Raw genomic sequence first — 49731 nt, forward strand, 5'->3', positions numbered from 1 at the left:
GTCCCTTCACGGACTCTGAGTCCGTGAAGGGACCCTTCACAGCCTTCCGGGGGGTGCGGCGACCCGAGGATAGCGGCCCGCCGGGTGGCTCGGTCCGGGCATGACCTTTCGTCGCCCAGAGTGTGCCTCTACGGGCACACTCCTTTTCGGGAGCTTGCCTATTTGCGTCGCAGCAATTTAATAGCTGTTGTCAGCGTGCGCGATTACATTTTTCCAGAATTTAAGTTCCGTGGCCAGGAGTATTGACGTTCTCTTGGTGGTGCTCCTAGGCTCGGGGCCCCGCTGCTCGGGAAGGTTCGCAGAGTTGAGTCGAATTACTCATCAATTGTCGTTGAACGAGAATCATTGGCCTATGCTGCCGGGGGTCCGGGAGGCTCTGGAGGGGTCGCTCGCCGCGGTCAACGTGACCGGCGACGCGCTGGCCGCGCGCCTGGAACAGCGGCTGGCCACCGAACTCGGCACGGCGCCCGGCCGGGTCGTCGCCGGGGCCGGTTCCGCGGCATTGCTCCAGCAGTTCCTGTCCGCGCACTGTGCACCCGGGGCGACCGTGGTGCACACATGGCCGTCGTTCGACCTCTATCCGCTGCTGATCCGGAATGCGGGAGCCGAGCCGGTCGCGGTGCCGGGTGACGCCGACGACCGGCAGGATCTCGCCGCTGTCGCCGCGGCGGTCACCGAGCGGACCCGCGTCGTGCTGGTGTGCAACCCGAACAATCCCACCGGGGAAGTACTCGGCGTGCCGTGGCTCGAATCCTTGCTCGACGCCCTGCCGCCGCACGTGCTCCTGCTGGTCGACGAGGCGTATCGGGAGTTCGCCGACCCGGCCGCGATCGGCGACGTGACAACGGTGCCCGATCCGCGCCTGGCGGTGGTACGGACCTTCTCCAAGTCGCACGGCTTGATCGGCCTGCGCGTCGGCTACCTCACCGGAGTGGAAGAGGTGGTGGGGCCGCTGCGTCGGACGACGCCGTTCTACCGTGTGCCCACCGTCGCCCAAGCGGCAGCGCTGGCGGCGCTCGACGCCGGCGATCGTATGCGTGCGCAATGCCTTGAAGTGGCCGAAGAACGGGACCGGGTCCACGCGGGGCTAGTCGCGCTCGGCTTCGATGTCCCGCCCAGCGGCGGGAACTACGTGTGGGTGCGTCTGGGGCCGCGCAATCAGGAGTTCATGGCCCATCTCGCCGCGAGCGGGGTGATCGTGCGGGAGGTCGCCGGTGGCGTCCGCGTGAGCACCGGTCTGCCGGAGGCCAACGACGCGGTGCTCGCTGCGGCCCGCGTGTTCGCCGGAAGACCGCTGGTCCCGGAGGCCGTGCAATGACCGGCATGATGAGCGAGGCGCTGCAGGCCGGCGACCGCTCGGAGGTGATCCGCGGCGCCTTGGTCCGCCGGCGTTCCCCGTCCGAAGACCGGTTCGGCGAGCTGACCCACTATGCCATGGCCATGCCGGGCAAGCTGCTGCGCCCATTGATGCTGGTCACGTCGGCGGAGGCGGTCGGCGGAGTCGCCGAGACGGCGCTTCCCGCGGCGGTGGCGGTCGAGCACCTGCACGTGGCGTCGCTGGTGCACGACGACATCATCGACGGCGACGAGCTGCGCCGCGGCCGTCCCTCGGTGCAGGCGCGCTACGGCGTGGCAGACGCGATCGTGACCGGCGATGCACTGCTGTTCGACCTGTTCGCGGCGGTCGCCGAGTGTCCCGCACCGGCCGAGGTCGTGGTGGCGGTCGTCGACGAGTTCGCCCGCGCGGGCGGTGATCTGTGCCGGGGACAGGTGCTGGAGTCGTTGATGACGCCGCCGTCCGCCGCCGGGCCGGGCAGCCGGCTGGAGGATTATCTCGACGTCGCCGCGTTGAAGACGGCTGCGTTGTTCCGGGCCGCCTGCCGGGCGGGGGCGCTGCTCGGCGGCGGCTCCGCCGAGCAGGCCGACCTGCTCGGCGACTACGGCCACCACATCGGCGTGGCCTTCCAGATGTACGACGATCTCCTGCCGTACCTGGACTCCGGCGAATCCGGCAAGCCCGATGTCAGCGACGCGGCCAATCTCCGGCCGACCTGGCCGGTGCTGATCGCGCACCGCGACGGCCGCAGGGAGCACCGGGAAGCCGTCGAGATAGCGCTGTCCGGCACGCTCGATCCGGCCGAGACACTGGAGTCGCTGCGGCACGCGGTGGTCGGCAGCGGTGCGCTGAGCACCGCCCGCAGCCTCGCGCGCGAGCGCTCCCGCATCGCGGTGGCGCGCCTGCCCGAGTTGCCGGGAACCGTTGCCGCGGAACGGCTTTCACGGATCGCCGAGATCGCCGTCGACCGTGACCACTGAGGCGCGCGCGCCCGGTGTCACCCGCCGGGCGAGGGGGAGGGTGGCGGCGCACTGGGAGACCTGGCGGCCGTACACGACGTGCTACCCGGCCCTGCTCGGGCTCGCCGGGGTGCTGGTCGCCGGGGGCCGGCGCCCGGCTGAAATCGCGGTCGCGGTGCTGACCCCGGTGCTGGGCTGGCTCTCGGGGCACTACCTCGGCGACCACCTCGACCGCCACCTGGACGCGATCGCGAAGCCACAGCGGCCGATTCCGTCCGGCCGGATGCCGCCGTCCGTGGCGCTGGCCGCGGGAATCGGCTGTGCGGTGGCGTCCTTGGCCATCGCGGTCGCGCTGAACTGGCGCATCCTGCCGATCTTCGCGGTGGCGATGAGTGGCATCGTCGCCTACAGCGCGGTGTTCAAACGCCTGGGGCTGAGCGGAAACCTCAGCCGGGGGGTGTTGTCGGCGCTGGCGCTGGCGATCGGCGCGATGACCGCCGTGCCCTGGCCACCGCTGGAGCTGCTGCCGGTGGCCATGGGTTTTCTCTTGCACGACACCGCGTCCAACCTGATCGGCACGGTGCGGGACGTCGACGGCGACCGGGCAGGCGGGTACCAGTCGGTCCCGGTGCGTCACGGCGTCACGGCGGCGGTCCGGCTCGCTGCCGTGTTGTGGGTGGCAGGAACGGCCGCGGTCGGTGCCGGCGCGCTGGTCGCCGAGCAGCCCGGTGCGCAGCTCACGCTGGTGGCCGTCGCCGTGGTGATCGGCGGCTGTGCGCTGTCGGTGGCGCGGCCCGCATCGTTGACTGCGAGGCGGGCTCTCCGCTCGCACGAGCTGCTGGTCGCCGAACGGCTGGTGCTGACTTCGGCCGTGGTGGCGGGTGCGGCCGGTCTCGGCGTCGCCGTGCCGGTACTGGTGCCGGCGCTCGTCTTTTCCCTCGTCCTGCAGGGCCGGATGCGGTCACGGCACGAATTCCCGGATGAGACACCGAAGAAGGGAGAGAGGCCATGACCTCGGTCCACACCGGCACGGTGGAGGAGCTGGACACCGCCATCTCCGCGGGGGCGCAGGCACTGTTCGGAGCCCAGCGTCCGGACGGGGTGTTCGACTACGGGGCGAGCAGCCTGCGCTCGACGCTCGCCACCGCGGGTGCGATCACCGCGCTGCACTTCGCGGATCCCGGCGGCGCCGCGGACCTGATCGCGGCGGGCGTGGACCGGTTGCGCCGCACGCGCAACGAGGACGGCGGCTGGGCGCTGGTGCCCGGGCTGCCGAGCGAACCGGGCACGACCGCGGTGTCGGCGGCGGCGTTGCACCTGATCGACCCGGAGGGCAACGCCGCGGAGGTCGCCGACGGGCAACGGTGGATGGCGGACTACGGCGGCCTGGAGGCGATCCCGCATCCGGAGGTCGTGATGTGGTGCCGCCAGTTCTACGGCTTCGCAGGTTGGCTCTCCCCGCAGCGGATGCGCCGGTTCCCGCTGGAACTCGCGCTGGTCCCGGGCTTGTACCGGCGGCTGTTCGACGTGCGGCTGCCGATGGCCTCGGCACTAGGGCTCGCGCAGACCCGGCACCGTCCGCTGACGCGGGTGCAGCGGACGCTGGCCCGCCGTGCGGAGCCGAACGCGCTGCGGGTCATCCGGCAGGCCTTCGAGCACGAAGGCTCCGCCGGCTCCTGGTCGGAGGACGCCTGGGTGACCGGGCTCGTCTGCATCGGCCTCGCACGAGCCGGGCTGGGGCAGGACATGGTCGACGCGGCCGTGCAGTGGTTCCGGCGCACTATGGATCCGGACGGTTCATGGGCGACGACCCCGCTGGACGGCGCCTGGACGATGTACTCGGTGCGCGGCCTGATCGAGGCGGGCTATCGCGATGACCCCCGGCTGGAGCTGTCCCGGGACCTGTTCGTGCGCCTGCAACAGCGTCGGCCGTTTCTCGCTTTCGCTTGCCCACCGGGGTTCTGGGGCTGGTCGGGGGCGCACGGCTGGCCCGCGGTGCTGGAGACCGGCGAGATCGTCTCCGTGCTGGCGAAGCTGCCGGGCAGTGGACAGGACAAAGCCGTGCGCGTCGGTGCGGCGTGGCTCGGCAATCGCCAGGACAGCCGCGGTTCGTGGGGGCTCTGCGTACGCAACACCAAGGTCGTCAACAGCGGTCCGTGCCCGATGACGACAGCCCAAGCGGTCGACGCCCTGCTCGACGCGGGCGTGCCTGTAGGCGACCAGCGGATTCGCCGGGCGTTGCGGTGGCTGGGCCGGGCGCAGCGGCCCGATGGCAGCTACGAGTCGGTCTGGTACCGCGAGCACACGATGGGTACCGCGGCGGTGCTGGAGACCTTCGCCCACTGCGGCAAAGCAGGAGACCCGGTCGCGCGGCGGGCACGGTCGTGGCTGATCAGGACGCGCAACGACGACGGCTCGTGGGGCGATGGTCACGGCGTCGCAGGCACCGCCGAGGAGACGGGCTGGGCGGTGTCGGCGCTGCTGGCGGCGGGGGAGGAGCCGGCCGAGGTGGCGTCCGGGGTGCGCTGGCTGCTCGACACCCGCGTCGCCGAGGGCGGGTGGACTCCCGAGCCGGTGCACGAGTACGTCCGGTGGGTCAGCCGTTACGCCAACCCGGGCTTCACGAACGGCATGGCGTTGCGTGCGCTGGGCCGTTATCGGGCGGTGGCCCGATGAGCCGGCCGGAGGTCGTCGTCTGCGGCGCCGGGGTGGCGGGCCTGGCCGCCGCTTGTGCACTGGGCCGGTTGGGGCAGCGGGTTCTGGTGCTGGAGAAGCAATCCGTGCCCGCGCCGGTGGCCAAGGGCGAGGTGCTGCAGCCGGGCTCGCTGGCGATCCTGGACGAATGGGGCGTGACCGAACGGCTCGAAGCAGCCGGTGCGATGCGGCTGTCACGCCTGGTCGCCCGTGCCTCGGACGGCTCGCCGCGCATGGTGCTCGACTACAGCCGGCTTCCGGCCGCGCAGTCGTGGCTGCTGGCCCACGACTATCAGGCGATTCTCGACGCACTGACCGACGCGCTCCCCGCCGGTGTCGAGGTGCGCCGGGGCGTGCGCGTCCGTGAATTGTTGCGGTCCGGTGGCCGGGTGACCGGCGTGCGATGCGACGACGGCGACATCCCCGCGGCGCTCCTCGTTGCCGCGGACGGCGTCTCCTCCCGCCTGCGCACGGCGGCCGGGCTGAGCGCCGAGCGCCGCGACTACCCACATCGCCTGGCAGCCTTCGAACTGCACGACGTCGACGAGATCGAGCCCGACTTCTCGGCCTACGTCGGCGACGGCGGGTTGCGGCTGCACTATCCGCTGCCGGGACGTCGGGTCCGGCTCTATGTGCAGGTCGCGCCGGACGAGTTGCGCGGGGTCGGCCAGGACGGCTTGGGCGCGTGGGCGGACCGGGTGCTCGACGGATGCGCCGGCCTGGCACCGCTGGCCGCGTCGTTTCGGGCGGGGCTGGCGCGACGGCAGGTGCTGCCGGTGTCCCGGTCGATGGCGAACACCTTGGTGGCGCCGGGAATCGCGTTGGTGGGGGAGAGCGGCCACTCCGTGCACCCGATGGCGGCGCAGGGCATGAACAGCGCGATCGCCGATGCGCACGGGCTGGCCACGATGGTGCGCCAGGGCGGAACGCTGGCCGCAGGCGTCCTCGACCACGCGTTGCGCCGCTATGACGAGGCGCGCCGGGCCGATCTCGCGCACATCGGCCGGACCAGCCACAATGCCGCGCGGATGATCACGACCCGGTCGTGGGTCGGCCGGCGCGCGCTGTCGGGCACGGGGGCCAACGACCGGATCCGGCACGAGGTCATGCACACGATGTCGGGGCTCGGAGTGCGCAAGTTGACGCCGCTGGACCGGCTGCACCAGATCGGGCTGGTGCCCGACCCGCGCGCCACCCGGCTGCCCTCCTGGGTGCGCCCCGCCGAGGCCCGGGAACCGGCCCGATGAGTCCACTGTGGTCGATCACCGGTTCGCCGTCCTGTTTCCCCGGAAAGCGCCGGGGAAACAGGACGGGCCGGTCACGCGCGGGCGTACTCCAGGACCACCAGCCCGTTCTCCCCGTCGATCCGTCCTCGCCGGACGAGACCGGCGGGCGCGGCGAGCCCGTCGAAGTCCTCCGGACGGCGTTCCCGGCCGCCGAGCAGGGTCAGCGATTGCAGGTCGAACGACGAGTTGTTCTTGGCGTGCTCGGCACCGGCGAGCACCTCCACCACGAGCACGCGGCCTTCGCCGGCCGCCTCCGCGCACCGGGTCAGGATCCGGGTGGCGTCCGCATCGGGCCAGTCGGTCAGCACGCGCGAGACGATCAGCACGTCGTGGCCGGTGGGCAGCGGGTCGAAGAAGCTGCCGCCGACGAACTTCGCCCGGCCGCCGAGCGTGGCGAGGAACTCCTCGGCCTCCGGCCGGACCTCGGGCAGGTCCAGCACCGCGCCGCCCAGGTGCGGGTGCGCCTTCAGCACGGCCGCCAGCAATGCCCCGGTGCCGCCACCGACGTCGATCACGCTCGACACGGCACTCCAGTCGTAGCGGGCGGCGACCTCCGGTCCGGTCTGCCAAGCGAACCCGGCCATCGTCGCGCCGAAGAACGTCCGCAGGTCCTCGTCTTCGCGGTAATCCGACCAGAAGTCCTTGCCGTGCACGGCACCGTAGGCCGACCGGCCGGTGCGGACCGCGTGCAGCATCCCGCTGTAGGCCAGGTCCATCTTCTGGCCGGGGCCCTCGGCGTCGAGCCACGACCGCAGCAGCGCGTGGGATTCGTCCAGCAGCGCCCGGGAAACGCCGGTGAGCGCGTGCTCGCCCGGCGCGGGCTCGGCGAACAGGCCGACCGCCACGAGGTGGCGCAGCAGGCGGGCCAGCGCGTCCGGATCGGTGCCGGACGCCTGCGCCAGCGCGTCGGTCGTGGTGTGCCCGTCGCGGATCAGCTCGGGCAGCCTCAGCGCGACCGCGGTCCGTACCGCGAACGGCGTGGCGAGGTCGACGAGCGCGGCGAGCGCGGCGGTTCCGGTGGTCTCACTGGTCTCGCTGGTCAAGGTGGTCCTTTCGGGAATGCCCCGGAGGTGGAGTCGGTATTGCCCTGAAAGATGGCACGGAAAACCGTCGTCGGCAAGGTTCCGGCCGTAGTTGCAGCATCCGTTCCGCAGTGCGCGGAATGGCTCTCAGGAATGGGTGAAAAATGAGTTCTCTGGATGTCCGTCCCCTCACCGGGGCCTTGGGGGCCGAGGTCCGCGGCATTGCCCTCGCCGACGTCGACGACGCCTTGTTCGGTCGGATCCACCAATTGCTGCTCGAACACCTGGTGCTGTTCTTCCGTGACGAGGCCGGGCTCACCCCCGCCGACCACAAGGCGTTCGGCAGCCGTTTCGGGCAGCTGGAGGTGCACCAGTTCCTGCCCAAGCTGCCCGAGCACGAGGAGATCGTGGTCCTCGACTCCGACGCGGGGGCCAAGGCCGATGTGTGGCACACCGATGTCACCTACGCGCAGTCGCCGCCGATCGCCTCGGTCCTGCAGATCCTGCAGTCGCCGGAAGTCGGGGGCGACACGATGTGGAGCAACCAGTATCTGGCGTACGAGGCGCTGTCCGAGCCGATCCGGGAACTGGTCGACGGCCTCACCGCGCTGCACGGGTTCGCCTACGGATCGTTCCGCAGCGAGGCCGAGCACCCCGTTGTGCGCGTTCACCCGGAAACCGGCAGGCGTTCGCTTTATGTCAATCGCATGTTCACCCAGCGCATTCCGCAGCTGACGGCCGGGGAAAGCGAGGCGCTGCTGGCGCACCTGTTCACCGTGTCCGAAAGCCCGCAGCGGGTATGCCGCTTCAGGTGGAACGAGGGCGCGGTCGCGGTCTGGGACAACCGCGCCACCCAGCACTACGCCGTCAACGACTATTCGGCGCGCCGGGTCGGCCGCCGGGTCACCGTGCTCGGCGACGAGCCCAAGGGCGACGGCCCACGGTGGGCGCACCACCAGGGGCCGGGCATGAGCGCGACCGCGGTAAAGAAGTGACCCCATGAACGACACGGATTTCATGGAGCTGTACTGGCAGGACCCGCACCGCGCGCTGGAGTACGCCCGCGAGCACACTCCGGTGCGCGAGGTGACGTTCGAGACGGGGCCGACCTGGCTCGTCACCCGCTACGCCGACGTGCGTGCCGGGCTCGCCGACCCGCGTCTGGCGAAGGACTACCGCGCCGCGCTGTCGGAGGAGGAACGCGCACTCGCGCCACCGGGGCTGCCCGCGCCCATGTCGCACATGCTCACCTCGCTCGACCCGCCCGACCACACGCGGCTGCGCCGGCTGGTCACCCAGGCGTTCACCGTACGGCGGGTGGCCGAGTTGCGTCCTCGCGTGGAGGCGATCGCCAAGTCCCTGCTCGCCGAGCTGCCCACCGGTGAACCCGTGGACCTCGTGGCGCGCTATGCGATTCCGCTGCCGATGGAGGTGATCTGCGAGCTGATCGGCGTACCGGAACTGGACCGCGAGGACTTCGCCCACTGGTCGACGGTGCTGATCGACGAGTGCCCCGAACCCGAACTGATCCGCGCGTCGGCCCAGCTGGCGGACTATCTGAGCGGGCTCGTCGCGCTGCGCCGCAAGGATCCGGACGACGCGCTGCTGTCGGGGCTCATCGAGGCCTCCGAGGGCGGTGAACACCTGTCCGACATCGAGATCGTCGCGATGGCCATGCTGTTGCTGATGGCCGGCCACGAGACGTCGGCGGTATTCATCACGAACTCCGTGCGGGCCCTGCTGGCCGACCCCGCCGCGCGCGAGCGGCTGAAGCCGGACACGGCGGCGAACCTGATCGAGGAGCTGCTGCGCTGGATCTCACCCGCCCTCAACGCCTCGCTGCGGTTCGCCACCGAAGACCTGGAGATCAACGGGGTCCGGATCCCGCGCGGCGCGTCGGTCACCCTCTCGACCGGAGCCGCCGACCGCGACCCCCGCCGGTTCCCCGATGCGTCCACTTTGGACCCGGATCGCGACACCGCCGGACACGTCGCGTTCGGCCACGGCATCCACCGGTGCCTCGGGGCGGCACTCGTCCGGCTGGAGGCGGAGGTCGCCGTGCCGGCGCTGTTCGACCGCTTCCCGAACCTGCGGGCCGCCGCTCCGGACGAGGAGCTGACGTTCCGGCGCAGCGTGCACGTCCACGCGCCGAGGGCATTCCCCGTGATCCTGCAGCCGTAGTCCGCGCGTCTTCGGGACAGGGCTGTGAAGGGTCCCTTCACGGACTCTGAGTCCGTGAAGGGACCCTTCACAGCTTTTCAGCCGTGGTGTCCGGGGCGCGGGAGGTCGAGTGCGGGGTTCGCGGCGAAGAAGGCGACCGGCTTGAGGTGGAAGCCCACCTTGGACACCGGCATCACGGGCCAGTCCTCCGGGCGGGGGACATGGTTCGTGCCGAACGTGTACCAGAGGACGACATCGGTGTCCACGAGCGGCCGGTCGGCCTTCGCGTATTCGGCGAGGCCGTCGTCGCCGGGACGCTGGTTGGGGTACTCGCCGGAGGCATAGCGCTGCGCCGGATCGTAGGCGGTGACCCACAGATGCCGGTAGGCGAAGCCCGCGCGCCGGCTCGTCTGGGATCCGGCCTGTGCCAGCGGCAGGACGTTCGTGCCCGGCATCAGCTGGTAGCCGACCGGGCGTCCGGTGTGGTGGCGCACCGACGGATTCACGACTGTCCAATTGCGACCGGCGAGCGGATCGACCAGCCGCTGCGCCTCGCTTTCCCGGGCAAGCAGCTTCCCTTGCGCGGCAAAGGCATTGTGCTGCTCGGCGCCGGGCATGGCGACAGTGTCCACTTCGTACACGCTGTTGTGTTCTCCGTCGACGGACATGTCCAGCCGCATGTTGAAGAAGTGCTGATGGTTCGGCGCGTACAGGCCCGGAGCCACCACCGTGCCGTACACCGGATCTTCGCCCTCGTATGCGCCGGTGGACACGATGCCGGTCAGCTTCACCTCGAACTCGATGGTGCCGTCGAGGTAGAAGTACCAGAAGAACCCGTAGTCGTAGTTGTTCGCGGTGGCCCAGCAGGAGACCACGAGCCGTCGCTGACGGCGGGTCTCCGCGTGCCCGAGGTTGCCGTCGGTGTGCTTCCAGACGAGGTTGTCGTCCTCCTCGTGGATGCAGATGGCGTTCGGCAGCGTCACCGGATCGCCGTCGTCATCGCACATCACGACGTCCAGGTAGCGGATTTCGCCGAGGCAGTCGCAGCCCAGCGCGAGCGAGTTGAGCCACGGCCCGATGCCGCCTTCGCCGATGTCGAAGGCGTTCTTCACCCGCTGCGACGGATTCGGGTCGCCATAGGGCACGTACAGCTCCGACATCGAGGCCCGGTACACGATCGGCCGCTCGCGCCCGCCGTCGTCGTAGCTGATCTGGTGCAGCACAAGGCCTTCTCGCATGGTGTAGCCGACGTTCAGGCGCCAGCGCTGCCAGCGCAGCTCGTGCCCATCGACGGTGAAGCTCGGGCCGTCCGGCTGGGTGATCTCCAGCGGGCGCAGGTCGGTCCGGGTCGCGCCGAAGGCCGGCACGTTGTCCGGATAGCCGTCGATCTCTCCGGTGACCAGTTCCGGGATGTAGTTGCCGTGCCGGGGCGGGATCGGCACCACCCCGTGATCGACGAGTTCGGCGACCTCCATCCGATCGATGTCGACCAGGACGGTCAGGCCTTCGACCGGGTGCGCGTACCGATTGTCGAACTTGCCCTGCCGCACGTAGATCTGCGGGCGCATCAGGCGCCGGGCCGGGTCCTCGGCCGGGCCGGTGTGGCCCGCCGCCCACAGGTCGATCGCGACCGACTCCATGTCGGTGACCCCGCGGCGCCGCAACGCTTCCTGGAAATCGGGGTCGGCACGCAGGACCGTGTCGCACTCGTCGAATTCGTCGCGGGAGAAGCCCGGCTGCGCGTGGGGCACCTCGCGCCAGGACACGAGTTCGCCGCGGCTGATCGAGACGACGGCCTCGACGGTGGTGCGGCTGTCCCGGTCGCGCAGGACGACGAACGCCTCGCGGCCGGCCGGTACACCGTCGAGCACGGACCGTTTGGCCGGTTCGTGCAGCTCGACGCTGATGAACCGGACCATGGCGCCGAGTCCCTTGGCACCCTTGAGAATCGCGGAGGTGGCCGCGATCTCCTCGGCGGTGAGCGGCGCGAGCGGACGCACGGTCGCCGGGGCCTCGCCCGGCTGCCCGTGGCAACATTTCGTTTCGTCCCGGGGGGCCGGCTGAGCGGCGCTTTCCCCTGCGGTCATGGCACTTCCTCCAGGCGGCGATCGGGGTTCCAGTGACCGAGCAGGTCCCGGTAGAGCGGAGAGGTCTCGACGAGCGTCCGATGATCGCCGACGGCCGCGCCGGTGCCGTCGAGCACCAGCACGCGGCGGGCGCGCAACGCCGAGCTGATCCGGTGCGCGATCACGATCAGCGTACAGCCGCGCCGGGCGAACGCCTCCTCCGCCCGGCGTTCGGCGGCGGGGTCGAGATGGCAGGTCGCCTCGTCCAGCACGACCACCGCGGCCGGTGAGAGATAGGCCCGTACCAGTGCGATCAGCTGACGTTCACCGGCCGACAACGCAGACGGCACGACCTCGCCGCCGAGCCGCCTCACGAGTTCGTCCGCGCCGATCGCGGTAACCGCTTGCGCGACCAGTTCGGGATCGGCGTCCGGGGCGAAGTAGGTCAGGTTGTCCCACACGGTGCCCGCGAAGACGTATGCCTCTTGCGGGATCAGCGTTCGTGCCTGGGCGAGCCGTTCGGGGGACAGCTCGGACACGGGGACATCACCGAGCAGGACCGCGCCGGCATCGGGGCGCAGGAGCCCGCAGAGCAGCCCCGCCAGGGTGGACTTGCCGATGCCGCTGGGTCCGACGATGGCGAGGTGGTCACCCGGCTCGACGACGAGATCGAGCCCGCGCAGCACAGGCTCGGCGTGCGCTCCGTAGGCGAAAGTGAGGTCGCGGACGGTCAGGCCGCCGCCACGGCCGGCCTCGGCCCGGCGCTCCGGTTCGGCCGGCGGCTCGGCGGCGTCGAGGATGCGGCGGAGGGTGACGGTGTACCGCAGCCCGCTGCCGCCGACGGCGGTCATGAGGTTGCGCAGTACCGGCTGGAGTCCAATGAGGACATACGTGAGCCCGCCCATCACGGCCCCGGCGGTGAGCCCGCGGCTGACCAGCCACGGTCCGGCGACGAGCAGGACGACCAGCGGCACCCAGCCGCCGACCGCCAGGCAGAGACTGCGGGCCGCCGTGACACCGGCGATCGCGCGCTCCGCGTCGGCCTGGGCCCGGATCGGCCCGGCGACCATGCCCGCCGCGTGCTCTTCGGCACCGGTCGCGGCGATGTCGCGGGTGCCGGCCAGGACGGCCCCGGCGGTGACGGCGAGACGCTCGTCGGCGTGCACCGACCGGCGGAACCGTTCGGCCGCCATCCCGAGCGTGCCCAGGAAAAGGCCGAGGCCCAGCAGGAACGGCGGCAGCAGCAAGGCCACGATCACCGGGTCGACCGACAGCATCCCGACCACGACGCCCACGACCGTGACGACGAACCCGCGCAGCACCACGATCAGCCCGGCGTAGGTGTCCCGGACGATCTCGACCTGGTGGGTCAGGCGGGCGATGGCCCCGTCGTCGGCACGCCCGTGCACCGCGTGCCGCAGCGCCCCGCCGACGACCTTGCGCACGAGCGTGTCGCGGAACGGCTCGACCAGCGCGCCGAGCAGCCGGTACACCTGCCGCGAGCCGAGGGAACCCAATCCGGCGGCGACGAGCAGCAGGCCGAGCCACGCGAGGCCCACGGCCGGGCGGTTCGCCAGGAAACCCGAGTCGACGGCGTTCGCGACCGCGACGCCGGAGAGCGCGGCGGGCAGCGCCTCGGGCACCGACCACAGCAGCAATGCCACCACCGGCCCGCGCGGCATCGTCTTGATGCCGAAGGCTATTTCGCGTTTCACCCGAACACCTCCCGGTAGCCGGGCCGCGCCCACAGCTGCTCGTGGGTGCCGGTCGCGGCCACCTTGCCCTTGTCCAGCCAGACCACGAGGTCGGCGCGAGCCGCGGTCGCCGCGCGGTGCGTGACGATCAGCCGCGTGCGCCCGCCGTGGTCCTCGGTGAGCGTGCGGGCGATCTGCATTTCGGTCACCATGTCCACACTGGACGTTGCGTCGTCGAGGACCAGCAGGCGGCGCGCGGGCCACGCACGGGCCAGACCGAGCCGCTGGTACTCGCCGCCGGACATCGGCGCCTCGGTCAGCGGCGTCGCATAGCCGTCGGGCAGCCGGTTGACGAACTCGTTCGCGTGCGTCGCGCGCGCCGACGCTCGCACGTCGACGTCGCGCCCGGCAGCCACGGCGTCCCCGATCGACGCACCGACGAGCACCGGCCGCTCGAACGCGCATCCGACCGCGGCCCGCAGCGCGTGATGATCCAGCGCGGCCAGCGCAACACCGTCGAGCAGGACCTCGCCCTCATCCGGTGTACGCAGCCGTGCGGCCACCTCCGCGAGCACCGACTTGCCCGCTCCGGACGCTCCGACCACGGCCACCGCGGCCCCTCCCTGGACCCGCAGAGTCACGTTCTCCAGCAGCACTGCGTCGTCCGCGCGTACGGTCACGTCACGGAATTCGAGGGTGCCGGGTCCGGCCGGCAACGGTTCGGCGCCATAGGGGAGCGGTTCGGTGCCGAGCACCTCGCCGACGCGGTGCACTCCCGCCTTGGCCCTGGCGAGCCTGCTGAAGACCCCGGTCAACGCGCCGAGCCCGCCGCCGATCACCGCGTACTGGCTGGCGGCGAACAGCTCGCCCGGAGTGATCCGGCCACGCAGCATTTCGAGGCCGCCGGCCGCGAGCACGGCGACCAGCACGAGCGGGCCGACCAGGGTTGCCTGCGCGCTGGAGCGCGCCATGACCTTCCAGGTGCCGATGCCGTGTTCGTGCAGGTCGGGCAGGTCCGCGAGCACCCGGCGTTCCTCCACGCCGACCGTGCCCGCGGCGGCGATGGTCCGCGCCCCGCCGAGGGATTCGGCGAGCCTGGCCGCGATCGTGCCCTGCGTCCGCAGGTAGGCCAGCATCACCTCGGCGCTGCGCAAGGCGAACGTCCGCAACACGACCACCACCAGCGCCAGCCCGGCCAGCAAGGCGAGTGCGAGCCACAGATCGATCCACGCCAGCAGCACCAGGCTGCCGATCGGCGGCAACGCGGCCGAGACCGTCGTGACGAGCGCAGGGCCGGCCTGTGCGGCCTCGGTGGCGCTGCCCGACACCCGCGTCACCAGGTCGCCTGTCTCAAACCGGGCGGAACGGGCCGGGCCGATCGCGAGCACGTGCCGCACGACGCGATCGCGCAGCCACGCCGTGGTCCCGGCGACGCAGGCGGTGCCCGCGTAGGCGTCGATCACGTCGAAGACGACGTTGGCGGCGATCAGGAGCCCGGCGGCCACCACCCAGAAAGCGCTGCTGTGCCCGGTGATCAGCGCGTCGACCGCGTTGCCCAGCACGGTGGGCAACGCGAGCGTGCCGAGACTGCCGACGAGCCCGGCGAGCCCGATCAACGGTAGCCAGCCTCCCGCGCGCCGCGCCACGTCGCCGAAGGTGATCATGGGATGTCCAGTCCGGTGTGCGCGGCGAGGAACGCGAGCATGTCGCCGGCCAGCTGTATCGCCCGGGTGGCCGAGCTCGCGCCGTGGCCGACGTCGGGTTCGTGACGCAGCAGCACCGGCCGTCCGCTCGTGGTCGCCCACTGGAGGGCCGCGCACATCTTGCGGGCGTGCATCGGGTCCACCCGGGTATCACCGCCGAACGTCGTGAACAGTACCGCCGGGTAGGCGACGCCCTCCCGAACCCGGTGGTACGGCGAATAGCCCAGCAGCCAGGCCAGTTGTTCGGGATCCTCGGCGGTGCCGTACTCCTCGCGCCACTGCAGTCCGAGGCCGAACCGCTCGTAGCGCACCATGTCGAGCAGCGGCGCCGAGCACACCGCGGCGGCGAACAGCTCCGGACGCTGGGTCAGCGCGCCCGCGACCAGCAACCCGCCGTTGGACTCACCGCAGATGCCCAGCTGCGCCGGCGTGGTCCAGCCCTCGGCGATGAGGTGCTCGGCCACGGCGACGAAGTCGTCGAAGACGTTCTGCTTGCGGTCGAGCATGCCGTCGCGGTGCCATTGCTCGCCCTCCTCACCGCCGCCCCGCACCTGGGCGGACGCGAAGACACCGCCCGCTTCGACCCACGCGAGGATGTAGCTGGAATACGAAGGCGTCAGCGGAATGCCGAAACCGCCGTAGCCGTAGAGGATCGTGGGCCGCGGACCGCTGCCGGGCTTCGCGAGGACCACGACCCGGATCGGGGTGCCGTCCGGGGAAGTCGCGGTCACTTGCCGGCTGGTCACTTCGGGCACGGTGATACCGGGCGGTCCCGCCCACAGTGTCGTCTGGTGCGTCTCGGCGTCGTAGCGGTGAACCGCGCCAGGCGTCACGCTGTCGGTGTAGCCGAACCAGGCCTCGTGCCCGCGCGTCGACACCGAGCCCAGCGATCCGGCACCGGGCACCGGCACCTCGGCGACCCGGTCGCCGGTGCCGAGGTCGTGCAGGCTCACTTCGCCGATCGCGTGGCGGATCCGGCTCACCACGAGCATCCCGTCCAGCACGGCCAGTCCGCTGATCACCGCCGCCGGGTCCTCGGGGATCAGCTCACGCCACTGCGAGGGCGCGGAGGGGTCGGCCACGCACACGCGGCCTCGGGGCGCGTCCTGGTCGGTGACGATGTACAGAAGATCCTTGTGCAGCATGGCAGCCGCGCGCCCGTCCGGTCCTTCGTGGACGGTCCGCAGCGCGCCGGTGCCGAGGTCGACGAGCCACAGCCCGGTGCCTTCGGAGAGGATCAGCCACCGGCCGTCCTCGTCGATCTCCAAGCCGAACGATCCGGTCCGGCCGGTCACGGCGACGTCCTGATCCACCGGGGTGCCGACCCGGTGCAGCCACACACGCTGCTCCCGCACGTAACAGAAGTCCTCGGCGCCGGGCAGCCACGCGACCGGCGTGGACCGGCAGCCGCGGATCGGGCCGTCGAGCGGCTCGCCCGATTCTACGTCGAGCACGTGGAGTACCGAGTTTTCCGTCCCCCCACGGGAAATCTGGAACGCGAGGCGGGCGCCGTCGTGGCTGGGATGCCACGCGTCGAGTGCGACCAGGCCGTCACTGTCCAGCGCCATCGGGTCGACGAGCGAGCGCGGGGCACCGTCCGATTCGGACACATAAAGCACGGGGTGTTCCTGGCCCGGTTCCTGCCAGAGGAAGAACTGCCGATCGCCGCGCCACCGGGGCGCGGTCACCACACCGGTCGCGCTCAGCCGCCGCACGTCCTGGTGCAGCCGCCTGCGTGCGGGCAGGGTGGCGGCGTGCGTGCGCCAGCGGCCGTCCTGGCCGTCGAGCCAGCTCCGGGTCCGCGCGCTGGTGGCGTCTTCGAGCCACCGGTAGGGATCGGGCACACGATGGCCGTGCAGGTCGTCGACCAGGGGAAGGCGTTCGGCGAGGTCGCGGGCAGGCACGGCCGGTCCTTTCACGAAGTGTGGGTCCTGGGCGGGGGACCAAGCCCCGCCCAGGACCCTTGTGCCACTGCGCAATGTCAGTGGCAGAGCAGCAGGCTCAGGTTGCTCGGCGTGTGGGACGCGCAGCCGAGAACGGTCAGCGTGGAACCGCCGCCGCCGCCCTTGCCGCCGGGAGCCTCCAGGCCCTGCATGTCGAGAAGTGCCATTTTCTTACACCTCCTTCAGGTGCTCGTTACTTGACGAATGCCCAGTGGCATCCGGGTTCTTGGGGTCGGCCAGGAACGGGAGCCGCACGGGTTCGCCGTGCAGCACCGAGCCGAGCGCGAACAGCACGCCCGCCGTTCCGGTGGCGAAGTCCATGGACAGGCGCAGCAACTGGTCGCCGGGGAAGGCCAGGCCGTCGGCGCAGGGCACCGCGTGCCAGCTCAGCCCGCGCACCAGGGTGTCCACTGCGGACGGTTCGGCGGCCAGGAGCATCCCGGCCCGGCCGGTGTAGAGGCCGGGCTGCACGTAGTAGGAACTCCGGGTCACCGCGCGCAGTCCGGTCAGCATTTCGGCGAGCTGGTCGTCCGGCCGGTGGTGCAGGTAGCGCTGTAGCACCAAGGCGATCCCGGCCGAACCCTCGTCCAGGTAGGGCAGCGTCCGCCAGCCCTGGTCGACCTGCGCGGTGCCGTCCTCGGCGCGGACGCACCGCCGAAGGTCCTGGCGCAGCGCGATCTCCGCGCGATCGAGCAGCCCTTGATCGCCGGTCTGTTCATAGGCGTGCAGGAACAGCAGCGCCGGCCCGGCCGAACCGAACATGAGCCCGGCCCGGGGATGGTCGCCCCCGCTGATCTCGGGCACGTCGGTCACGCCGCCGAGCCGTTCGGCGACCCGGTCCACGACCGTCAGCGCGGGCTCGATGCCGAGTTCGTCCCGGAAGTGCAGGAGGTTGAGCCCAATGCCGGCCAGCCCGCCGTGCAGGCCGAGTTCGGTGGCGTCCACCGGCATCGCGAGACAGCGCTCGACGATTCTCAGCGCGTCGGGGCGATGACCCAGCTCGGCCAGGGCGTACGCGACGCCGTGAAGTCCATTGTAGAAGCCGGTGGTGATGCCCTCGGCCGGGGTCAGGGCGTGCTTGCGCAGCCAGTCCTCGTGTTCGGGGAAGCTTCCCGCACCCGTGGCAGCGAGGGCGTACAGCACGCCGGACGCGCCGTGGGCGAGGCTGATCCCGCCGCCGGGGGAGAACTGCGCGATGTCGCCGGGGAACAGGCGATCGTCGCGGTCGGGCGTGGCGGAGGCGAGGATCGCGGTCCGCAGCGCGGTCCGCACTTCGTCCCAAGTGGACACTCCGGGCAGCGGAAGTCCGGACATCCGGGACGGCGCCGGCGCCGAGCCCTCGATCGTGCGCACGGCGTCGTCCAGCGCGCCGGGCGGCAGCGGGAAGACCTCGGCCGCGTAGGCCGCGATCTGCCGTGCCTTTCCGGAGTCGAACCGCGTGGTGATCGTGGCCTGCGGAGCGAACATGCCCAGGCACATGCAGGCGAGCGCGTACCGGTCCACCTCTATGCCGGCCCGGTCGGCGGGCGCGGAGAACGCCGGATGCGCCAGCGACGAGCGGGCCTCGTCGGCGACCAGGGTGGCGACCTCGAAGTCGATCAGCACCAGCCGGCCGTCCGCCGTGACCAGGATGTTCTCCGGATGCAGATCGCCGAACACGACGCCACGGCCGTGCAGCGCGTCGACGGCGGCGGAGACCTTGGCCAGAATGCCCAGCGCCCACTCGACGTACTCGGCCAGCTCGGCCGGCCCCGGGTCGGGGTGGGTCAGCGGGTAGCGGTGCACCAGGAGGCGCTGCAACGGGTTGCCGTCGACGAACTCTTCGACGAGGAAGTGGTGGCCGCCCAGCTCGAAGTAGCCGAGCACCGCGGGCACCACGTCGAGCCCGGCGAGGCGAGTCAGCATCTCGCGCTCGTGCCCGATCCGAGTCACCGCGTCGCGGCCGGTGACGTCGAGGCCCGCGTACGGCCTGCCCTCCTTGAGCACGACGCGGTCGCCACTGCGATTCTCCCGGCCGAGGTAGACCCCGCCGCCATTGGAGAACTGCATCGCGCTTTCGATCGTGTAAGGCAGATCCGTGGTCGTCACTGCCGCGCGGGCGGCGAAATGCGGCTCCAGGAAGGACGGCAGCGAAATCCACGGCGGGAGCGCGAACGTCGGGCCGCGCACATCGGGCACCAGCACGCCTTCGGCATCCTCGATGGCGAGCACGCGCTCACCATTGTCCGACACGCAGAAACGCTCGGTGAAACCGCCATACCGCACATACAGCGGTCCGTCACTGTAGCGAAGATCACTGAGGATATAAGGGCCGGCGACGCCGCGGAGCAGGTCGTCCAGCTCGGCGAGCACAGCCTCGAACTGGGCGTCGGAAAACGGGTAGATGGTCACCAGTTTCCCGCTGGAGCCACGGAATGCCGATTTGGCGTTGAACACCACCGCGACATTCCTGCTGCGCAGGAACTTGAAGGGGATGCGGTTCTTCATGCAGAAGTCCCACACGGTGTCAAGCACCCGTTCGGCGTCCGCCAGCCGGGAGGAGACGTGGATCTTCCAGCCCTGGGTCGGCACCACCGCACCGTGGGGCGCGTAGTACATCCAGGTGTCGCTCGGCTCGTGCGCCCAGTCCTGCGGAGTCGTCCGTGCGGTGACCGCGAAGTCGGTGTTCTCGCCGGCGTGACGGGACGGCTGGTCGTAGAACAGCCGGTCGGCAAGGCAATAGACCTCATAGCTCGCCTCGTCGTTCACCGTCATCCGGTCCCATCTCTTCGGGCTGCATCTCGTGGACGGGGCGAAGGTTATGGAATGAGCGTTCCGGCAGGCTTAGTGTTGTCTTAAAGGCATTCGGCGGCGTGCTCACCGGGGCCGCGCTGCTCCATCCGGAGCACGTCCCCCGACCGGAGCAACTTCGGCGGCCGTCGTAACAGATGACCGTTTTCCGCGACTGGAGGGTGACGGATCCGGCACTTACTCGGGGGAGGACGCGCATGAGTTTTCGGCGTACTCGTGGCTTCGCCGGTTCGCCTCGCGAAGCGGTGGATCGGCGCCGGGTTTTCACCGTGATGGCGGTTGCCGATGCTTTCCGGGCGGCCACCCATGTGAGCATTCCCCGCCCGGTTCCGGCCGATGCCCGCGAAACCATGCGCTTACGGCATACGTCCGGCCCGCGATCATGGCAGCCACGCGAATCTGCGCGCCGGGCAGGGTGCTGAACCGATGGCCGGCGGACACTCCGGTACGGTGCGAAGAGCGTTACCCGAGCGCCGGCCCGAGAATCCGCGGCCGAACCGGGTATCGCGGGCGCGGGCAGACGGCGAGCAGCCGCACCGCGCGACAATCGGGCAGACTGGGCTCAGTGCCGAGCTGGGCTGGCGGGCGTGTGCGGTCACGTCCGGCAACAGCGAGCTGCCCGCACGGATTCGGTTCCACGACGACGGAGGTACCTTGCCGCAACTCCGGAGGCCGCACCCTGCCGTGCCGAAGCACCCGATCTCAGCCGTGGACGTCTGCCGGGAGCCGAGCCCGTTCACGCGGCACGCTTCGCGCTCGCACGGCTTTTCCCGCGGGCACAGCCTTCCCCGCGCACACAGCCTTCCGGCGGGGCCCCGCGCGACCCGGACGCTGACCGGGCTGCGCGGCATCATCCTTTCATGCCAGGACCTTCCGTGGCAGGTCCAGCCGTGGCGGCCGGTTTTCCCCCGATCGTCCGAGCGCAGCGGCGTGGCCGGCTCGTGCGTGCTGCACGGAGCCGTCGAGCCCTGGCAGGGAACCGGCCACGACGGCAGCACCGCCGGCCCGGACGCGGCGATCGTCGCCATGCCCGGCCTCGCCCTCGACGAGGCGACGGCCATGATGCGCGCACGCGGCCTCGATCCGTCCGTCGAACCCGGCGTGCACTGGCGGCACGCGCCCACCGAAGCACCGCGCACCGTCGAGATCCACGCGTTGGGCATCTTCCGCGTGACCCGGAACGGGACGGCCGTGCCCCGGACGGCATGGCAGTCGCGGAAAGCGCGTGACCTGGTGAAGATCCTGGTGTCGCGCAGCCGCCCCGTCTCCCGGGACCAGCTGATGGAAATGCTGTGGCCCGACGTCGATCCCGGCAAATCCAGCAACCGGCTTTCGGTGCTGCTCAGCACCGTGCGCCAGGTCCTGCAGCCGTTCAAGGACGGCCCGCAGCCGTTGCTCACCGACGGCACGTCGGTCTGGCTGGACGCGAACCTGGTGAGCATCGACGTCGCGCAGTTCCGCAAGACCGCCGCCCGCGCGATCGAGGCACACCGCCGTGGCCGCCCCGACGCCGTGGACCGCATGTACCGCGCCGCCGGCCTCTACACCGGCGACTTCCTCGAAGACGACCCCTATGCCGATTGGGCACAGCACACCGTCGAAGAACTGCGCGCCTTGCACCAGGCGGTCCTGCGCGCACTGATCCAGCACTGCCAGACCTGCGGCGACGTCGACGAGGTCGTCCGCCACACCCTGCGCCTGTTCGCGGACGACCCCTACGACGAGCAGGCGCACCTCAATCTGATCAAGGTGCTGCTCACCGCCGGCCGCATCGGCGAAGCCCGCCGCCGCCACGACATCTACCGCCGCTACATGACCGAAATCGGCGTCGAGCCCCGCACGATGCCCGCTTTCCGACCCTCGGCCTGGGCGACGGGTGAAAGGCTGTGAAGGGACCCTTCACAGCCTCTGCGTCCGTGAAGGGTCCCTTCACAGCCCGGAGTGCGATTCCCGGCCGCCGTCATCTGCCATTGCTGATTCCCCGGTACCGTTTTCCCGTTCGCGGAGCTTGCGCTTGAGGATCTTGCCCGTCGCGCCCAGCGGCAGCGACTTCAGGAGCCGGATCTGCCGAGGGCATTTGTAGGCCGCGAGGCGTTCGCGGCAGTGCTGCTGCACCGCGGTGGCGTCGAGTGATACGCCGGGGGCGGCGGCCACGAAGGCGACGATCTCCTCGCCCAGGCGAGCGTCGGCCCGGCCGACCACGGCGGCTTGTGCCACACCGGGGATCTCGTACAGAACCTCCTCGATCTCGCGGGGGTAGACGTTGTACCCGCCTCGGATGATCAAGTCCTTGAGCCGGTCCACCACGTAGAAGTAGCCGTCCGCGTCCCGGTACCCGAGATCACCGGTGTGGAACCACCCCTCGCGGACCGCCGAGGCCGTCGCCTCCGGGCGGCGGTAGTAGCCCTTCATCACATTGTGGCCGCGGACGACGATTTCGCCCACGTGGTCAGGTCCGGGGCCGATCGGGTGGTCATCCTGGTCGACGATGGCGACTTCGACGCCCCAGATCGGCCGGCCGATCGAGCCGAACCGGCGCTCGGCCGGGCTGACGTTGAACGTCGTGGTGCTGGCGGTTTCGGACAGCCCGTACCCTTCGAGCACCGTCGTCCCCGGGAACGCCGCCTCGAAGCTGCGGATGACCTCTGCGGGCATCGAGGCGCCACCGGAGATCGCGGTGCGGACGCGGCCGAGGCCGCGCCGGCCGTCACTGGCGTGGAGCAGGGCGGAGAACATCGTCGGGACGCCGGCGAAGACCGTGGCTCCGTGGCGGTCGAGCGCCCCGAGCACCTCCTCGGGTGCGAAGCGCTCGATGAGAATCGTGCTCGCGCCGTACCTGACGGTGGCGTTCAGCAGGGCCGACAGGCCGAAGACATGGAACAGCGGGAGCACGGAGGTCGTCACGTCCTGCGGGGTGAACCCCATGAGCGCGCCGCCGACCGAGCAGTTCATGTACAGCTGGAAGTGGGTGAGTTCGGCGCCCTTCGGCTCGCCGGTCGTGCCGCTCGTGTAAAGCAGTACAGCGGTGTCGTCCGACGCTGTGGGGTGAATGTCCGCCGTGGGCTCGAATTGCTCGAGTGATGCGAACGGGACGCTTCCTTCCGGCAGCGCCCCGTCGGACACCGCGTAAATCGGGATGGGGCCGACCTCGTCCACCGCCTGCCGCACCGCGGTCAGGCCGGTGTCGGAGGTGATGACGAGCCGGGCTCCGCTGTCGCGGAGGTGGTAGGCGATTTCGCGCACGGTCAGCTGCGGGTTCAGCGGCATCATCGTCAGGCCCGCACGGAGGATCCCGAAATAGGACACGACGAACTCCGGGGTGTTGCCCAGCATCACCGCGACCGTGTGACCGGTCTTCAGGCCGCGGGCCCGGAGCGCGGCCGCCACCCGGGCGGAACGCCGGTCGACCTCGGCGTAGGTGATCGTCGACCGGCTGGTGTGCAGCAGCGGCTGGTCCGGGGTCGCGGCAGCCGACTCGCGCAGGATGGTCGCCAGGTTGAAGGTCATCGGCCGCGGCTACGATCCGACCGACATGCCGGGGTTGGTGGTGTGCCCACGCCCGTTGGACTCGGTGGGCAGGGTCACGGGGCTGGGCGACGGTTCGCTGATCAGCTCGATGATGTAGTGCGTCACCGGGTGGTCCTCGAGATTGCGGATCCGGTGGGGCACCATCGGGCCGCCGCTGCCGACGGTCTTGAACATGGTGAATCCCCGCTCGGCGACCTGCGAGATCGTCCAGTCGTCGTCGCCGTACTGCATCGCCTCCGCGCGGCCGGCGTCGGGCCACAGGATCACGTGGTCGTGTTCGTGCTGGTGGAAGTCGTAGATCCCGCCGTTCGCCGCCAGGGTCATCGACCAGACGCGCACCCGGTCGTTCTCGAAGACCAGTTCGTCACCGGGGGCGGTGGGGAACTTCTGATCAGGGGTGGATTCGGACATCGGACTGGGAACTCCTTCCCGGGAGGATGGCATAGCAGCTAGTATTGCATCCATATCGGTGCAAATTCAATGCAAGAAGGACGACATGACCAGTTTCTGGCCGCTGGAATTGGCCCGCCCGCTCGTCACCGGGTCCTTCGGGGTGAGTGCCTCGACGCACTGGGTGGCCTCCGCGTCGGCACAGTCGGTGCTCGAACGGGGCGGCAACGCCTTCGATGCCGCGGTGGCGGCCGGTTTCGTGCTGCACATCGTCGAGCCTCATCTCAACGGGCCTGGCGGCGACTTGGTCGCGATGGTGACCCGTGCCGGAGCCGAACCACTGGTGCTGTGCGGGCAAGGCCCCACTCCGGCATCCGCGACGATCGGGCACTTCCGGGCCGAGGGCCTGGACGAGATCCCGGGCTCCGGCGCGCTCGCGGCCGCGGTGCCCGGTGCGGTCGACGCATGGCTGCTGCTGTTGCGCGACTACGGGACGTGGGAGCTCGACGACGTGCTGGCCTACGCGATCCACTACGCCGAACGGGGACACCCGCTACTCGCGAACGCCGCGGGTGTGATCGCATCGGTCGCGACGCTGTTCACCGGCTCCTGGCCGACTTCGGCCGATCAGTGGCTCGATCGTGGCAGGCCCCCTTCGCCCGGCGAGCCGGTCGGCAACGCCGCGTATGGCCGGACTCTGCGGCGGCTCGTGGAGGAGGCGCGTGCCGCCGCGTCAGGCCGATCTCGCGAGGCCAGAATCGACGCGGCGCGTCGCGCCTGGGGTGCCGGCTTCGTCGCTGAAGCGGTCGACCGCTTCGTCCGCACCACGCGGCACTTGCACTCGACCGGTGGCGATCACTTCGGCGTGCTCACCGGCCAGGACATGGCGACGTTCGAGGCGCATCTCGAACCGAGCGTCTCGATCGAGTTCCGCGAGCACGTCGTGCACAAGGCGGGCGCGTGGAGCCAGGGACCGATGCTGCTGCAGAGCCTGCGGATCCTTGAGGGCTACTGCGACGACGAGCTGGACTTGGTCAGTGAGCGCGGCATCCACCTGGTTGCCGAGGCACTGAAGCTCGCCGCCGCCGACCGCGAGGTCTATTACGGGGACGACTTGACCGAGCCCGAACTCCAGCACCTGCTGTCGGCCGAGTACGGCAAGAGGCGTCGTGACCTGATCACCGAGACCGCGTCCGTCGAGTTCCGCCCGGGTCGTGCGCCCGCCCTGCGCGAGCCCTATCGCCCGCCCCTGCGCCTGCCGTCCGGCGATCTCGGTGAGTCCGCGGGGGAGCCGACGGTCCGCGTCGCGGGCGACATGCGCGGCGACACGTGCCATGTGGACGTCATCGACCGCTTCGGCAACGCAGTCTCCGCGACGCCTTCCGGAGGCTGGCTCCAGTCGTCGCCCACGATTCCCGAGCTGGGGTTCTGCCTGGGCACACGGCTGCAGATGATGCGGCTCGACCCGTCCAGCCCGTCCGCCTTGCGACCGGGCTGCCGCCCGCGCACGACGCTCAGCCCCACCACGGTCGTGTCGGACGACGGCCTGATCGCGCTCGGCACGCCCGGGGGCGACCAGCAGGACCAATGGCAACTCGTGTTCCTGTTGCGTGTCCTGGCGGCCGGGCTCGGCGAGCAGCACGCGATCGAGCTGCCGATGTTCCACACGACCAGCTTTCCGGGCAGTTTCTGGCCACGCACCTGGGAACCCGGCGGGCTGGTCGTCGAGGACCGGCTCGGGGCCGGGGTGCTCGCGGCGCTCGAAGACCGGGGACACCGGCTGACCCGGGCCGGTGATTGGAAACTGGGCCGCCTGTCCTCGGCACGGCGCGATCACCGGACCGGCCTCCTGGCCGCCGCGGCGAATCCCCGTGGGGCGCAAGGCTATGCGGTGGGCCGATGACCGCGCAGACCGAACCTCTCGAGCTGTGGGCGATGCTCGCGACGCCCTTCGACGAGGACTCCGGCCGGGTGGATCACGACAGCCTCGCCCGCTATGCGCGGGCGATGGCCGATCGCGGCTGTCACGGGCTTGTCGCGCTCGGCATCATCGCAGAGCCCCAAACGCTCTCGATTCCGGAGCAGCAACAGGTGCTGGCGACCGTGACGGCCAGCACGGACCTACCGGTGTACGCCTCGGCGCTCGCGCTCGACGTGGACACGCGGCGGCGTGTCGTGCCTGAGCTGGTTTCCTGTACCGACCGTGCGCCGGCCGGGCTCATGGTGCCGGTCGACACGCCGGACCCGGCCGAGCTGCGCCGCCGCGTGATCGACGTGCACCGCCAGGCCGGAGATCTGCCGATCGTCGTTCAGGATTATCCCGCGTGGTCGGGGGTCGCGATCGGGGTTGACGCCCTGGCGGACGCTCTGGACGGCCTGGACTTCGTCGCGGCCGTCAAGTGCGAGGCACCGCCGACGTTCGCGCGGATCCGCCGTCTCCGGCAGCGCCTGCCCTCGGCCCGGTGTATCTCGGGTCTGGGCGGCTTGAGCCTTGTCGACGACCTGGAGCAGGGCGCGACCGTCGCGGCCTGCGGCGTCACGCGGCCCGAGGTGGTAGGGGCCGCGCTCGACCACTACGCGGCCGGCCGGCCTGAGCTGGCGCGCCGGATGATCAACGCGATCGCCTCGTCGATCGGGTTCGAGGTCCAGCAGGGCACCAGCATCGCCGTGCGCAAGGAGGGCTTGCGACGTCAGGGGTTGTTCGCCCATGCGGCGGTACGTGCGCCGACGCGGCCCTACGACGTCTGGCTCGACCCACTGCTCCAGGCACACGAGAGGCTCGTTGCGTCCGAGCTTGCCCTGGTTGCATTGCCGACTTCGGTGGGAGCATCAGTCTTGTGAAGTATTGGATGCGCTATGGTCCAGGGCACCTGGTCCGATGGGAGGGCGAACCACGATGATCGACCGCGCCGACGAGAGCGCCCGCCCGGAGCCGGAGTCGCTCAGCGACCAGGTGGTCAGCCGGCTGCAGCGCAAGATCCTCTCCGGTGAGATCGCCATCGGGAGCTGGCTCCGGCACGGTGCGATCGCCGAGGAGTTCGGGATCAGCCGCACCCCGGTGCGCGAGGCGCTGCGGATCCTGGCGGCCCAGGGCATCGTCACCATCGACGCCAACCGGGGTGCCCGGGTCAACGGGCAGTCCAGCCAGGACATCCGCGAGATCGGCGAGGTACGGGCCGAACTCGAGGGCCTGGCGGCGACGCTGGCCTGCGACCGGATGGACGACGAGCAGCTGGCCGAGATGACCGACTCCTGGCAGTCGTTCCGGACGACTCTCGACGAGCCGACCGAACAGCAGGCGAAAGCCTGGGTGGTGGCGAACGAGCGATTCCACTCGGTCATCATGGAGTCGGCCGGGAACCCGCACCTGGCGGCCACCATCCGCGATCTGCGGCGCAAGCTTCCGCACAACCTGTCGTTCGGCGCCTACGCCGGCAACTCGCGGCTGATCGCCCGCAACCTGTCCCAGCACCAGGCGATCGCCGACGCGATCATCGCCCAGGACGCCGAGCTGGCCCGCGTCGAGATGGTCAAGCACATCAAGTTCTCGATCGACGCCACCGCCCGCTGGGTCGAGCGGAACGCCGGCGGCGGCGACGCCGGGTAGCCACCGCTTCCGGCGGCCACCCGGCTCGCCTTACTGCGGCAGGCCGCCGAGAAACTCCAGCAGGAGTGGGTTGACGACGTCGGGTGCCTGCTGATGGACCCAATGCCCCGCCCCGGCGACTGTCGTGGTTCGCAGGTCGAGGAAGACCTCCGACATCCGGGCCGAGGGCATGAAGGCCGCCACGGCGTCCCGGTCCCCGGTCGCGAACAGTGCGGGGACGGCGGTGGTGGTCCCGCTTCGGCCGGCCGCGGCCGCCCAGTTCCGCTCCATGTTGCGGTAGTAGTTCAGGCCCGCGCCGAAACCGGTCCGCTCGAACGCGGCGGTGTACCGGCTCAGCTCCTGAGGGCTCAGCCACGGTGGCAACACCGAGCTGTCGACCTCGGCGAAGGGATCGCGGTCGGACAGGATCGCGAGCAGGGTCGCACGCACGTCCTTCGCCAAGCGGTCCTCAGGAGGACCGACCGGCTGGAATCGGACCATGTAGAAGTCCTCGCCGAGACGGTTGCGCAGGATGTCCAGCGGCGAGACCGGTGCCGCCGGGAGGTAGGGAACGCTGAGTCCCGCGATGCCTCGGACGCGGTCGGGCCGGGTGAACGCGAGGGGCCAGACACTGTTCGCGCCCCAGTCGTGGCCGATGAACGCCGCGCGGTCGACGCCGAGGACATCCAGGAGCCCGATCAGGTCGGCGCCCACCGTCTCGGCGTCGTAGCCGGCGACGGCAGCGGGCCGGTCACTGGCGCCGTACCCGCGCATGTCCGGCACCACGACGCGGTAGCCGGCCGCGACCAGTGCGGGCACCTGATGCCGCCACGAGTAGGCAAGGTCCGGGAATCCGTGGGCCAGGACCACGACAGGCCCGGCCCCGGCAAGGTGAACGGACAGCTCGATTCCGTTGGTGCGCATGCGGACGGGATCGGGCAGCTCGGGCTGATCGCGTGTGGACACGGTTGCCTCCCTGGCTCAGCGGATCTCGATGACGGCCTTGCCGCCCAGCCGGCGATCCAGCAGCGCGGTGAACGCCTCCGAGGCGTTCGCCCAGTCGTCCCGCCACACGATCCCCGGATCCAGTGTGCCCGCACCCACTTGGGCGGCGAGCCAGGTCAGGTCGGCTTCGAAGTCGCTCTGAGCGCCCAGGAAGAAGGACACGATCGCACGGTCGTGCCGCCCCGCGTCGCCGAACAGGGCGCCGAACGGAAAGGTCTCCGGCTCGCCGGAGGAGTGGCCGACCGAGACGAGCGTTCCATGCGGGGCCAGCGCCCGGAACGCGTCGACAAGCTGCTGGCCGCCGACCTGGTCGAGCACACCGTCGACGGTCGTCGAGATCTCAGCGGGCGAGCCGACCAGCTCGGTGGCGCCCAGGGCCCGCAGGTCCGCGCCATGCCGATCGAGGCTGCGGGCCGAGGCCACGACCTCCGCTCCGGCGATCCGGGCGAGCTGGATCGCGTACCGGCCCACTCCGCCGGAGGCGCCCGTCACCAGGATCCGCTTGCCCAGGATGTTGCCGATGCGCTTGAGACCGCGCAGTGCGCTCATCCCGGCAACGGGAATCGTGCTCAAGGCACCGGGATCGGCGTCCGCCGGCGCGACGCCCAGGGTGGCGGTGGATACGGCACGCAGTTCGGCCCAGCCTCCCGACGCGCCCATCGAGACCACCGGCGTGCCGGCGGCGGGTCCGCTGCCGTCGGCGGCTGCCTGCACCACGACCCCCGCGGCGTCCGCACCGAGCACCAAGCCGTCCGGTAGGGGCGGCAGGCCGTTGTCCTGGCGGCCGTGGGCGTGGACCACCTCGCCGTAGTTCAGGGACGCCGCCGAGACGCGCACGAGCGCTTCGTGGGGGGCGGGGACGGGTTCGGGCACCTCGGCCAGCCGAAGCCGCTCGGGGCCCTTGCTGTCGACGATGATGGCGCGCATGGGCTACAACCTCATCTTCCTCGTGGATTGCATTCAAAAATAGACTTATTGCACGCTATCATGCAGTAGGATTCCATCAGAAGATCTTGCATCCGATATGGTCGAAGGGAAGATCATGAGCTCGTTCGACGGTAAGGTCGCGTTCGTCACCGGCGGGGGTCGTGGGCAGGGGCGGGAGATCGCCCTGGAGTTCGCCCGCCGCGGGGCCGATGTCGCGATCCTGGACATCGCCGAGGACATCGCCGGCCTTCCGTATTCGCTGGCGACCAAGGAGGACCTGGCCGAGACCCGCGCCCTGGTCGAAGGGCTGGGGCGTCGCTGCGTGTCGTTCGTGGGCGACGTGCGCAGCCAGCGCGACCTCGACGCCGCCGCGGCCGGCGCGGTCGCCGAACTCGGCCGGATCGACTACCTGGTCGCGAACGCCGGCATCTACGACTGGTCCTCCTCGCCGGTGTGGGAGACCTCCGACGAGTCGTGGAACAACCAGATCGGCGTCTGCCTCGAAGGTGTCTGGCGCTCGCTGAAGGCGGTCGTCCCGCACATCCTGGCCCACGGTGGGGGTGGCGCCATCGTGGTCACGTCGTCGAACCTCGCCGTCGAGGCCGTGCCCTTCAGCGTCGCCTATGTCACGGCCAAACACGGCGTCATCGGCATCATGCGCACGGCGGCGCTGGAACTCGCGTCGCTCGGCGTCCGGGTCAACGCGCTGCTGCCGAGCACCACCGACACCAAGATCAACGACCACCAGGCCGGCTGGACCAGGACCAGCGGCAAGCCGGACGGTACCCGCGAGGACTACCTCGAAGCCGTCCACCAGTGGACCGCCATGCGCAACACCGGCGTGATCCCGCCGAGCGCGCAGGCTCGCGCCGCGGTCTGGCTGTGCTCGGACGACGCGGATTACGTCACCGGCATCCAGTTGCCGGTCGACGCCGGTCACCTCGTCCTTCCGGGCTTCAACCCGTGGCCGGTCCGCGACTGATCCGGTGGGCGGCGGTGCGGGTCCGCTCGTGTAGTGGCGGATTCGCGGTGTCGCACGACAACAAGTGGTTTGCCGTTGCCGGCCAAGTGCCTGGCGAGACGCTCGGCTGGGGGTGCCCCAGCCGAGCGTTGTGCGTTGCGCGGCAAGGGAGTCGTTGCGGCGGTCGTGACCAGGGCGTTGCCTTCCGGGTACCGGACCGGGACGTGCGCACGCAGGATCTCGGCGCGGATGCGTTGACATGAGGCAGGTCACATGGGATGTTATGCGGCACAAGTTGCATCACAAACTGTCGGATGAGGTTTCAGGCCGGCCATTCTTGAATCGCTCAGGTTGAGGAGTTCCACCATGAACTGGTTGAGGTCGGCTGTGGCGGTCGTCGGGACCGTCGCGGCTGTGGTCGCGGTAGCGGCGTGTGGCGCTTCGAAGAACTCTGGCGACGTTCCTGTGGAGAAGGTGTCGCAGTCCGACGCCGACAAGGCGCTGGACAAGGCCCACGCGGGTCCCGCGGCCCCATGTGAGTCCGGCAAGGGCCTGACGATCGGCGGCGCCGTCGTCTGGAGCTCCAACGCCGGCGGCAAGGCGTACAACGACGCGTTCAAGGCCGCGGCGCAGGCGTGCGGTGCCACGCCGCTGCTGGTCGAGGCGAAAGCCGACGACCCCATCAACTCGATGATCAGCGCGATGGATCTGGTGACCTCGAAGAAGGCCAACGTGACGTCGTTCTTCCCGTTGTCGCCCGACGCCATGACACCGCCGAGCAAGCGCGCCCTCGCGGCCGGCATCCCGGTCGTGGCGGGCGAGGTCTCGAACTTCGCCGACGCGACGCTGACGTTCCATCAGGACCGGCTGACCGGTGCGGTCAACTCGGCGCGGCTGTTCTGCACGAAGTATCCGCAGGGCGGTGGCGTGATCTACGGCGCCTACGGATACCCGCAGGCCGATCTTGTCGCCATGCAGCAACGATTCACCGACGAGGTCAAGAAATGCAGCAACGGCAAGATCACCGTCGTCGGCACCTACCAGAACAAGACCGATGACATCGCGGGCGGTCTCAGCACCGCCCAGGCGGCGCTCCAGCAGCACCCGGATGCCGTCGGCGTCGTGGCCTATAGCGACACCAACGCGGTCGCTGCATCGCGGGCGGCGACGAACCTCGGGATCCGCGACAAGCTGACGATCGTCGGCTACAACGTGGACGCCGTGGGCCACGAGGCGCTGTCCAAGGGCGTCATCGACTACTCGTTCCTGTGGGGGCAGGCAGAGCAGGGCCAGCTCACCGTCAAGTACATGATCGACCTGGCGACGGGGAAGAAGGCGCCGAAGTTCGTGACGCTCTACCCCAAGTGCGTCAGCAAGAGCATGATCTCCTCGGTGCCGACGATCGCGGTCCGCACCACCGGCATCGGTGAGGGCCGTGACCTGGAGCCGACCGGTCTCGCGCCGACAGTGACCAGCAACGACAAGCCGATTCTCGAAGTGAGCGCCGCTCAGCGTGAGCAGGTCGCGTGTCCCGTGGACGCGTCGTGAGCCCGCATGAGGCGCGGCCTTCCGGCAGGCTCGTGCTGTCGGCACGCGGCCTGACGAAGGACTTCCCCGGAGTCCGTGCGCTGGACGGCGTGGACCTCGACCTGCACGCCGGCGAGGTCCTCGGCCTGGCCGGCGAGAACGGCTCCGGCAAGTCCACTCTGCTCAAGATCATGGCGGGCAGCTACCGGCCCGACGCCGGCCACGTCGGCATCGGTGGCCGGCAGACGGACCTGGTGAGCCCGGCGCAGGCGCGGGACCTCGGCGTCGCTTTGGTCGCGCAGGAGATCCAGATCCAGCCCAGCCAGAGCGTCACCGAGAACCTTTTCGACGGGCGGTTGCCGCGACGATTCGGCCGCATCGACTGGCGCCGGGCGCACGACCGGGCGGCCGAGGAACTCGCCGGGCTCGGACTGGTGATCGGCCCGCGATCGATTGCCGGAACACTGCCGCTGCACCAGCAGCAGATGCTCTCGATCGCCCGCGTCGTCCGGCGGCGTCCGGACGTCGTGCTCCTCGACGAGCCGACAAGCTCGCTGACGGCGGACGAGACCGACGTCGTGTACGCGATGATCCGGCGGCTCCAGGAGGAAGGGAGCGCGGTCGTCTACATCACGCACCGGCTCCGCGAGTACTTCGACCTGACCGATCGGCTCGTGGTGCTGCGCGACGGACGCCGCGTCGCCGACCTCGAAACGGCAGAGACCGACGAACTCGAGCTGGTGCACCGGATGGTCGGCCGTGAGATGTCCGACCTGTTCGCTCGTCCCGGCACCAGAGACCGGGGGGAGCAGGACGCGCGGCCGCCGGCGCTGACCGTCCGGGGGCTGAATACCGCGCGTCTGCGCGACATCGACCTGCAGGTGCGCCCCGGCGAAATCGTCGGGATCGCCGGCCAGGCCGGGAGCGGGCGGACCAGCCTGGCCGAAACCCTGTTCGGCCGGTGGCCGTTCCAGGGCGACCTGGAGGTCGCCGGGAAGCCGGTGCACCTGACCTCGCCGTCGGCCGCGATCGCCGCGGGCATCGCGCTGGTGCCGGAGGACCGGAAGCGGACGGGCCTGGTGCTGACCATGTCCGTGCAGGAGAACCTGGCGATGGCGGCGGCGCGGCTGCTCGGCCGCCGGGGGCTGCGCTTCCCGCGGCACGAGCGCAAACACGCGGCCGAGGTGGCCACGCGGGTCAACCTGCGATCCGCCGGTCTCGACGTGCTCGCGAGCACGTTGAGCGGCGGGAACCAGCAGAAGGTGGTCATCGGCAAATGGTTGCTGCGTGATCCGTCGGTCCTGATCCTCGACGAACCGACGCGGGGGGTCGACGTGGGCGCCAAAGCCGAGATCTACGCGATCATCGAGGCCCTCGCGGCCCGGGGTATCGCGGTGGTCGTCGTGTCGTCGGAGCTGCTCGAAGTCCTGCGCCTGGCCGACCGCGTCGTGGTCATGGCCAAGGGGCGGGTGGTCGGCGAGCAGGCGGGCGACGAGGCAACTGAAGAGTCCGTCACGCGACTGTCGTTCGCGTCCTAGGGAGATCGAGAACCATGATCCGGAAGTTGATCGCACCACGACCTGGCGAACAGGGCGCCGCATCCGCGGTCGCGCAGGTCCCGGCCGCGCCGGCGCCGGCGCCGAGGCCGTGGCGGCAGCGGCTGGCGGGCCCTTCGACACCGATGATCGCGGTCGCCGCGCTGCTGGTCCTCGTCATCGTCGTCGAGGTGTTCACCGAGCCGACGTTCAGTTCGCCGGCGAACGTCACGAACCTGCTGCGCGCCACCGCGATCCCGGCGATCCTGGCGATCGGGATGACCATGGTGATCCTGTCCGGGGGCATGGACCTGTCGATGGGCAGCATCCTGAGCATCTCCGGTATCGCCTACGCCAAGTGCCTCGAGGCAGGATGGCCCGAGCCCGTCGCGCTGGTCGTGACGCTGGGACTTGGCGCGGCGATCGGCTTCGGCGTCAACGGCATCCTGATCGGCCGGTTCAAGATGTCGTTCTTCGTCGTGACCCTCGCGTCCGCGTCGGCCATCGGGGGCATTGCCCTGCTGTGGTCCGGAAACCGGCAGATCGACACCTCCGGGAGCGAGCTGGCCTCATTCCTCGGTAACGACGCATGGGGAAACCGAATCCCGTACGGCGCGGTCCTGGCGGTCGTGCTGGTCGTCGTCGCCGCCCTCGCGCTGAAGTACACGGTGTTCGGCCGGTCGGTGTACGCGGTGGGAGGCAACCCCGAGGCCGCCGCTCTGTCCGGCGTGCGCAGGGAATGGGTCGTCCCAGCGGTCTACGGCATCAGCGGACTCTGTGCCGCGCTCGGTGGCGTCATGATGGCGGGCCGGCAGACCATCGCCGATCCCGCGGCCGGAGGCTCGTCGATCGTCCTGTATGTCATCGCGGCGGCGCTGCTGTCCGGTGTCGCCATCGCCGGTGGCGCGGGCTCGGTGTACGGCGCCCTCATCGGCACCGCCTTCCTCCAGGTGCTGTCGAACGCGTTGGCCCTCAAGGGTTTCGACAACAGCTGGCAGATGCTGATGACCGGCCTCATCCTGCTGCTCGCGGTGTACTTCGACCGCGTGCGTCAGCGACTCGCCGGGTTCCGATGACCACTCCACCGACCGCACGCAGCAAAGGACGGATTCGCATGACCAACGAGATAGTCGCCGACCTCGCCGCCGGGACACGTTCGCGCGCGGTGGCGGCGGGCCTGGACGGGTACGAGTTCGACGCACTGGTCGAGACCATTGCCGACCCGGAGCAGTGGCCGGATGTGCTGCGCGCCGCCGCGACCCGGCATCTGGAGACGGGGGACAGGGCAGCGGAGGCCGGACTGCTCGAGACGGCCGTGACCGCCTACCGCACGGCGTCGGTGTGGTTGTACTTCGCGCAGGCGTGGCCCACGGCCTCGGCTGACGGATACGGAGCGTCGGCCCGCGCGCAGTGGCGTGCGATCTCCCTTCGGGAGCCACAGGCCCGGAGGCTGTCGGGCGACTCCTTCCGCGCGGTGCTCAGGCATCCGGCGCAGGCCGGTCCGACCGGACCGGTGGTCCTCCTCGTCTCCGGCCTCGACGGTGCCAAGGAAGAACAACTCGCCGTCTCCGACGCGTTGCTTTCCCGTGGCCTGTCGACAGTCGCGATCGACGGCCCGGCGCAGGGCGAGCTGACGACGGTGCAGCCCTTCAGCCCGGATTTCTCCCGGGTGGTGACCGAGGTGATCGAGACGCTGCGGAGTCTCGACGGTCCGTGGAGCCCGTCGTCGATCGGCATCTGGGGTTCGAGCCTGGGCGGGCACTACGCCGTGACCGCACTCGCACGGGAGAAGCGACTCGCCGCGGGGGTCGTGGTCAGCGGGTTCGCCAAGGCCGGCTGGGAGGCCATGGGGCCGTACGTCCGAAGCCTTGCCACGGTCCGGGCCGGCAGCGAAGAAGCGGCGGCCCGGTTCGCGGATTCCCTCGATGTCACGGCCGAGGTCTCGTCGATCGAGGCCCCGGTGTTCCTCGTCGACGGTGGCCAGGACCCTCTCGTCAACGGTCCCATGACCGGCTCGTGGATCTCGGGGGAGGTGCGGGAGGGAACGTACCGCTTCATCGAGCAAGGTGACCACAACGTCGCGAACGCCCGCTGGTTGTGGCTCGACGACGCCGCCGACTGGATCGCCGGGAACCTGAGGCCCGCGCAGTGAACCGATCGACCGCGATCAGCAGCGGTCCCTGAGCGATCCGGCGCAGCGTCGGGTGAACCAGGTGCACCGACTGTCCAGAATGGAGTCCGTACATGCGCGCAGCACGGGTGACCCGCACGGACGGGCCGCGGTCGCTGGAGGTCGGCGAGGTCGGAGATCCGGCCGCGGGCCCCGGTGAGGTGCTCATCGAGGTCAAGGCGGCCGGGGTCAACTTCCCGGATCTCCTGCTGACACAGGACAAATACCAGTACAAGCCCGAGCTTCCCTTCGTACTGGGCGGCGAACTCGCGGGTGTGGTCCGCGAGGCGCCGCAGGACTCCGGGTTCTCACCCGGCGACCGGGTGGCCGCGCTCCCGGGCATCGGCGCGTTCGCCGAACTGGCTGCCGTGCCTGCGGGCAGTGTCTTCCCACTGCCCGATACGGTCGGCTTCGCCGCGGGCGCCTGCCTGCCGTTGAACTACCTGACGATGCTGTTCGCCCTCGGCACCCGCGGGCAGCTGCGCGCGGGCGAGAGCGTCCTCGTCCACGGTGCGGCGGGCGGCATCGGAACCTCGACGATCCAGCTGGCGAAAGCGATGGGCGCTCGCGTGATCTCCGTGGTGTCGAGCCAGGAGAAGGCCCGCTTCGTCAAGTCGATCGGCGCCGGCGAGGTCGTCATGGCCGACGGGTTCAAGGACACCGTCAAGGAGCTGACGGACGGCGCGGGCGTCGACATGGTCGTGGACCCGGTCGGCGGCGACCGATTCACCGACTCGCTGCGCAGCTTGGCCCCGTTGGGCAGGCTCCTGGTCATCGGCTTCACCGCCGGCGACATCCCGACGGTGAAGGTGAATCGGCTGCTGCACGGCAATCTTGACGTCCGCGGGGTGGGCTGGGGCGCCTACGCGATGCCGCGCGAGGGCTTCGCCCGGCGGGAGTGGGACAAGCTGGTCCCGTACCTGGAGTCGGGCGCCGTGGACCCGCCCATTGGCGGCACCTTTTCCCTGGACAGGGTCGGTGAGGCGGTGGCGGGTCTGGGGGAGCGTGGCGTGTTGGGCAAGTTCGTCGTCGAGCCTTGAGGAGACATCCCGGCTGGAAGAAGCATCGACGGGTCTCCGCGTCACGGGTCGCGTCGGCTCATCTCGCCGGTCCGGTGCTCCCCGAGGGCACGAAGGTGAACCGCCGCCCAGGAGCGAAACGGTCGCCAGGCCTCGGAGGCGTCGGCGAGTGTGACGTCCGGTCCGTAGAGGTAGGCGATCTCTGCGTGGAGTCGGCGTTCTGCGAGGGGCAGGATGTCTTGGGTGTTGGCGCCGCGGATGAGCACGAGGTCCGCTGCGAAGGGGCCGATCCCCTTTACTGACAGCAACTCCCGGCGAGCCTGCTCTTCCGGCAACGCACGCAGGTAAGCGCCGTCGAGGAGACCTTCGAAGGCGGCGACCGCTACTGCCGCAAGATATTCGGTCTTTCGTCCGGGAAGGGAGATGCTTTCGTTCTCGATTGCGCGGATGAGATCGCCAGGCGCAGGAAAAGCGCCTTCGTGGCCGAATTCGGCGATCAGCTGCCGCCGGAGCCGTGCGGCCTCGGGGATCCGGGATCGCTGGGAGAGCACGCACCAGGCAGCAGCCTCGTAGGGCGAGTGGAATCCGCAGGGGCGATAGCCGGGAAGGCTCCGCTGTGCGGAGGCGATGACCGGGTCTCGTTCGCCGACCTCCGGCCACGCGGTCGCATCGACGTCGAGGGACAGGAATCGGGCGACCTGTTCGGCGGCGGCGACGAGATCGCCGCCGCCGGACACCTCGATGCCCGCGGTCGCGCCCTGCTGCACGATCCTTGCCGAGACGGCTGTCCAGTCCCGTTCGCCGAGGAACCGCGCATGCAGTGCATCGGGCTCGTCATCAGCCGCGATCGCGGCCGGGGCGAACTCCTCCCAGAACCGCTTGCCGGTGCGCAGGGACCACGGTCCGGCGACGTCGACGGTGGTTTCGTAGCGCTCCATGCCGGCTCATGCCTCGGAATACACCGTCACGGTGTAGCCGTCGGGGTCTCGGAACGAGAACTGCCGGCCGAACGGCCCGTCGAACAGCTCCTGGACAATAGGCACTCCTTGCTCGACAAGACGCGCGTGCAGCCCGTCGGTGTCCTCATTGTGAAACCAGACCCCGATGCCGGCGCCCGGCTGGGCGATCGCGTCGAGGTCCGTTCCCGGGAAGGGATCGCGCACGGCGAATGCGGTGCCTCCCGCGGAGAACACGACCGCGGCGGGGTTCGCGTCCGGAAGCCGGTTGAGCCCCACCGTCTCCTCGTAGAACCGCGCGGACGTTTGGCGATCGCGGACTTGGAACGACACGAAGTTCGGTCCGCTCGTGACGGCAGTCATGGGCATGCTCCTGACTCTCTGCGCTCGATCTGAGTGTCAATACTCTGACACTCAAGAGGGCTTATGTCAAACTGCTGACATGAACGAGTCAGGTCGTGCCTTGCCGGAGGAGCTGGGAGTGCTCCTCAAAGAGACGCAGTCGATCCTGCACCAGCGGATGGACGAGCGGCTGCGGCCGCTCGGCCTGAGCGTGCCGCAGTACGCCTGTCTCCAAGCCCTGCACGACCTGCCGGGCATCACCGGGTCGGAGCTCGCCCGCCGCGCTTTCGTGACCCGTCAGTCGATGAGTGTCCTGCTGCAGGGCCTGGAGAGGCGTGGCCTGGTCGCACGGTCGAACTCCCCGGGACCGAGACGGGAACGCGGTGCCGCCCTGACCTCGTCCGCCGAAGAGCTGCTTTCCCGCGCGCACAAGGAAGTCGCGGACCTTGTGCAGCTCATGACAGGCCAGATTTCGCCGGGCGAGCTTGTCCGTCTCCGGGAACTTCTGGTGATGTGCCGCGATGCGCTCCTCGGGCACTGACGGCGCGCCCGGCGGGAGAGCAGCGGCACGGCGTTTACGTCGGGCCCCTGCCGTCCAAGGAATCGCAGTACTGTCGCAGGTGCTGAGTCTCGGTTCGGCTGTACAGCGGGAAAGTGAAGCGCGAGCCGTCCGGCCAGGTCAGGGTGCGCGCGCGGAACTTGATCTCCGGAGGTTCCGGTGTGTGTGCCTGCCAGACCATCCGCGGCGGGGGCGCGTCGGCCGGGTCGGTGATCGTCGATCCGGTGTCCACGACGGCGACGCACGACGGCGAGAACACCAGCCATGGCCCGCGCAGCTTCCGTAGCCGGTCGACGAGGTCGAGGGCCATCGCGTTCGCGGGGCCCTGCACGTCGGCCTTCCGCTCGCCGCCCTTGAGGCCGCCGGTGCTGCCGTCGCTGTTCATCAGGGCGAAAACGACAACGGCCGCCCTGCCGACGCCACGCAGAATGTTCCAGAAGAACCGCCGGACGACCCGCTCTCCGTCGACCGTGCCGTCCCGGCGCCTGCCGGGCACGTCGAAGTACAGCTTGTCGTCGCTGAGCCGCAGCGCGACGACCGGCTCTCGACACTGGCCTCGCATGAACTCCTCGACCCGCTCCCGGAACCCGGGACGGACCATGAGCTGCTCGGTCTTGCGGTCGAGGCGGTCCTGATGCTCGAAAATCTTCCGCATGGCCTTTCGTCTTGCCTCGGTGGGAGCCGACTGGGCGAACTCCTCCGGCGTGGCGGCTAGAGGTCGAGGTTCCCGCGGGTCTCCTCCGGGCTCTTGTCCCCGCCGATCTTGCTCTTGTCGAACCACGGTTCGCCTCCTTCGGGCGTGACGGCGTCCTTGCCTTCGGTGTAAGCGGACCTCCCGGCCGCGATGCCGGCCTTGACGCCCGCTCCGGCGACGAACGGCTGGACGCCGACCGAAGTGCCGAACGCCGCGGTGAGCTCCCGGTTGCTCGGCTGGAAGCCCTGCGCGGCCTTGCCGATCCCGAACTTGGTCTCGCCGGGCATCACTCCGACGCGCAGTTTTCTGGTGAACACTTCGATCTTCTCCGAGAACTTGACCAGGAACTGCAGGAACGCGTCCAGCAGCTTGCCGAACTTGCCGAGATAGCGGGTGACCTTCGCCAGCACGCTGGCGGCCTTGGTGATGGAGGCGGTCATCGCGGCGGCGACCGAGCCGCCGAAGCTGATCACCGACGCGGCGAGTGCGGGCAGCCAGAGGGTGATCAGCCAGGAGACCAGCTCGGTGATGATCCCCTTGATCACCTCTTCGATGACCACCATGACCATCGACCACATCTGCAGGACCTCGGCGACCGAACCGGCGGCCGAGCCGACGCCGCGGATGCCCGAGGAGAAGTCGCCGAGCGCCTCCTTCGCCGCTTCGCCGGCGTCGTCAACCCACTCGGCCAGCGCCGTGTCGCCGGTCCGCTCGAAATCGTCGGCGAGGGCGACGAAGCCCTGCGCGATCGTGGCGAAGTTCTCCGACGCGTGCCCGATCGCCGGGCCGTCCCCGGTGACCTGGTGCAACGCGTCCTGGAGCGGCTGGACCAGTTCGAGCAGCATGTTCAGCCCATGGCTGACCAGCCAGCCGATCGGGTCCAACGCGAAGGTGAACATGTCGCCGGCGGCCGCGCCGACGAACTTCGCCCCGTCGCCGACCAGCGCGGCGCCTGCCGAGGCCAGCTCGCCGGGGTTGTCGGCCTGGGCTGCCTGCTGGGCGTGCCCGGCGATCGACTTGCCGGCCTTGTAGACCGTCCCGGCCACCGGCACGTACCCCGCCGCGCGATCGAGGTTCGCGCCCGTGCTCTCGTCGTACGGTGCGACATTCAGCGTGTCGGCGATGCTCTTCTTTTCCTCCGTCATGCGCCCGGCCTCCCCGCCCCGTCGATCTCCGCCTCGTACTGGCCGAATGTGACCTTCCCGGCGTCCTCGGCACCCCGGTACATCTCGGCGGCCTTGTTCAGCTTGGTGATGAAACCGTCCACGCCGTCCTGCATGTCGCCCAGCAGCGAGCGCAGTTCCTGGAGGCGGTCGGTGTAGCCCTGCTTGGCGAAGATGCCGACGACGCCCCACGCCTGGTCGGTCACGTCGGCGGCGTCGATCTTGCCGCCGAACTTGGCCCCTTCCTGCTCGTAGTACGGGAGCTGCCGGACGTACCCGGAGATCGCGTCGACATTGGTCTGGATGTTTCCCATCGAGAAGGCCCCTCGGTCGGATCAGTCGCGGCGGAGGATGGAGTTGTCCTCGAAATAGTCGTCGTCGTCCCGCGGTCCGGGACGGCGCCGCGGCGTTGCCCGCTGCGCGGTCTGCTGCGGTGCCGGTTGCTCCGACGCGGGTTCCTCCGCCTCGGTTCCCCAAGCCTCCGCCTGAGCCTGCCGGACCTGCTCGGAGGTGTTGACGCCGAACGCGTCGCCGAACGCGTCGTCCACGATTCCGGCCTGCTGCTGGACGGCTCCGGCGACAGCCTGGCGCAGGGTGTTCATGATCAGCGCGGACAACTGCGCGGAATCGAGGCGCGTGGCACCGGCGGCGAGCCGGATGTCGGTCACCGTTCCCCCGGCGCCCGCGACCACCGTGACCGCGCCGTCCGGTGACGTCACGGCGTTCTCGACCTGGGAGATCCGCTCCTGCATGTCGCCGACCCCGGCGAAGCTCGCCTCGGCCTGCCGCACCTTGGCCTGGAAATTCTCGAACTGCGCGATCAGCTCATCTAGCTGGGCGGACATCGCCTCTCCCTTGTCCGGTGCGTCGGCGTACGTCCGGATTGTGCCAGACACGCAAGCGAGCCGAGCGTTCATCGAGAAGACCACGCAGGATCACCGCGCCGATCTCGTGAGTGCGCAACGGTGCTCTCGGCACTCGCGGCGTGGCGCTCGGTTACACCCGCGCTGTTTCCCCGCGATCGCCCTGAATACACGGTGCGGGTCAAGGGACTTTGGTCCTCGTGCCAAGGCAGCCCGGCTCTCCGCGGTGCCCGCGCGGGAGGGAGACGCTCACGTCGGCAGGGACGTCAGGCCGAGGGACGGGACGGTGGGCGATGAGACAGCGGGAGTGTCGCGCCGGGCTGATCGGTGGAATGTCGATCCTGGACGCGGAGCAATGACCGCTGCCGGAATGTCCGGTCGCGACGGTTCCTCCGCTGCAGCCGGACGGGCGCGGTTGACCAGTGCGGCCGGCAGGTTCACGGGGGACGACCTCGATCGGCTCGTCCGCGCGGCCGGGCAGGACGATCAGGCGGCCGTCGCCCGGCTGGTGCATGTCCTGCGTCTTGTCGTGGCCCGCTATTGCCGGGCGTTGCTGGGAGGGCGCGACCTTGCGTATCTGTCCGCCGACGACGTCGCCCAGGATGTCTGCGCGGCCGTGCTCAGGGCATTGCCCGGCCACCGGGACCGTGGCGGCTCGTTCCTCCACCTTGTGCACGCGATCGCCGCCGACAAGGTCGCCGACGCCTGCCGGATCGTTGCCGGTGGCCGGTTCGGCACGGGCACCGGGCAGCCGGCGGCCCTGAGCCGCCTGGCGCCGCTGCAGCGGGAGATCCTGGCATTGCGCATCGTCGTCGGACTCAGTGTCGGGGAGACCGCGGAAATGCTCGCCATCCCGGCCGCCGACGTCCGTGCCATCCAGCATCGTGCCCTGGCCGAACTCCGCGAGGCGCTCCGGGACTGCTGAGCGCCCAGTGTCGGCGTCCCAGGAACTTCATCCACCCCCGGGGCAGGGTGTCGGCAAAGTTGGTCGGGGGCCCGGCAGTGGGCGATGCGGAGGTGTGTGTGCGACCACCTCGTGGCGTGCGCCGGACCGGTTTCGGGTCCGTGAAGGGTCCCTTCACGGACTCAGAGTCCGTGAAGGGTCCCTTCACGGACCTCTACACCGACTTTGCCGGAACCCTGCACCCCCGGGGAGTGAGAGCACTTGGTCCTTCGAGGTCGTGACCGGTGCCGGTAGGGCACGCGCCGCGGGTGGCCGAAGCTGGGTGTATCCGCCAGACCGACCGGAGACCATCATGAACACTTCCCTCGCCCCGGCCGTCGAACGGGCGCTCGCGGCCGCGGTCCGGGCCCCTTCCCCGCAGAACACCCAGCCGTGGCGCTTCGTGGTCACCGGATCGCGGATCGAGACCTGGCTGGACCGCGGCCGGGTGCTCGCGATCGCCGACGCGGCGGGCCGGGAGGCCCGGTTGTCCTGTGGTGCGGCGGTGTGCAACCTCCTGCTTACGGTGCGGGCGGAGGGGTTCCGCGCCCACCTGCGGATCCGGCCGGTGGCCGCGGAACACGACCTGCTGGCGGTGGTGGACCTCGAAAGGGGCGGGTCGGCGTCGGCGGCGGAGCGGCGGCTGGCCGAGGCCGTCTTCCATCGCCACACGAACCGACGTCCGTTCTCGGACCGCCGGGTGTCGGCCGCGGTGCGGTCTCATCTCGTCGCCGCTGCCTGGACCGAACGCGGCCGTCTCGAATTCCTGGACGGGACCGGGCGCTACCCCCGGGTGACCGCCCTGATCCGGCAGGCCGAGCACGAGCAGCGGACAGACCCGGAGTTCCGCGCGGAAGCGGCGTACTGGACCGGGCGTCGGTCGGACAGCCCCGACGGCGTGCCGACCACCGCGTTCGGGCCGGCGGCGAAGGTTCCGCCCGTCGTGTCCCTGCGGTCCTCTCACCAGAATCCGGCCGTGCCGCCGCGTCCGTTCGAGCAGGACCCGCTGCTGGCCGCGGTGCTGACCGACGATCGGGGCACGGCCGCCGACGTCCGCGCGGGACTCGCCCTGCAGCGGGTCCTGCTCGCCGCGACCGCGGACGGGCTGGCCACGTCATTCGTCTCGCAGCCGTTCGAGACGGCGGCCACGCGCGGCCCGCTCCTGGAGCTGTTCGGGGGACTGGGCCACGTGCATGCCTTGCTGCGTCTCGGATACGCCTACTCGGTGCGGACGACCCGGCGCCGCCCGGTGGCGGAGGTGACCGACATCCGGGAACCGGCGCGCTGATGGTCCCGCGGCGGAAGCCGATCCGGAAAGCGCGGCCCCAGACGGAAGGCGCGAGACATGAGTTCGTCGGCGAGCCGTCTCATGAGGTGGTGGCGTCTGCTGGTGCCCGGACGTCGTTCGGTCGCCCGGACCTCGGACCGGATCCAGGCCGCGCTGATCGCCTGCGCCGTGGTTCTCGCGCTGGCGGCGGTTCCGTTCGCGGTGACCGCCGGTTCCACGGTTTACGCCGGGCAGCAGCGGATCTCCGTGGCGCAGCTGGCCGCGCGGCACCCGGCGACCGCGACTCTGCTCGCCGACGGACCTCCGTTCTCATCCGACCACAGTGGCGGGGTCGTCGCGCGCACGGCGCCGACGGACGCCACCTGGTGGGCACCTGACGGATCGTCGAGAGTGGGGCGGGTCGAGGCCGGATCCGGCACGCACCGCGGCGACACGATCTCGATCTGGGTGGATCGATCCGGCGCGGTCGTCGCGCCGCCGCTGTCCCGGACGACCGTCCTGGCCGATTCCTTCGGGGCCGCGCTGGTCGTGTGGCTGGGTGTGTGCGGGGCGCTGGCATTGGTGTGCACCCTGGCGGTCCTCACCATGAATCGCTATCGGTACCGGCGGTGGCAGCGGGAATGGTTCGCCGAGCAGTCGAAGCGGCCACACCCGTGAGGCCGGCCGGGCCGGTGGCGATCTCGGTGGAGGGCCTGCACGTCGTGCGAGGCCGCCGGGAAGTCTTGCGAGGAGTCGGTTTCGCGGTCGCCCGGGGCACGGTCACCGGGCTGCTCGGACCGAACGGCGGGGGCAAGAGCACGCTCCTGCGGTCGATCGTGGGTGTCCAGATCGTCGCGAGCGGGGCGGTCACGGTCCTGGGCCGTCCGGCCGGTCATCCGGAATTGCGGCACCGGATCGGCTACGCGACGCAAGAGCCCGCGGTGTACGCCGACTTGACCGTGACCGAGGCGTTGCGGTACTTCGCCACGGTGCTGGGCGCGGGTGCCGCGTCGGTGCGCCGGGCGCTGGAAGAAGTCGGGCTCGAATCCGCCGCGCACACTGTGGTCGCGAAGCTGTCCGGGGGCCAGCGGGCCCGCGTGAACCTTGCCGTCGCGCTCTTGGGGGAGCCGGAGCTGCTCGTGCTGGACGAGCCGACCGTCGGGTGTGATCCGGAGTTGCGGGAACAGCTCTGGACGTTGTTCCGCAGCCGGGCGGAAGCCGGGACGACGTTACTGATCTCCAGCCACGTCATGGACGAGGCAGCACGCTGTGAACGCTTGCTGCTGCTGCGCGAAGGCGAGTTGCTGGCGACCGGTACTCCCGCCGAACTCCGGGGACGGACCGGGACCACCGATCTCGAACAGGCTTTCCTGCGGTTGATCCGGCGGAAGGAGGTCCGCGCATGAACCATCCGGCGATGACCGCCGCGACCGCGCGGCGCATCCTGACCCAGTTGCGGCACGATCCCCGCACCGTCGCGCTGCTGCTGGTCGTGCCGACCGCGTTGATGGTGCTGCTGCGGTACGTGCTCGATTCGGCCGTGGGATTCAGTGTCGTCGCGCCCGCGCTGCTCGGCGTCTTCCCGTTCACGATCATGTTCCTGCTCACCTCGGTCAGCACGTTGCGCGAGCGGACCGGCGGCACGCTCGAACGGCTGATGGCGCTGCCGCTCGGCAAGCTGGACCTGCTCGGTGGTTACGCCCTCGCGTTCGGCGCGGTCGCGGTGGTCCAGGTGGTGCTGGCGACCGGGGTGTCCGTGCTGTGGCTGGGGCTGAGCGTGGCCGGGCCGCTGTGGGCGCTGTTGCTGATCACCGTCCTCGATGCGCTGCTCGGCACCGCGCTCGGGCTGCTGGTGAGTGCCTTCGCCCGGACGGAATTCCAGGCCGTGCAGTTCATGCCGGTCGTCGTGCTGCCGCAAATCCTGCTGTGCGGGCTGTTCGTCCCGCGCGATTCGATGAGCCGGCTGCTGAACGCGCTGTCGGACGTGCTGCCGCTGTCCTACGCGGTGGATGCGCTGACGCACGTCACCCACTTCGCCGAGGTGGACGGCACACTCGTGCGGAACATGCTGATCGTGGCCGGCTGCGCGGGCCTGGCGCTGCTCATCGGGGCGGCGACGTTGCGGCGCCGGACCCCTTGACCCGGCCCGCTTTGCCGGGGGTGTCCACAATGGATGGGCGGGCTACCCGGACTTCCCGTGCCGGCCACTGCGGAAGTAGCCCGGCCGGGGGAAGGCGCTCGCGGCCACGACCAGGCCGAGCACGAAGCCGAAGTCGTACCAGTGCCCGCTGTCGTGGGTGCTGTTGCTGCCGCCGAAGAGCGACGCAAGGAGCGTGACCGGGCGGAGAAGACCGTGCCAGATGCCGGACCAGAATCCGGGCGGCGCGGAAGCCCCGGCCGGTGCGGCGCGGCTGGCCGCGGCGGCCACGAGCAGCACGAGGATCGCGGCTGTCACCGTCCGGCGCGCGGTGCTGCGGGTAGGTGTGGTCATCGGATCACTGTGCGGTTCTTTCCGGGCGGGTTGGAAGTGCCGAACGTCCTCGGGCGGGGGGACCTGCGGACGTCGCGTGTGGAGTCGTCGTGGGGTCATCGTGGATGGCGGTGGGCAAGGGGGAGAGAAGGGGCGGCGATGACGGAGCGGATGTGGGGCTGGCGTGTGGGTGAGCCGGGGCCGGTCGGTGGGGGGTCGTTGGTCCGGGAGCGGTTGCCGGTGCCGGTGCCCGGTCGTGGGGAGCTTCTGGTGCGGGTCCGTGTGTGCGGGGTGTGCCGTACGGATTTGCATGTCGCGGAAGGAGATTTGCCGGTGCACGCGCCGGGTGTGATTCCAGGGCATGAGGTTGTCGGCGAGGTGGTGACGTACGGGCTGGGTGGTTTCTCGCCGGGGGACCGGGTCGGTATCGCCTGGCTGCGCGCCACGTGCGGAGTGTGCCGGTTCTGCCGTGCGGGCAAGGAGAATCTGTGCCTGGAATCGCGGTACACCGGCTGGGACGCCGATGGTGGATATGCGGAGTACGCGGTGGTCCCGGCCGCGTTCGCCCATCGCCTGCCGGCGGGCTACTCCGACGAGGAGCTGGCGCCGTTGCTCTGCGCGGGTGTGATCGGCTACCGGGCGCTGAACCGCGCCGAAGTCCCCGAAGGCGGGCGACTCGGCATTTACGGGTTCGGCGGGAGCGCGCATCTGGCGGCCCAGGTCGCACTGGCCCGGGGTGCCACGGTGCATGTCGTCACCCGCAGCGCTGCGGCCCGCAAGCTCGCACTGGAACTCGGCGCCGCGTCCGCCGGAGACGTCCCGCCGGAGCCGCTGGACTCGGCCATCCTGTTCGCACCGGCCGGGGAACTCGTGCCGATCGCGCTGTCCGCGCTCGATCGCGGCGGCACACTGGCGGTCGCGGGGATCCACCTGACCGACATTCCCGTGCTGGACTATCAGCGGCATCTGTTCCAGGAACGACAGGTGCGCAGTGTCACGGCCAACACCCGGGCGGACGCGCAGGAGTTCCTCCGGTTCGCCGGCTGGCACCGGTTGCACGTCAGCACGACGGCCTACGCTCTTTCCGAGGCCGCGCGGGCGCTGACCGATCTCGCTGCAGGCCGGGTCACCGGAGCCGCGGTGCTGCATACGGACTGACCGAGTGTTATCCGAAGGTCGGTGGTGTGGGTGGTTCGCTGCGCCGGGTGCGGGCACGGACGGTCCGGAGGAATTCGCGGACTGCGCTGGGTGGCGGGACCCGTTCCCCGCCCAGATAGGCGACCACGAGCAAATCCTCGCCGGAGTGGGTTTCGACGGTGAACGACCAGCCATGGCGTTCATCCCACACCAGAGCGGTATCGCGTCCGGGATAGGCGGCGAGTTGCCCGTCGAGCGCGATGTAGGCCGACATCGGCCGATCGAGGTCGAGTGTGCAGGATTCCGGACCGACGCCGGCCGCGGAACTCACCTCCGCCACGTAAGCGCTGATTCCGTTCAGCAGGCGGGTTTCCTCGTCGACGTGCACGATCTGGACTGTCATCGATTCTCATCTCTGTATACCGCGCTGCGGCGGCTGTGTTGACGCCGGGCCGACCCGCCGGGAGGCGTCAGTGCCCTCCGGCGATGCCTTTTCGGCCGTTTCGCCGTAGAGCGGGCCGGCCGGCTGGTGACCGCCGGACCCCCCGACCGAGCCCGGCCGGTCGCCATCAGGCTCCGCGCGGACCGGCATGCGGGAAAGGGCCGAAGGTCCTCGGATCCGGCCGGTACTGACTGACGGACCTGCTGCGCGGCCGGAAAAGCGTTGCCGGGCCGGGGAACGTTCGGCATCCGGGTTCCGGGGCGATCCGCGGTGCTGCTTTGTGCCCGCGGTGGTGCCCGAGCTTCACCGCGACGGACCGGGCGGCTCCGGACTGCGGGGTTTCCGGGGATCGGGGATCACCGGGAGGATCTGCCCGCCGGGCAGCCGGGCGTGCGGTGGCGTGCGGCGCGAGTTCCACGTCATGGCCGCGTGGAGCTGCTCCGGGGCCAGCCGTGCCTCGCGGGCGATCCGCTCCACGGTCGCGTCCTGCAACGAAGGATGCAGGCTGGCCTGGCTGAGCAGCTCGAACCACCACTGCGCCTCGCTCCAGCCGGCGTGGGCTCGTTCGACGACCGCGGTCAGATGCTCGTCGCAGCAGGCGTAGACCAGACGCCGGCCGTGCATCGCGTATTCCGTGAAATCGACGGCGGACGGATCCGGGACCAAGGCGACCTGAATCCGTCCGGGCGTGATGTGCCGCCCGCAGTGTTCGCATCGGCGGCCACGGCGGGCCTCGGCCGGGAAATGGGGTCGCGACATCACCTCTCCGGGGTATTCGACCGTTTCGCGTCGCACAGGTCTGAACACGGGGGGCCGGAGCACTAACGGCGTTCGCGGGACTTATCGAATCGAAATGACCGATTCGATGCGGATTACTTATTTTAGGCGAGAATTCGCAGGCTGCCAACTGTGCCGTCCAGGTGGTTGACCCCGGATACCGGGCCGGGGAAGGGATTCTTCGGAGCCGGGCACACCGGGTCACCCCGGTGCCGAAACCGGCACCGTTTCGAGTGATGGATTTGTCCTCGTGAGGGATGTGCCGCGTTGGGCGAGTCGCAGCGCCTCAGGCCGCGGGACCAAAGACTCCGGCGCCGCGGACGTCTGCCCGCCGAGGACTTGGGGCTGTGAAGGGACCCTTCACGGACGCTGCGGCTGTGAAGGGTCCCTTCACAGCCTGTGGCGGCTTCCGTCCTCGGGAGAAGGGACTTCGGGCTCTCACCGGAGCCGGCTCCGGTGAGAGACCGTGGGACGAGCTGCCGGAGCCGGCGGCGGAGCAGGAGGCATGCGGTGGCTGGGATGAACGCCGACGGCGCGGTGCTCGTCGGGGTGGACGAGTCGGAAGCCTCGCTCGCAGCGGTCCGCTGGGCGGCTGCGGAAGCGGTCCGCCGCGGCTGCCTGCTGAGGCTGCTTCAGGCCGGGATGGGGGACACAACCGATCTGCCTGGACAGGACGGCCGCGTGCACCGCTGGCTGAGCCGCGCTGCGCGGGTCGCCGAGGAGTCGGCGCCGGGAGTGCGGGTCCAGCAGATGTTGCGCGTCGGTTTGGCAGCTGACCTGCTCGTCGAGGCGTCGCGATCGGTTTCGCTGCTCGTGCTGGGTTCCCACGGGCTCGGTGGGCTGCGCGGTGCGGCGATCGGCTCGGTCGCCTTGCGCGTGGCGGCGACTGCCCGTTGCCCGGTGGTGGTCGTGCGCGGGCACGCGTCGCCGGAGGGGGCGGTCGTGGTCGGGGTCGAGGCGGACGAGCGCGCGGTGGAATTCGCGTTCGAAGCCGCGGCAAGCAGGCGTGCGCCGCTCGTCGCGGTGCACGCCTGGCACGAAGGAGCGTTCGAAGACCCGGGGCGGGCTGCGGCGGAGAAGCGCGCCTTGCGCGCACGGATTGCGCCGTGGGCCGACAAATACCCGGGGGTCACGGTGCAGATCGTCGCCACGCAGGAGCGGTCGGCCGCACGGGCGCTGATGGCGGTCGAAGCGCCGCACCTGATTGTCATCGGCAGCCGGGGCCGGGGGCCGGTCACGGGTGGCTTGTTCGGGTCCACCGGAAACCGGCTGCTCGCGGACGCGGCGTGCCCGGTCGCAGTCGTCCACTGAGCCGCCAGGCCCTTGAAGAGTGTGGGAGAACACCGTGCGAGCACGGGACATCATGACCCGGCCGGTGGTCCGGGCCGGACCGGGAACCCCGGTCCGGGAAGCGATTGCGTTGCTGACCGAGCATGGTGTGGCGGCGCTGCCGGTGGTGGACGACGAGAACCAGATCGTGGGCATCTTCACTGAAGCGGATGCGCTGGCGGGGGTGTTGACGGGGGAGCCGGTGGGGCCGGATCTGCGGGTGGATGAGGTGATGACGAGACCGGTCGACACTGTGGATCTTGATGCGGATGTCAGCGATATTGCTGCGCGGATGCTGGTGGGCCGGTTGCGCAGTATTCCGGTGGTCGACGAAGGCGGCCTTGCCGGGATTGTGAGCCGTCGTGATTTGTTGCGGCCGCTGGTTCGCCAGGATGACACGATCGCGGCTCAGTTGCGGGGGTTGTTGCGTGACTATGCCGGGCATCGCGCGCTGTGGGAGGTGTCGGTGACGGGTGGGATCGTCACGA

General features: G+C 70.3%; 46 protein-coding genes. 26 read left to right on the forward strand and 20 right to left on the reverse strand.

Features of this window, described 5'->3' with window-relative positions; all coding sequences use genetic code 11:
* Positions 1–259: 259 nt before the first annotated feature.
* Genes D5S19_RS21650 through D5S19_RS21670 form a run of 5 tightly spaced genes read left to right on the forward strand, consistent with a single transcriptional unit; the run spans position 260 to position 6236 of the window.
* Entirely contained in the window at positions 260–1318 is a 1059-nt protein-coding gene (locus tag D5S19_RS21650) for an aminotransferase class I/II-fold pyridoxal phosphate-dependent enzyme (RefSeq protein WP_267901140.1), read from the forward strand.
* Entirely contained in the window at positions 1315–2316 is a 1002-nt protein-coding gene (locus tag D5S19_RS21655) for a polyprenyl synthetase family protein (protein WP_120025197.1), read from the forward strand. Before D5S19_RS21650 ends, D5S19_RS21655 begins: the two co-directional genes overlap by 4 nt.
* On the forward strand, positions 2306–3307 hold the full coding sequence (locus D5S19_RS21660) for a UbiA family prenyltransferase (RefSeq protein ID WP_233574075.1): 1002 nt from the start codon (positions 2306–2308) through the stop codon (positions 3305–3307). The genes D5S19_RS21655 and D5S19_RS21660 overlap by 11 nt, the downstream gene beginning before the upstream one ends.
* Positions 3304–4971 carry a prenyltransferase/squalene oxidase repeat-containing protein gene (locus D5S19_RS21665; protein ID WP_120025199.1) on the forward strand — a complete coding sequence of 556 codons (1668 nt, stop codon included), beginning with the start codon at positions 3304–3306 and terminating at the stop codon, positions 4969–4971. Before D5S19_RS21660 ends, D5S19_RS21665 begins: the two co-directional genes overlap by 4 nt.
* Positions 4968–6236 carry an FAD-dependent oxidoreductase gene (locus D5S19_RS21670; protein ID WP_120025200.1) on the forward strand — a complete coding sequence of 423 codons (1269 nt, stop codon included), beginning with the start codon at positions 4968–4970 and terminating at the stop codon, positions 6234–6236. Before D5S19_RS21665 ends, D5S19_RS21670 begins: the two co-directional genes overlap by 4 nt.
* A 71-nt stretch (positions 6237–6307) precedes the next feature.
* Here the strand turns inward: D5S19_RS21670 and D5S19_RS21675 are convergent, their stop codons facing one another.
* Positions 6308–7318, reverse strand: a complete 1011-nt coding sequence (locus D5S19_RS21675) for a methyltransferase (RefSeq protein WP_120025201.1) — start codon at positions 7316–7318, stop codon at positions 6308–6310.
* Positions 7319–7461: 143 nt separating this feature from the next.
* Here D5S19_RS21675 and D5S19_RS21680 point away from each other — a divergent pair, with 143 nt between their 5' ends.
* Together D5S19_RS21680 and D5S19_RS21685 are read left to right on the forward strand one after the other, a co-directional pair.
* The gene (locus D5S19_RS21680) at positions 7462–8292 is read left to right on the forward strand and encodes a TauD/TfdA dioxygenase family protein (protein ID WP_120025202.1); all 831 of its coding nucleotides are present in this window, start codon (positions 7462–7464) and stop codon (positions 8290–8292) included.
* A 4-nt stretch (positions 8293–8296) separates the two neighbouring features.
* On the forward strand, positions 8297–9478 hold the full coding sequence (locus D5S19_RS21685; RefSeq protein WP_120025203.1) for a cytochrome P450 family protein: 1182 nt from the start codon (positions 8297–8299) through the stop codon (positions 9476–9478).
* A 77-nt stretch (positions 9479–9555) separates the two neighbouring features.
* Here D5S19_RS21685 and D5S19_RS21690 read toward each other — a convergent pair whose 3' ends face one another.
* The 6 genes from D5S19_RS21690 to lanKC all read right to left on the reverse strand — a co-directional run bounded on the left by D5S19_RS21690 (position 9556) and on the right by lanKC (position 19617).
* Positions 9556–11544 (reverse strand): primary-amine oxidase, encoded by a 1989-nt coding sequence (locus tag D5S19_RS21690; protein WP_233574076.1) that lies wholly within the window; start codon positions 11542–11544, stop codon positions 9556–9558.
* Complete coding sequence (locus tag D5S19_RS21695) at positions 11541–13238, reverse strand: ATP-binding cassette domain-containing protein (protein ID WP_120025238.1); 1698 nt, start codon at positions 13236–13238, stop codon at positions 11541–11543. The genes D5S19_RS21690 and D5S19_RS21695 overlap by 4 nt, the downstream gene beginning before the upstream one ends.
* Positions 13235–14881 carry an ABC transporter transmembrane domain-containing protein gene (locus tag D5S19_RS21700; RefSeq protein WP_120025204.1) on the reverse strand — a complete coding sequence of 549 codons (1647 nt, stop codon included), beginning with the start codon at positions 14879–14881 and terminating at the stop codon, positions 13235–13237. Before D5S19_RS21700 ends, D5S19_RS21695 begins: the two co-directional genes overlap by 4 nt.
* On the reverse strand, positions 14878–16824 hold the full coding sequence (locus D5S19_RS21705; RefSeq protein ID WP_120025240.1) for a prolyl oligopeptidase family serine peptidase: 1947 nt from the start codon (positions 16822–16824) through the stop codon (positions 14878–14880). Before D5S19_RS21705 ends, D5S19_RS21700 begins: the two co-directional genes overlap by 4 nt.
* 77 nt (positions 16825–16901) lie before the next feature.
* On the reverse strand, positions 16902–17030 hold the full coding sequence (locus tag D5S19_RS21710; protein WP_098509804.1) for a SapB/AmfS family lanthipeptide: 129 nt from the start codon (positions 17028–17030) through the stop codon (positions 16902–16904).
* 4 nt (positions 17031–17034) lie between these two features.
* Positions 17035–19617, reverse strand: coding sequence for a class III lanthionine synthetase LanKC (gene lanKC, locus D5S19_RS21715; RefSeq protein ID WP_120025205.1), 2583 nt, complete (start codon positions 19615–19617; stop codon positions 17035–17037).
* A gap of 744 nt (positions 19618–20361) precedes the next feature.
* Between lanKC and D5S19_RS21720 the strand changes: the two genes are divergently transcribed.
* Positions 20362–21543, forward strand: a complete 1182-nt coding sequence (locus D5S19_RS21720) for an AfsR/SARP family transcriptional regulator (RefSeq protein WP_158605598.1) — start codon at positions 20362–20364, stop codon at positions 21541–21543.
* Between the two features lie 39 nt (positions 21544–21582).
* Here D5S19_RS21720 and D5S19_RS21725 read toward each other — a convergent pair whose 3' ends face one another.
* The gene (locus D5S19_RS21725; RefSeq protein WP_120025207.1) at positions 21583–23160 is read right to left on the reverse strand and encodes a long-chain-fatty-acid--CoA ligase; all 1578 of its coding nucleotides are present in this window, start codon (positions 23158–23160) and stop codon (positions 21583–21585) included.
* A 9-nt stretch (positions 23161–23169) separates the two neighbouring features.
* Entirely contained in the window at positions 23170–23592 is a 423-nt protein-coding gene (locus tag D5S19_RS21730) for a cupin domain-containing protein (RefSeq protein ID WP_120025208.1), read from the reverse strand.
* 85 nt (positions 23593–23677) lie between these two features.
* Here D5S19_RS21730 and D5S19_RS21735 point away from each other — a divergent pair, with 85 nt between their 5' ends.
* The 3 genes from D5S19_RS21735 to D5S19_RS21745 are packed head-to-tail and all read left to right on the forward strand — an operon-like array spanning position 23678 to position 27178.
* Positions 23678–25474 (forward strand): gamma-glutamyltransferase family protein, encoded by a 1797-nt coding sequence (locus tag D5S19_RS21735; protein WP_120025209.1) that lies wholly within the window; start codon positions 23678–23680, stop codon positions 25472–25474.
* Positions 25471–26412: a dihydrodipicolinate synthase family protein gene (locus D5S19_RS21740; RefSeq protein ID WP_120025210.1), complete on the forward strand. Its 942-nt coding sequence runs from the start codon at positions 25471–25473 to the stop codon at positions 26410–26412. Before D5S19_RS21735 ends, D5S19_RS21740 begins: the two co-directional genes overlap by 4 nt.
* A 55-nt stretch (positions 26413–26467) precedes the next feature.
* Positions 26468–27178: a GntR family transcriptional regulator gene (locus tag D5S19_RS21745; protein WP_120025211.1), complete on the forward strand. Its 711-nt coding sequence runs from the start codon at positions 26468–26470 to the stop codon at positions 27176–27178.
* A 30-nt stretch (positions 27179–27208) separates the two neighbouring features.
* Here the strand turns inward: D5S19_RS21745 and D5S19_RS21750 are convergent, their stop codons facing one another.
* Together D5S19_RS21750 and D5S19_RS21755 are read right to left on the reverse strand one after the other, a co-directional pair.
* A complete protein-coding gene (locus D5S19_RS21750) occupies positions 27209–28123 on the reverse strand; it encodes an alpha/beta fold hydrolase (RefSeq protein WP_199730618.1) in 915 nt (304 codons plus the stop codon).
* Positions 28124–28138: 15 nt separating this feature from the next.
* Positions 28139–29089 carry a zinc-binding dehydrogenase gene (locus tag D5S19_RS21755; RefSeq protein ID WP_120025212.1) on the reverse strand — a complete coding sequence of 317 codons (951 nt, stop codon included), beginning with the start codon at positions 29087–29089 and terminating at the stop codon, positions 28139–28141.
* A gap of 115 nt (positions 29090–29204) precedes the next feature.
* Between D5S19_RS21755 and D5S19_RS21760 the strand changes: the two genes are divergently transcribed.
* The 6 genes from D5S19_RS21760 to D5S19_RS21785 all read left to right on the forward strand — a co-directional run bounded on the left by D5S19_RS21760 (position 29205) and on the right by D5S19_RS21785 (position 36322).
* Positions 29205–30071, forward strand: coding sequence for a mycofactocin-coupled SDR family oxidoreductase (locus tag D5S19_RS21760; protein WP_120025244.1), 867 nt, complete (start codon positions 29205–29207; stop codon positions 30069–30071).
* A 345-nt stretch (positions 30072–30416) separates the two neighbouring features.
* Complete coding sequence (locus D5S19_RS21765) at positions 30417–31598, forward strand: sugar ABC transporter substrate-binding protein (protein ID WP_120025213.1); 1182 nt, start codon at positions 30417–30419, stop codon at positions 31596–31598.
* Positions 31595–33115, forward strand: a complete 1521-nt coding sequence (locus D5S19_RS21770) for a sugar ABC transporter ATP-binding protein (RefSeq protein WP_158605599.1) — start codon at positions 31595–31597, stop codon at positions 33113–33115. The genes D5S19_RS21765 and D5S19_RS21770 overlap by 4 nt, the downstream gene beginning before the upstream one ends.
* 14 nt (positions 33116–33129) lie before the next feature.
* On the forward strand, positions 33130–34188 hold the full coding sequence (locus D5S19_RS21775) for an ABC transporter permease (protein ID WP_120025215.1): 1059 nt from the start codon (positions 33130–33132) through the stop codon (positions 34186–34188).
* 38 nt (positions 34189–34226) lie between these two features.
* The gene (locus tag D5S19_RS21780) at positions 34227–35264 is read left to right on the forward strand and encodes an alpha/beta hydrolase (RefSeq protein ID WP_158605600.1); all 1038 of its coding nucleotides are present in this window, start codon (positions 34227–34229) and stop codon (positions 35262–35264) included.
* Between the two features lie 92 nt (positions 35265–35356).
* Complete coding sequence (locus D5S19_RS21785; protein ID WP_120025217.1) at positions 35357–36322, forward strand: NADPH:quinone oxidoreductase family protein; 966 nt, start codon at positions 35357–35359, stop codon at positions 36320–36322.
* Positions 36323–36363: 41 nt separating this feature from the next.
* Here the strand turns inward: D5S19_RS21785 and D5S19_RS21790 are convergent, their stop codons facing one another.
* Positions 36364–37239, reverse strand: a complete 876-nt coding sequence (locus D5S19_RS21790; protein ID WP_120025218.1) for a DNA-3-methyladenine glycosylase family protein — start codon at positions 37237–37239, stop codon at positions 36364–36366.
* A gap of 6 nt (positions 37240–37245) precedes the next feature.
* Positions 37246–37620, reverse strand: coding sequence for a VOC family protein (locus D5S19_RS21795; RefSeq protein WP_120025219.1), 375 nt, complete (start codon positions 37618–37620; stop codon positions 37246–37248).
* Between the two features lie 79 nt (positions 37621–37699).
* On the opposite strand from D5S19_RS21795, the gene D5S19_RS21800 reads away from it, so the two are divergent.
* A complete protein-coding gene (locus D5S19_RS21800; RefSeq protein WP_120025220.1) occupies positions 37700–38140 on the forward strand; it encodes a MarR family winged helix-turn-helix transcriptional regulator in 441 nt (146 codons plus the stop codon).
* A 34-nt stretch (positions 38141–38174) separates the two neighbouring features.
* Here the strand turns inward: D5S19_RS21800 and D5S19_RS21805 are convergent, their stop codons facing one another.
* The 4 genes from D5S19_RS21805 to D5S19_RS21820 are packed head-to-tail and all read right to left on the reverse strand — an operon-like array spanning position 38175 to position 40860.
* Positions 38175–38813, reverse strand: coding sequence for a hypothetical protein (locus tag D5S19_RS21805; protein WP_233574077.1), 639 nt, complete (start codon positions 38811–38813; stop codon positions 38175–38177).
* 56 nt (positions 38814–38869) lie between these two features.
* The gene (locus D5S19_RS21810) at positions 38870–39997 is read right to left on the reverse strand and encodes a hypothetical protein (protein ID WP_120025221.1); all 1128 of its coding nucleotides are present in this window, start codon (positions 39995–39997) and stop codon (positions 38870–38872) included.
* Entirely contained in the window at positions 39994–40329 is a 336-nt protein-coding gene (locus D5S19_RS21815) for a hypothetical protein (protein ID WP_120025222.1), read from the reverse strand. Before D5S19_RS21815 ends, D5S19_RS21810 begins: the two co-directional genes overlap by 4 nt.
* Before the next feature lie 21 nt (positions 40330–40350).
* Positions 40351–40860, reverse strand: a complete 510-nt coding sequence (locus tag D5S19_RS21820) for a YbaB/EbfC family nucleoid-associated protein (protein ID WP_120025223.1) — start codon at positions 40858–40860, stop codon at positions 40351–40353.
* A 373-nt stretch (positions 40861–41233) separates the two neighbouring features.
* Between D5S19_RS21820 and D5S19_RS21825 the strand changes: the two genes are divergently transcribed.
* From D5S19_RS21825 to D5S19_RS21845, 5 genes are all read left to right on the forward strand, one after another.
* Entirely contained in the window at positions 41234–41803 is a 570-nt protein-coding gene (locus tag D5S19_RS21825) for a sigma factor-like helix-turn-helix DNA-binding protein (RefSeq protein ID WP_199730620.1), read from the forward strand.
* A gap of 331 nt (positions 41804–42134) precedes the next feature.
* Complete coding sequence (locus D5S19_RS21830; protein ID WP_120025224.1) at positions 42135–43109, forward strand: Acg family FMN-binding oxidoreductase; 975 nt, start codon at positions 42135–42137, stop codon at positions 43107–43109.
* A gap of 57 nt (positions 43110–43166) precedes the next feature.
* Complete coding sequence (locus tag D5S19_RS21835; RefSeq protein WP_147397484.1) at positions 43167–43766, forward strand: Rv1733c family protein; 600 nt, start codon at positions 43167–43169, stop codon at positions 43764–43766.
* The gene (locus D5S19_RS21840; RefSeq protein ID WP_120025226.1) at positions 43730–44494 is read left to right on the forward strand and encodes an ABC transporter ATP-binding protein; all 765 of its coding nucleotides are present in this window, start codon (positions 43730–43732) and stop codon (positions 44492–44494) included. Before D5S19_RS21835 ends, D5S19_RS21840 begins: the two co-directional genes overlap by 37 nt.
* Positions 44491–45228, forward strand: coding sequence for an ABC transporter permease (locus tag D5S19_RS21845; protein ID WP_199730621.1), 738 nt, complete (start codon positions 44491–44493; stop codon positions 45226–45228). The genes D5S19_RS21840 and D5S19_RS21845 overlap by 4 nt, the downstream gene beginning before the upstream one ends.
* Before the next feature lie 42 nt (positions 45229–45270).
* On the opposite strand, the gene D5S19_RS21850 is transcribed toward D5S19_RS21845, so the two are convergent.
* Positions 45271–45579, reverse strand: a complete 309-nt coding sequence (locus D5S19_RS21850) for a hypothetical protein (protein ID WP_120025227.1) — start codon at positions 45577–45579, stop codon at positions 45271–45273.
* 150 nt (positions 45580–45729) lie between these two features.
* Between D5S19_RS21850 and D5S19_RS21855 the strand changes: the two genes are divergently transcribed.
* A complete protein-coding gene (locus D5S19_RS21855; protein ID WP_199730622.1) occupies positions 45730–46716 on the forward strand; it encodes a zinc-binding alcohol dehydrogenase family protein in 987 nt (328 codons plus the stop codon).
* Positions 46717–46723: 7 nt separating this feature from the next.
* Here the strand turns inward: D5S19_RS21855 and D5S19_RS21860 are convergent, their stop codons facing one another.
* Positions 46724–47098, reverse strand: coding sequence for a DUF6292 family protein (locus D5S19_RS21860; RefSeq protein WP_120025229.1), 375 nt, complete (start codon positions 47096–47098; stop codon positions 46724–46726).
* 342 nt (positions 47099–47440) lie between these two features.
* Positions 47441–47896 (reverse strand): hypothetical protein, encoded by a 456-nt coding sequence (locus tag D5S19_RS21870; protein WP_120025233.1) that lies wholly within the window; start codon positions 47894–47896, stop codon positions 47441–47443.
* 537 nt (positions 47897–48433) lie between these two features.
* Here D5S19_RS21870 and D5S19_RS21875 point away from each other — a divergent pair.
* Together D5S19_RS21875 and D5S19_RS21880 are read left to right on the forward strand one after the other, a co-directional pair.
* A complete protein-coding gene (locus tag D5S19_RS21875; protein WP_120025235.1) occupies positions 48434–49225 on the forward strand; it encodes a universal stress protein in 792 nt (263 codons plus the stop codon).
* 34 nt (positions 49226–49259) lie between these two features.
* Positions 49260–49731 (forward strand): CBS domain-containing protein (locus D5S19_RS21880; protein ID WP_120025251.1); only part of this gene is annotated, 472 nt, incomplete at its 3' end.

Origin of the sequence: Amycolatopsis panacis, from assembly GCF_003600245.1 — a bacterium.
GTDB lineage: Bacteria > Actinomycetota > Actinomycetes > Mycobacteriales > Pseudonocardiaceae > Amycolatopsis > Amycolatopsis sulphurea.

Bases quoted from the DNA above. Each gene is read 5' to 3' on its own strand.
- D5S19_RS21655 (WP_120025197.1), top strand. From the start codon at position 1,315: ATGACCGGCATGATGAGCGAGGCGCTGCAGGCCGGCGACCGCTCGGAG.
- D5S19_RS21665 (WP_120025199.1), top strand. From the start codon at position 3,304: ATGACCTCGGTCCACACCGGCACGGTGGAGGAGCTGGACACCGCCATC.
- D5S19_RS21670 (WP_120025200.1), top strand. From the start codon at position 4,968: ATGAGCCGGCCGGAGGTCGTCGTCTGCGGCGCCGGGGTGGCGGGCCTG.
- D5S19_RS21680 (WP_120025202.1), top strand. From the start codon at position 7,462: ATGAGTTCTCTGGATGTCCGTCCCCTCACCGGGGCCTTGGGGGCCGAG.
- D5S19_RS21685 (WP_120025203.1), top strand. From the start codon at position 8,297: ATGAACGACACGGATTTCATGGAGCTGTACTGGCAGGACCCGCACCGC.
- D5S19_RS21690 (WP_233574076.1), bottom strand. From the start codon at position 11,544: ATGACCGCAGGGGAAAGCGCCGCTCAGCCGGCCCCCCGGGACGAAACG.
- D5S19_RS21700 (WP_120025204.1), bottom strand. From the start codon at position 14,881: ATGATCACCTTCGGCGACGTGGCGCGGCGCGCGGGAGGCTGGCTACCG.
- D5S19_RS21710 (WP_098509804.1), bottom strand. From the start codon at position 17,030: ATGGCACTTCTCGACATGCAGGGCCTGGAGGCTCCCGGCGGCAAGGGC.
- lanKC (WP_120025205.1), bottom strand. From the start codon at position 19,617: ATGACGGTGAACGACGAGGCGAGCTATGAGGTCTATTGCCTTGCCGAC.
- D5S19_RS21725 (WP_120025207.1), bottom strand. From the start codon at position 23,160: ATGACCTTCAACCTGGCGACCATCCTGCGCGAGTCGGCTGCCGCGACC.
- D5S19_RS21730 (WP_120025208.1), bottom strand. From the start codon at position 23,592: ATGTCCGAATCCACCCCTGATCAGAAGTTCCCCACCGCCCCCGGTGAC.
- D5S19_RS21735 (WP_120025209.1), top strand. From the start codon at position 23,678: ATGACCAGTTTCTGGCCGCTGGAATTGGCCCGCCCGCTCGTCACCGGG.
- D5S19_RS21740 (WP_120025210.1), top strand. From the start codon at position 25,471: ATGACCGCGCAGACCGAACCTCTCGAGCTGTGGGCGATGCTCGCGACG.
- D5S19_RS21745 (WP_120025211.1), top strand. From the start codon at position 26,468: ATGATCGACCGCGCCGACGAGAGCGCCCGCCCGGAGCCGGAGTCGCTC.
- D5S19_RS21755 (WP_120025212.1), bottom strand. From the start codon at position 29,089: ATGCGCGCCATCATCGTCGACAGCAAGGGCCCCGAGCGGCTTCGGCTG.
- D5S19_RS21760 (WP_120025244.1), top strand. From the start codon at position 29,205: ATGAGCTCGTTCGACGGTAAGGTCGCGTTCGTCACCGGCGGGGGTCGT.
- D5S19_RS21765 (WP_120025213.1), top strand. From the start codon at position 30,417: ATGAACTGGTTGAGGTCGGCTGTGGCGGTCGTCGGGACCGTCGCGGCT.
- D5S19_RS21775 (WP_120025215.1), top strand. From the start codon at position 33,130: ATGATCCGGAAGTTGATCGCACCACGACCTGGCGAACAGGGCGCCGCA.
- D5S19_RS21780 (WP_158605600.1), top strand. From the start codon at position 34,227: ATGACCAACGAGATAGTCGCCGACCTCGCCGCCGGGACACGTTCGCGC.
- D5S19_RS21785 (WP_120025217.1), top strand. From the start codon at position 35,357: ATGCGCGCAGCACGGGTGACCCGCACGGACGGGCCGCGGTCGCTGGAG.
- D5S19_RS21790 (WP_120025218.1), bottom strand. From the start codon at position 37,239: ATGGAGCGCTACGAAACCACCGTCGACGTCGCCGGACCGTGGTCCCTG.
- D5S19_RS21795 (WP_120025219.1), bottom strand. From the start codon at position 37,620: ATGACTGCCGTCACGAGCGGACCGAACTTCGTGTCGTTCCAAGTCCGC.
- D5S19_RS21800 (WP_120025220.1), top strand. From the start codon at position 37,700: ATGAACGAGTCAGGTCGTGCCTTGCCGGAGGAGCTGGGAGTGCTCCTC.
- D5S19_RS21805 (WP_233574077.1), bottom strand. From the start codon at position 38,813: ATGCGGAAGATTTTCGAGCATCAGGACCGCCTCGACCGCAAGACCGAG.
- D5S19_RS21810 (WP_120025221.1), bottom strand. From the start codon at position 39,997: ATGACGGAGGAAAAGAAGAGCATCGCCGACACGCTGAATGTCGCACCG.
- D5S19_RS21815 (WP_120025222.1), bottom strand. From the start codon at position 40,329: ATGGGAAACATCCAGACCAATGTCGACGCGATCTCCGGGTACGTCCGG.
- D5S19_RS21820 (WP_120025223.1), bottom strand. From the start codon at position 40,860: ATGTCCGCCCAGCTAGATGAGCTGATCGCGCAGTTCGAGAATTTCCAG.
- D5S19_RS21825 (WP_199730620.1), top strand. From the start codon at position 41,234: ATGACCGCTGCCGGAATGTCCGGTCGCGACGGTTCCTCCGCTGCAGCC.
- D5S19_RS21830 (WP_120025224.1), top strand. From the start codon at position 42,135: ATGAACACTTCCCTCGCCCCGGCCGTCGAACGGGCGCTCGCGGCCGCG.
- D5S19_RS21835 (WP_147397484.1), top strand. From the start codon at position 43,167: ATGAGTTCGTCGGCGAGCCGTCTCATGAGGTGGTGGCGTCTGCTGGTG.
- D5S19_RS21840 (WP_120025226.1), top strand. From the start codon at position 43,730: ATGGTTCGCCGAGCAGTCGAAGCGGCCACACCCGTGAGGCCGGCCGGG.
- D5S19_RS21845 (WP_199730621.1), top strand. From the start codon at position 44,491: ATGAACCATCCGGCGATGACCGCCGCGACCGCGCGGCGCATCCTGACC.
- D5S19_RS21850 (WP_120025227.1), bottom strand. From the start codon at position 45,579: ATGACCACACCTACCCGCAGCACCGCGCGCCGGACGGTGACAGCCGCG.
- D5S19_RS21855 (WP_199730622.1), top strand. From the start codon at position 45,730: ATGTGGGGCTGGCGTGTGGGTGAGCCGGGGCCGGTCGGTGGGGGGTCG.
- D5S19_RS21860 (WP_120025229.1), bottom strand. From the start codon at position 47,098: ATGACAGTCCAGATCGTGCACGTCGACGAGGAAACCCGCCTGCTGAAC.
- D5S19_RS21870 (WP_120025233.1), bottom strand. From the start codon at position 47,896: ATGTCGCGACCCCATTTCCCGGCCGAGGCCCGCCGTGGCCGCCGATGC.
- D5S19_RS21875 (WP_120025235.1), top strand. From the start codon at position 48,434: ATGAACGCCGACGGCGCGGTGCTCGTCGGGGTGGACGAGTCGGAAGCC.